A 56,504-nucleotide genomic window follows, 5' to 3' on the forward strand; every position below is an offset into this window, starting at 1 on the left:
AATTACAGATAGCTGACTTCAATAATCCCTTTGCTTTTCTCAGGATTAAACCAGTGCATCTTTACTACCATGGGCAAGCCGTTCAATGACTGGGGGTTCATCATGTCAGCAGTAGTAACAACAGACTTGCCACGGGCGGGATCAAAGCAGTCAAAAACGACAGGATTCTGACCGATATTCATATTGCATGAACCATTGGTGATGGCTCCACTGAAGGAGATCGTGCCTGAATTTGAATCTGCGCTCGCTGGACCGGCCAGAGTAATCAGCAGCGTGGTAAAGCAGGTAATTAAAAGTGATTTCATTTTTCGTCCTCCAGAGTATGTGTCTCCTGTTATCGGCTCACAGACTCAAAGATTAAGTACTTAATGAGAGAATGAATGTAAATATTCAGCCGTCTGGCCCAATGAAATCCATTAAGAAGGTGCTGTTAAGAATTATCCCAATCCTGCCAGTTAAAATGAGTGTAGTGTAATGCGTGCTTTTCACTTAATTTTTTCAGTGTTCTGATCAAATCGATAAAAAAATCACGAAACCGGTAAGCCAGCGGCATCACAAGTTTCTCTTTCTTTTCGTGTGAGATTCATCCTGGCGACTCATCAAGTATTACGGAAACCATTAAAGCAGAAGGGCTGGCAGCCTTTTTAAAAGACCTCACACTTATTATTTTTAAAGAATTTTTTTCCCGACCAGATAAAATAAAAAAAAGGACTGTTAAGTTAATTTATTAACGCCAGCCCCGGAATTGTAAATTTTTACAAACAACTATTCAGTTTATTCCAGATACTGACTGAACCGCAGCAGATAACCATCCGGATCCTGAACAAGGCATTCCCGCTGGCAGGCGGTCGTCTCGCCAGTGTCATAATGGTTATCCCGTAACGCCCGATAGAGCGGAACAGCGTGCTGCTGTAAACGCGCCATTACCGCCTCAATGTCATCCACTTCGATCTGGAAATTAATGCCCCGCCCCAGCGGCCAGCGCAGATCGGCGGTATTCCAGCCCTGCGGATGGAACTGCTCAATCATCAATTGCGCCTGGCCATAGCAGAGGTAAGCAAAGTCAGGCTGCTGACGCTGGATCCTCACCTCAAAGCCCAGCACCACCGTGTAAAAACGCAGCGACGCGGCAAAGTCAGTGACGGTAAGTTCTGGCACCATGCTATTCCAGTACAGGTTTTGATTCTCATCCATAAAGCGTCCATTTTTGTCAGTTACGATCGCGGCTCATCTCCGGCTCGCATACTGTTCTGCAGCTCATCCAGCATCAGACGCAGCGCAGCAGACTGATGCTCGCGCGACAGGTAAAGCCCCCAGATGCCAATGCGCTGCGGCTCATAATCAGGCAATAATTCCACCAGCTTTCCCGCTTTAAGCGCATGGCGTGCCTCCCGTTCAGGCACCATCGCTATCCCGCAATCTGCAATCGCTGCGTCACATAGCAGTGACGAGATGCCCGCACTGAAATTTCCTTTAACGGCGACAGCGATTTTGCCGCCATCAGCCGCCGTGAAATGCCAGCTCTGTCCGGCAAAACGACTGTAGTAGAGGCAGTTGTGCTGCGCCAGATCGCCAGGCGTTTGCGGGATGCCTCGCTTCTGCAGATAGCCGGGTGAGGCGCAGAGTACCGAGTGACATTCACCGAGACGGCGTGCGATTGCCCCCGGCTCTGGCGCATCGGTGATACGGATGGCGAGATCGATGCGCTCGCTGATCAGGCTTACCGGCTGATTGTTAATATCCAGTTCAATGCGCAGTGCCGGATAACGGGCAAGAAAATCGGGCACGACCGGGCCGACAAGATGAAGCGCCGTAAAATGGGCACAGGCGATGCGTAACGTTCCGGCCGGAACACCCTGGGTGGTTTCCTGCTGGATCGCATCTGACAGCAGGGCCAGCTGGCGGGTCTTTTGCAGAATCGCCTCACCGGCAGGCGTCAGGGTCAGCCGGCGCGATGAGCGATGCAGCAGACGCGTTCCCGCCCACTTTTCCATCTCTTCCAGATAACGGCTGACCATCGGCCGTGAGATCCCCAGCGCACGAGAAGCAGCACTCAGGCTGCCCAGCTCACATATCCGGTTAAAAACGGCAGCTGCCGTCACTCTGTCCATCCCGCTCACCTGTTCGGATTATGAAACTCAGCATCTCTGATTGCGGGAATTCTAACAGATAGCCAGATGGGTAGAATAGCGCTACTGATTCTGAACATCGCCCGATACACCTGCCTGAGTCGGGCATTTATCTCTGAGGAATATTCATGAAAACGATTCTGTTACCTGTGATGCTCGTTCTGGCTTCGGCCTCTGCCAGCGCGGCCACGCTGCAACTGGAAACCTATAATCCGCAGGAAAAGGGGATTTTTGCCGTCTCCTCAACCCTGGTCTCCGGGCCAACCGAAGCGATTCTGTTTGATGCACAGTTCAGCACCCAGGATGGTGAGAAACTGGTGGAGATGATAAAAAAGAGCGGTAAAAAGCTGAAAGAGATTGTGATCACTTCTGGCGATCCCGATTTCTACTTCGGTCTGGAGCCGATTGTTAAAGCCTGGCCGGACGTCAAGGTCGTTGCCGCACCTGCCGTAGTGAAGCATATCCAGCAGACACATGACGCCAAGCTGAAATACTGGGGCCCTCAGATGAAACAGGACGCACCGGATAAGGTCTTTGTGCCAGAAGTTACGCATCAGACCCGTTTCAGCGTGGATGGCGAGGCGCTGGAACTGCGTCATCCTGATCAATATGCTGCATACATCTGGATCCCCTCAGTGAGCACCATTCTGGGCGGTACGGCTCTTTCCTCTGGCATCCACGTCTGGACGGCTGACACTCAGACCGTTAAGAGCCGCAGTGAGTGGCGTCATATCCTCACAGAGATGCAGTCGCTCAACGCGAAAAACGTTATTCCGGGCCACTATCTGGGTGCGCGTCCAGCCGGTTCGCAGGCTGTAGATTTCACCCTGAATTATCTGAAGAGTTTTGAAGCGGCGCTGTCAGAACACAAAACCTCAGCAGCGGTGATTGCTGCCATGAACACCGCCTGGCCAGAACTGGCTGAACCAGCTTCACTGGAACTCAGCGCGAAAGTGAATACCGGCGAGATGAAGTGGTAAACCTGCAGAGAGGTCCGCTAACGGCACGGTGAGCTGGGTTCAGCGATCATTCTGTGCGGATGCCAGTGACTGAGAGCAAAATGACCGGGCGCTATCTTTTCGCCAGATAGCGCCTGTCGTCACGCGCCTGCAACCGAGCCTCTGCCGGTGTGGGAAAGATATAGTGAAACAGGTCGCGGTAAAAACTCAGGTGCTTCATTAATCCATCCTGAATGGATTTACGGATGTCTTTAATCAGGAATTCCTGAGTGGTATTAAAGTTAGCCATACTGAAAAAGGTTTTGTCGTAGACGTTGACCACCCCTTCCCATTTCATCACCTGCTCTTCCGGAGACACGCCTTCCGAGGCGACAAACATCCCCTTATGGGATTTCACTCCCTGTTTACTGACATAGGTGGTTAAGGCGTCATAGCCGCGCTTGTTGCGCCAGCGACAGAATTCATAGGGCACATCGTAATGCGGTAGTACAAAGTCCGGGCTGCGAAAATGTTCATCGCCGATCAATCCATCCAGGGTGACCGTGAAATGAAGGAAGTCCTGCAGGAAGTCGAACTGACGGGTTTTGGTCAGCGTGACATTAATGGTGTAGTGACCAGCCTGCACATACCAGTAATTGGTAAAGCCGGTCACCAGAATACAGAACGCCTGCCAGTCACTGAGTCTTCTGTCGCCCGCCAGCCCTCTGAAACGGCTGATCATCATCCGTGATTTGGGATGCTGATACGCTTTCAGCAGCGGATCGTTCATACCTTTCAGTAACATCAGGCACACTCCTTGATAGATTGCGCTTATCCTGCCACGCCCTGATCAGGGTGAAAAGTGTCGTTGTTCTGAATGTGAGCCCTTTTAAAATCTCGATTGAGGCGGGAAATGCACTGTCTGATTAGGCGAAAAAGAGGGCTATGTTAACCTGCCGGGGTAACGGATGTCGGGCGCAGCCGTAAAAGAATGTGCTGCCCGCCATCCGGACGGGCATATCAGAGCTGCGCGAGCGTCTTTAGCGTTTCAGGGTTCTGCTGCACCATGCGAATTAATAATACAGCCTGGGCGTTAGGTCTGGCTCTGCCCTGCTCCCAGTTCTGCCAGGTCGTCTCGCCAGTGTGGAGATAATGGGCGAAAACGGCCTGAGAGAGGTTGAGTTTTTCGCGTACGTCGCGCAACTCCTGTGGCGCAATAGTGACAGGAGCACGCTTAGTAACCTTATGCCGTTTAAGTGTGATTTTGCCCTCCTGATGATCCTTAAGCTCCTGCATACCCGTCATCAGTTCACTGAAAATATCGCATTCAGTCATGTCTCAACCCTTTTTTGATCACATTCAGCGCGGTCGCCAGGGCATCACGCTGCTGCTTCGTAAGATCGTCGCGTTGGTCTTTATCGTAGATGGTAAACAGGATGAATTGGCCTTGTTCGTCCGTCCAGTAATAGATAATCCTGATGCCACCTCTGGCACCCTTGTGTCGGCGCTCATCAACTGATATTTCTCCTGGTTCCCTGCTCCACCACCTCACTCAACCGCCCGACCAGCTTACGGACCTTATCAGGAATAAAACGGGCATCCGGGAACACGGCATAGAGATAACGATCGGGCAGTCGCCAGTCAGGTAACACCCGCACCAGTCGGCCGGAGGCCAGCGCGTCTGCGCCAGGCAGCGTCTGTAAGCCGCCAATGCCGAGGCCTGCTTCAAGAGCCTGCATCAAGGCATCGCTGTTATTAGACCGAAACACACTTTCCACCGGAACAGAAATCCTCATGCTCTCAGAGACCAGCTGCAGCGGCGCATCAGTCGCTATACCGCTAAAACGTATATGTGGATGGCGCATAAGGTCATCGGGTGTCTGCAGTGTGCCGTTTCGCGCTATCCACTCAGGGGAAGCCACCAGCACGGTTTCAACCGTGGCGAGTGAACGGGCAGCCAGCATGGCGGGTGGCGACTCGCTGAGACGGATCGCCACATCAACGCCCTCCGCAACGAGGTCAGACAGGCGATCCTCCAGCGCAATATTCAGACGCAGCGCGGGATGCGCCTGCTGGAAGGCGATCAGATGCGGCATCAGCCGCTGCCCGATGCCGGTCGGCAACTGAACATGCAGTCTGCCGTGAAGCGGCTGCGAGCCGGGCCGTAATTGCTGCTCCAGTTCCTCCATCGCACCAAGCACTTGCCTGACCTGCTGCAGATAATGGAGCCCCTGCGCCGTCAGCGCCATTTTTCGCGTGGTGCGGTGCAGCAGTACCACGCCCAGCACCTCCTCCAGCGCGGCAATCTGCTGGCTCACCGCGGACTGCTTCATGCCGTTTTGCCGGGCCGCCGCCGAAAACGATCCCGCTTCCGCGACCCGGATGAAGGTCTGAATCGCAGTCAGTTTGTTCTGCATTTATTGATTTTCCTGATAAGTGATATCCGGTTCCGGGGATTTAATCAGAATTTAACGCAGGTGAGAATGCGGCTTCTTTCTTAACCGGATAGCGATCATGAAAACAACACAGGGCAAAAAAGTTGCGCTGGTAGCGGGTGCCAGTGGAATTGTGGGTCAGCAACTGACTCAGGCGCTGGTCGCAGACCAGTGGCAGGTAATCGCGCTGACCCATCGCTCAGGTTCTGCTACAGGCGGCACAGAGGCTGTTGCGGTCGATCTGCGCGATCGGCTGCAGAGCCAGCAAAGGCTGGCATCACTCACCGACGTTACGCATATCTTCTACAGCGCCTGGCTCAATGCTGCTGACTGGACGGCGATGGTCGGACCCAATCTCACCATGTTGCAGAATCTGGTTCAGGTCATGGAGGATGTCGCCCCGCTTGAGCATGTCAGTCTGATGCAGGGATACAAGGTGTATGGCGCACATCTGGGCCGATTCAAAACCCCGGCGCGGGAAAGCGATCCTGGCGTGCCGGGGGCCGAGTTCAACGCCGCACAGCTGAACTGGCTGAGCGCACACCAGCAGGGTAAAGCCTGGCACTGGAGTGCGCCGCGCCCTGGCGTCGTTGGCAGTGATCGGCATGGCAACAGCATGAATCTGGCGCTGAGTCTGGCGCTCTATGCATCGATCTGTCGCGCGGCGCGGCTCCCTCTGCGCTTCCCGGGTTCGCCGGAAACCTGGCACAGCATGGTCGATTTTACCGATGCTGAACTGCTGGCCGATGCCACCCTCTGGACTTCGCGCAGCGCTAACGCGCGTAATCAGGCGTTCAATATTAACAATGGTGACCTCTGGCGCTGGAGTGAGCTGTGGCCGGTGATTGCAGCGTGGTTTGAACTGGAGATTGCCCCGCCGGTTTCGCTGTCATTCCGGCAGATGTTTCAGGATTATCGTGCGCTGTGGTGGCAAATCGCCGAGGAGCATGCCTTAATTGAAGCGGATATTCTGGCACTCAGTGACGGTGCTTTCGCTGATTTTATTTTCGGCTGGAATTACGACATGTTTGGCGACGGCAGCAAACTGCGGCGGGCAGGCTTTCACGGTTATCGCGCGACGGATGAGATGTTCTGCGATCTGTTTGCCCGCTTTCGGGCGGCACGCGTTATTCCGTGATGCGTCCGTGAAAGCGCAGAGAGCGAGAATATCGCTCTCTGCATCGGGCTGGGTTTAGCGCCCTTTCTTCTTCCGTCCAGGCTGGACAAAGCGCTTGCGCGAGGCGCCAGCCGCATCCGGTTTCGCGGCACTTTTCTGCGGTTTCTTAGCGGCAACTGCTTTAGCCGGAGCTTTGGCTTTCTTCGCGGGTTTATCTTCTGAAGAGGAGTTCTCGAGCAGTTTAAACAGCTCAACGAGTTCGTCGTCGGTGAGGTCGCGCCATTCGCCCAGCGGCAAACCCTTAAGATTGACGTTCATGATGCGGGTGCGCTCAAGCTTCGTCACTTCAAAGCCGAAATGCTTACACATGCGACGGATCTGGCGATTCAGACCCTGAACCAGCGTAATACGGAAGACAAATGGCGCTTCCTTTTTTACTTTGCACTTTTTGGTCACCGTGCCCAGCATCGGCACGCCTGCGCTCATCCCGGCAATAAATTCATCGGTGATAGGCTTGTCGACGGTAACAACATACTCTTTTTCATGATTGTTACCGGCGCGCAGGATTTTGTTGACCAGGTCGCCGTGGTTGGTCAGGAAAATCAGGCCCTGAGAGTCTTTATCAAGGCGGCCAATCGGAAAGACGCGCTTGCTGTGATTGACGAAGTCGCTGATGTTATCGCGCTCGCCCTCTTCCATGGTGGTGATGATCCCCACCGGCTTATTCAGGGCAATCAGCACCAGGTCGTCTTCATCGCGCGGTTCAATCAGCTGACCATTCACCTTCACCACATCACCTGCAAATACCTGCGCGCCCACAGAGGCGCGTTTGCCGTTAATGAAAACGTTGCCCTGCTCGATGTAACGATCGGCGTCACGACGGGAGCAGATACCGCTCTCGCTGATGTATTTATTAAGACGTGTTGATGAGCCAGTCAGCATGATTCCTCCAAAAAACGCGGACTATACCTTACCGGCGGGGGCTTGCGAAGTCTTTGCACGGTAAACTTTCGCCCCATTTCGCCAACCTTGCGGCAGAGGGCATTCATAGCCCAATCGCCATCTCAATACAGCGCAACGCGCAGCCCGCCAGCTTTGACGGATAGAGACTTTCTCCCAGCGCGCGGAAGCCATGCTGCTCATAGAAGCTCACGGCGTTCGGCGTCGATGCAAGGGTCAACTGACGGTAGCCACGCTGCCGCGCCTCCGCTTTAATGGTATCAATGATCAGGCCAGCCATTCCCTGTCCGGTGAAATCGGGCAGCGTAAAAATGGCTTCGACACTGGCGGCGGCGAGATCCAGCGATCCGGTAGCGACCGGCACACCGGCCGGGCCATCAATCACGAAAAAAGGATTAACGCGGATCATCGCAGGAAAGCTGGCAGGCATACGGTCTGGCGTCCAGGCGGCAATCACATCGGGTGGATAGACCTGCTCACAGCCGTGACGAATGGCCTGATTTCGGATGTTCCATAAAGTATGCGCCTCTTCAGGCGATGCCTGTCTGACTATCATGCTCCCCTCCGGCTGTGATGGCGTCGCGCGTCGCTACGTTATCACAGCACGTCCCGCATAACTGACATTGTCGCCCTGTTGCCGTCAATAGCGTGATGGCAGGCATTCAACGTTCACCGATCCGTTCAGGCATCGCTGCTGCATTGGCAACCCGTTTGTCTCAGCCGTGCCGCATTTGCAACACATCTGGCTCGCCTCAAACTATTTACTCCTTTAAAAACAGTCTCTTATTTTATGGCACGGTTACTGCTTATCTTTCCTTTATATCGGAAAGTTTGGAAAAAATGATCGCCCCATTAATTTAGCTATATAAGGAGAGACTATGTCCGCTTCACAGCCTTTACAGTTCGCCTACTGGGTTCCGAATGTCTCAGGCGGATTGGTGATCAGTCAGATAGAGCAGCGAACCCGCTGGGATGCTGCCTACAATCGCAAACTGGCGCAAATCGCCGAACAGGCGGGTTTTGATTATGCGCTGACGCAGATCCGGTTTACTGCCGGGTATGGCGCAGACAATCAGCATGAATCCGTCACCTTCTCACAGGATCTGCTCAGTCACACCTCGAAGTTAAAAGTGATCGCCGCGCTGCTGCCTGGCCCTTGGAATCCGGTATTAGCGGCAAAGCAGATCGCTACCATCAGCCATCTCTATGGGCCACGTATCGCCGTTAACATCGTCAGCGGCTGGTTCCGGGGTGAATTCAAAGCGATTGGTGAACCCTGGCTCGATCATGAAGAGCGCTATCTGCGTTCTGAAGAGTTTATTCGCTGCCTGCAAGGCATCTGGCGCGAAGAGAATTTTACTTTTGCGGGTGATTTTTATCGCTTTCGCGATTACGCCATGAAACCCAAGCCGTTGTCTCCATTACCGGAAATTTTCCAGGGCGGCAGCTCACGTGCGGCGCGCGACATGGCTTCCCGGGTGTCAGACTGGTATTTCACTAATGGGAATACGCCGGACGGCGTCCGTCTGCAGATCGCGGATATCCGTGAAAAAGCGACACGCAATCAGCATCAGGTCAGAATCGGACTGAATGGATTTGTGATTGCGCGGGAGAGTGAACAGCAGGCGCAGGCGGTGCTTCAGGAGATCATCAGCAAAGCCAACCCGGATGCGGTGAAAGGCTTCCAGCATGAGGTCAAAAATGCAGGCAGTGCTTCACCCGAAGGTGAAGGCAACTGGGCGAAATCGTCGTTTGAAGATCTGGTGCAGTACAACGACGGCTTCAAAACCAATCTGATTGGCACCCCCCAGCAGATTGCTGAACGGATCATCGAACTTAAGCAGGCCGGAGTCGATCTGCTGCTGCTGGCGTTTCTGCACTTTCACGAAGAGGTGGAATTCTTTGGCCGCGATGTGATACCGCGCGTTCGTGAGCTGGAGGCGCAGGCGGCACTGACCGAAGCGTGAAAACCGCACGTCAGAGCGAGTTTAACGCTCTGCCGCCACGGCGTAATGAATAACACGCAGTGTCGTCTGCCGCACCGTTTCTGACAGCGGCAGACGATCTCTGCACGGCCTTTTGATACCGCTTAACATTTAAAAACGGGCGTTAAGCCCGACGTTCCATGTCACCTGGTGATAGTCGCTGTTACCTGTCACCGCTGAAACGCCGGCAAACGCGTTCACCGATGTGCCAATGGGCACGCTTGCGCCCAGAGCCATATTGATCCAGCTATCATCCCGTGACCCGCTGCTGCGGGTAAAGGCGGTGCGGGTCGATTTCAGTCCGGCGGTAACAGCAGAGTCGCTGTCGCCGAACTGATAGTTGTAACTGACCTGCGCCCAGGGATTGATCACTAAATCTTTGCTGTCGATACGCCAGCCCACCGAGCCGATTTGCGAATGCAGTGTCTGGTCGCCAAAGCGCATCGAGGTACTGCTGTTACCCTCTTCTCTGTATCCATCAACCTGGGTGTAGTCAAGCGCATAGCTGGCCATCGGGCCGGTGGAGACATAGCGGCCCAGCGGTAGATCCCAGCCGGTCTGCACCCGCATTCCCAGCACCTTGCCGTCGCTGCTGCCCTTCTCCGTGCGGGTCGCCGGTCCCAGTCTGACCTTACGCTCAATATCATCAAAGTTAAGATCGGCGTAATGGGCATCTGCATTAATCCATCCCCGATCCAGATAATTTAACTGGCTCCACAGCGCCACCAGATTGCCGCGTAAACGGTAATCAAAGCGCGACGAGGGATCCTGTCGTTGCGAGGTGGTGGAGAGCATGGCGCCGGCCTGCCAGTGATCGGTCAGCTGATAGCCCACACCCACGGTGCCGGTGGCGCTGGTGGCATCGCCATCCAGCAGGCTGTCGCCGCGGAAATCTCGCTGCTGTCCGGCATAGCCGCCGAAAACCGTAAACTCTCCGGCGCTGGCGGGCTGCTGACGCTGCTGTTGCAGATGGCCATCCAGCGTATTCTGCGCATCACCCACCAGCATCGACGGTGCCTGACTCAGTGCGGCCACCTGCAGCGGCGCATTCAGTACTGACTGAATATAATCGGCGATCAGCGCATGCACTGCCGGGCTGGGATGCAACCGGTCGGCGAACAGATATTGCTGTGACTGCGAAAATCCTGGCGTCGAGGAGGTGCAGTCCATGGATGAGACGCCGGGCGGACAGGCCATGCCCGCCGTGTTGCTGAGTCCATACAGGCGCGGGTTATCAATCACCTCATTAAACAGGCCATTAATATCCACCCGCGCGATGTTACCGCGTGCCGCCACCAGGCCCTGTTCCTCCGCCTGGTTGTAACGATCGGTGAGCGCCGCCGCCTCCTGACTCAGCAACTGCCAGGCGGCAATCAGCTGTTGAGCAAGGGCATCGCGGATCAGCGGAAGCGAAGAGACCTGACCAGCGGCCTCGTTAAGCGCGGTTTCAATCGCCTGTTCTCTGGCGGCACGATCTGGCGTGGTGGTGGCGCTCAGCGACTGAAACAGCGCCGACGTGGCAGGCTGCGCGGCCGGACCCAGCACCTGCAGAATCGCCTGAAGCAGCGCGGGCGTCGCCCCGACATTTGGCACCGTAGGCACAATCACCGTGCCGGCCCCGGCATCCAGCAACCGGCTAACCTGTGAGGCTGCGGCACTGGCACTGTTATCCACGATCTGCTGCGCAGCGAGCGGCGCAAGAGCTGCCGCCGCTAAGTCATTGCCGCCAATCCAGTGAATATAGAGTCCGTCCGGATCGGCGCGTCCGTCGCGCGCCGTCAGGTAACGATCAAGCTGATCCTGGCTATTAAATAACGGATTGATCGCGGGCACTGCGACGGCACCGCCCTCGGCATAGTTGTTACCGCCCTGGGATGAGGGGCGCAGAGTGTCACCCAGCGACTGCGCCAGGATCTCGTCATAGAGCGGATGGGTCGCACCATCATAGGTAAAACGTCCTACGTTTCCACCATCGCTCAGACTGTCACCAAAGACGGTAAGGTCACTCCATGCCATTGCAGGCAGCGGCGACAGCAGGCTCAGGGTGGCACAGCAGAAAAGGTATTGCGCGTGAAGGGGTTTCATCAGCAGCTCCGCACAAAACAAAGTAAAGGGAGAAAAAGTAAAGCCGCACCTGGAGGCGCAGCACGCTGTAAGCGTAGTCGCCCTGGTAAACGGGCTGATGAAAAGAGGCGATCGCGCTCGCAAAGCGGGAAAATTTGACGTAAAGCAGAGCCGGTTCTTACCGGGAAACTCCGGTCACGGCTCAATCCTGCAGATTACTTTTTGCTGGCGGGTTTCAGCCCGCGATAGAGATCCTGTAGCCGTTTCATCGTCTTAACGGTGCGCTGCGGCAGCGTCGACGCCACCGACAGGATTAGTATCTCAAGACAGACCATAATCGTGCCGTGCAGCGGAATGCGCCCCTTCTCACCCCCACGGGGCACATTGATCACCACATCTGCCTCACGCGCGAAAAACGAGTCGGTGGCGTTAGTCAGCAGGATAATCGGGATATCCAGCCGTTTCGCTTCACGCACCACCGTAGTTCCCTCCCGGTGCGCCGACTGCTGCGCCATCATTATCAGCACGTCGCCACGCTGCAGCGCCAGCATCTGTTCTGCCAGCGCAATGCCGGCGCGATTAAGCGAAAAGGCGGGCAGGCCGATGCGGTTCAGCAGCCGCACGCTGTAATCCGCCAGAATACCCGAGGCATTAATGCCAAAAATAGCCACTTCCCGCGCTTCACTCAGCAACGCCACGGCATCTGCCACTGCCACCCGGTTCTGCGGCTGCGCCAGCACCTCACAGGCGTGCCGGTGACCCGCAAGTACGAAGTCGATGGCGCTGTTCACATCACTGGTCACCTCACTGACCGTGGTGATCATCTTATCTTCCGAGGTCAGTGAGGGACCAAACCAGGCCCTGAGCGTCTGTTTGAGATCGCGCAGTCCGCTAAATCCCAGCGCCTGAATGGCACGGATCACGGTGGCGTCAGAGGTCGCATTCGCTACGGCGATCTCCATCGCCGTACTTTCAAGCACCGTTTCACGCTGTTGATCGATATAGCGCGCCACCGCCAGCAGACGAGGCGAGAGCTGCTTTTCGCGGGCGCGCAGACGCTCTGCCACCACATCCACCCTGTTTTTAACTGGCCGGCTCTGTTTCATGCTGTTCCTGCTGCTGGGTTAAACGTTGAAAAAATGTAGTGAATGGCTGAATCCGTTTTCTTTTTCACCTGCAAAAGATGGGGATTTATGCCTCAAACGGTATTTGGCATAGAAATAAATTCAATTTATTCATTTACCTGAATCACACACGCATCTGATTATCGGTGAAGGTACATTTAGCCATAATTGTAGTGATTTATGTACAAATTATGTTTACTACTACATTACCGGATGTTTGAATGATTCTCAATTACAGATGAGAAGCATTGTCGTCCGGGTGCCGTAATGATCGCCGAGCCCTGATGCTGATCGCCTCTGTTTAAACCGCTGCATCTTGCAGAACACCTTCAGGGAAGCCCGGCGTAGTCGTCAGCCATCGGGCCTTATTAGCTTCAGAAACAGATACGAAAAGAAGAATGAAAAACAGAGACTCGCGATATCCGGCCCGGCACCCCGCTCTGGTCGTGGCGATCTGCGGCAGCATGCTGTTGCCGCAGGTCAGTGCAGCAACCGACAGCGCATCAGATATGACCGTGACCGCCGATGCCAGCTCAGAGGGAAATTACAGCGCCAGCGAAACCAGCGTTGCCAGTAAAATGCCAACCGCGCGGCTCGATGAAGCACAATCGGTCAGCGTGGTGACGCAGCAGCAGCTGGAGGATTTCCAGGCCAGCTCCCTGGCGGATGCAATGCGCTTTGTCAGCGGCGTCACCGAGGCCAATACGCTGGGCGGCACCGAAGATGGCTTTGTACGACGCGGTTTTGGCAGTAATGCCGATGGGTCGGTTTATCGCGATGGCATCCGCAGCAGTCAGGGACTCAATTTTGATGCCATGACCGAACGGGTTGAGGTGCTGAAAGGCTCCTCCTCGCTGCTGTATGGCATTCAGAATCCGGGCGGCATTATCAATGTGGTCAGCAAAAAGCCACAATACAGCTGGCACTCCAGCGTTACCGGGCGTTACGCCAGTGAAGGTGGCGGTGCGGGTACGCTGGATGTCACCGGCCCGCTGGGCAATGGCTTTGCCTTCCGGCTCATCGCCGAAAAGCAGAATCAGGATTACTGGCGCAACTTTGGCAGCGAAGAGCACACGCTGCTGGCACCCTCTCTGCAATGGTTTGGCGAGCAGGCCAGCTTTCTGATCAGCTATGCCGACTACCGTTATGATATTCCCTACGATCGCGGCACCGCCTTTATCGACGGCAAGCCGATCAATATCGGCTATAAAGATCGTCTGGATGACAAAGCCAATCACGCATGGGGCCATAACAAAACGCTGAATGCCCACTATGACTGGCAGTTTAATGATGAGTGGCGCACCCGGTTTACCCTGGGCTGGAATCAGCGGCGCTATGACAACAATGAGGTGCGCGTAACGGCGGTGAATGCCAGCACGGGCGTGGTTACTCGTCGCGCCGATGCCAACCGCGGGTTTAACCACAAAACCAAATATGTGAGCTGGGATCTGCTGGGCAACCCGGAAATTCTGGGCATGCAACATGCGCTGGTGGTGGGCACCGACTATGAGATGAACCAGACTTATCGCGCCCATCAATATCTGGGCAAGGTCAATCGCCAGTTCAGTTATTTCAATCCCGACTATGACATCCTGTCACCGGTTACAGATGACAGCACGGAAAATACCACCGGCGCGAATAACCTGAACCGTATTCATAGTCGTTCGCTTTACGCCAAAGACAGTATTTCACTCACACAGGACTGGATTCTGGTGCTGGGCGGCCGTTATCAGCATTATGAACAGCGCGCTTCCCGCGGCGTTAATCCCCAGTCAGAAATCCTGAACGATGAGGGCAATAAGTTTCTGCCACAGGCGGGGGTAATCTACAAACTCACGCCTGACCTCTCTTTCTACACCAGCGTCAGCAAATCGTTTACGCCATCTACCGATGTGGATGATGACGGTAATGTCGGCAAGCCTGAACAGGGCACGAGCTGGGAAGTCGGCAGCAAATGGCAGCTTTCGCCGAAACTGCTGGCAACAGTGGCGCTTTACCGGATTGATGAAAAGGCGATGTCGCTGAACATCAATGGCAGCACGCGGGCCATCGATAAAGCACGCTCGACCGGCGCTGAATTTGAGCTCAACGGCGAAATCGCGCCCGGCTGGGATTTGAGTGCCAACTACAGCTATGATCAGGCAGAGATCGTCAGCGATCGGGTGAATCCGGAAAACAACGGTAATCGCCTGCAGAATGCACCGCGTCATGCCGGTGCGCTCTATCTGAGTCATGAGATGCAGATCACCAGCCTGCCCGGCGCGTTCAGGCTCGGCGGTGGCGCGCGCTACGTCGGCACCCGTGCGGGCGATCCTGATAACAGTTTCACCCTGCCCGACTATGTCGTGGCAGACAGCTTCGTGGCGTGGAACAACCGCCTGTTTGGTGAAAAAACCCAGCTGCGTCTGAATATCAATAATTTGTTTAACCAGCACTACTACAGTTCAAGCGGCGGCAACCTGCGCGTCCGTGAAGGCGAAACCCGTAATCTGATGGTACAGGCCCGTGTGGAATTTTAACTCGCTACGTTCGGTGCTGCTGACGATCGCTGTGATGCTGGTCAGCGCGGGTGCACATGCCCGTACGCTGACCGATATCACCGGTCGCCAGGTCACGATTCCCGACCATCCGCAGCGCATTGTGCTGGGTGAAAGCCGGATGCTCTACAGCGTCGCACTGCTGACGCCCGGTAATCCGCTGCAGCATATTGCCGGCTGGCCGCAGGATCTGAAAAAGTACGATTTTCAGACCTGGCAGGTTTTTGCCCGCCAGTTTCCCCGGATGGAGACAATTCCGGTAGTGGGGCTGGATGGCGTTAACGATATGAATCCCGAAAAGGTGATCGCGCTTAAGCCCGATGTGGTGATCCTGCCGCAGCTGGCACGCGACAGTGAAAACGGCGCCGTGCTGGAGAAGATGCTCGCTGCGGCGCATATTCCGGTGGTGAAGATCGATCTGCGGGTTAATCTGCTGAAAAACACTGAGCGCAGCATCACTTTGCTGGGTGAGGTGCTGAATCAGCCGCAGCGCGCGGCTGAGTTTAATCACTTCTACCGCAGCCACATGCAGCGCATTGCCGATCGGCTGGCGAGTTATCACGGCCCTAAACCGTCCGTTCTGCTGCAACTGCATCTTGGACGGCGCAGCGAATGCTGCGTCACCTCGGTGAATGGCAATCTGGGTGAGCTGCTGACATTTGCCGGTGGTAATAACATCGCAAGCCAGCAGATTAAAGGCGTGTTTGGGCGGCTGAGTGAGGAGCGCGTGATTGCTGCCCAGCCGGAGTACTACTTTGCCACCGGCAGCGGCAGCTCCGATGAGGCGGGCGCGCTGAAGCTCGGCCCCGCCGTTACCGCGTTGCAGACCCGGCAGAGCCTGCTGGCACTGACCGGCCAGCAGAACGCACTGAAACAGCTAACTGCGCTACGGCAGGGTCATACCGGAGCCCTCTGGCACAATTTTTATCTCAGCCCGTGGCACGTCGTAGCGACCGAGTTCTTTGCTACCACGCTCTACCCGCAGCTATTCCGCGACGTCGATCCCGAACAAACGTTACAGCAGCTGTTTCGTGATTTCCTGCCCATCCCTTATTCGGGCAGCTATCTTTATCGGCTGGCACCTGAGAAGACGGCGGGATCAGGCGGCTGAAGGCTCACTATTCTTCACGCGGACGATATCGGCCATGACCGACAGCGCAATCTCCGCCGGGGTTTTGCTGCCGATGGGCAAGCCGATGGGCGCATGGATGCGGTCCAGTTCGGCCCGATCCATCCCCGCGATCTGTTGCAGACGCGCCCGTCGTTTCTCGCTGTTTTTCGCCGAACCCATGATGCCGATGTAGAACGCGGGGGTTGCAATCGCCTCCATCATCGTCAGGTCATCAATGCGCGGATCGTGAGTCAGTGCCACAATCGCCACCGCGGCGTGCGCGCCATTCAGTTCCAGCCAGCGCGCCGGATGCTGTGATACGAGCGTCACGTTGTCCGCGTCGCTGAAATGGCTCTCCAGCTCCGTCCGCATTTCCGGTCGGTGCTCACAGACCCGTACGTGAAACCCCAGCATCTGTCCCAGCCGGATGCACTCATGTGCCACGCTGGAGTAGCCTGCGATCAGCAGTTCCGGTATCGCGCCAACCGGCAGTAACATCTGCTGCTCGCTGGCATCCAGTGCGGGCAGTCTCCTGTCGGCGGCAATCGCCTCCCACTGCGCGCGCTCGCCCGGCCGTATCATTTTTACCAGCGGCTGTTGCCCGCTCAGCGCGCGCTGCATCGCCGTCAGCAGCGCCAGTGTGACGTCATCAGGCGGCAGAAACTCGATGACGATTTCCAGACTGCCGCCACACGGCAGGCTGACGTCCGGACGCATCCCGCCCTCGCCGTAGCGTACCCGCTGACTGCTGGCGCGGTACGCCCCCGCCGCCAGCTGCGCCAGAAAGTCCTCTTCGATGCAACCGCCTGACAGCGATCCGCAATACGCGCCGGCTTCGTTAACCGTCATGAGGGTCCCGGGTGCGCGCGGCGAAGAGCCATAGGTGTGCAGCACCGTACAGAGCCAGACCTGCTGGCCCGCCTGGCAACTGCTCAGTGCCGCATTAATCACGCGTTGATCCAGCGTTATCATGAAAATTCCTTTATCAGCTGCAGATCGGCAGGAAAATCGATATCACAGAGGCAGCCGCGATCGTGAAGCGGCAGCCGGACAGCCTGTGACTTCACCATCGCCTGGGGTCCGGCATCGCCCTGTAACGTGCTCAGCACTGAAAAATAGTGATTCTGAAAGCCCACCGGATGGCCCGGCTTGCCCTCAATGACTGGCCTGACGATCGGCGCATCCGCCAGTGCGGCACTGACGGCGCGGTAACTTTCAGGCGTCACAAACGGCATATCGCCCAGCGCAATCAGCCAGCCGTCGTAGTCATGGCTGGCGTTAACGCCCGCTGCGATGGACTCGCCCAGCCCGCCGCTGTCGCACAGCACGACCGTCGCCCGTGAGCAGAGCGACTGGATTGCCTGGGCGTCGGGACGGGTCACCACGAACAGGTCAAGTCCACTGGCAGCGGCCTGGTCCAGCGTGCGCTGCAATACCGCTTTGCCTTCAAGATCAGCCAGCAGCTTATGCCCGCCCGCCTGCTGGCGAAAACGTTGACTCAGCCCGGCGGCCAGTACAATCAGCGCAATCTTCACTCTCTTTCTCCGCTTGGAGTGAAAAACGGGCGCTGGCTTAGCCCGCGCCCGCATAACTACCGTCCGGCCTGCTGGCAGCAGGTCAGGAACCGGTTCAGATAAGCTTGTCGAGCGTAATCGGCAGATCGCGTACGCGCTTGCCGGTGGCATGGAAGACTGCATTACTGATCGCTGCCGCAACACCGACGATACCCAGTTCACCCACCGGTTTACCGCCCATGGTGGTCGCCTCAAAATCGGGCTCGCCTACGTTGATGGTAGTAATGCTCGGGATGTCGCCATTCACCGGCACTAAGTAATCTGCGAGGTTATTGTTGATTACCCGACCGTTACGCGGATCGATGATGCCCTCCTCCATCAGCGCCTGACCCACACCCATGATCATGCCGCCAATCCACTGGCTGCGCGCCAGTTTCGGGTTATAGAGACGACCGCTGTCGAGCGCGGCCACCATCCGTTTAACCCGGATGGTACCGAAGTCTTCATCGACCCGGACCTCAACAAACTGCGCACTCCAGCTGTGGGCAGAGAATTTTTCGGGGCGGGTACCGTCATTAAGATTACGCACCATCTTGTCGCGTTCGCTTTCTGACATATCTTCCGGGAAGGTGCCGCCTTTCACCGTCAGACTCTCTGCCGGGGCCAGCGTCGCCAGCTGAGCAAAGGAAACGGCGAGATCGCTGCGCTGATTGTGCTGCACCCCGTCGCCTTTCAGCGTGAGCTGAGACGCAGGCGTGCCTTTCAGTGGCGACTGTGGCAGTTCGCTGACCAGCTTCAGCAGCTGGTCGCGCATCCGTTTGGCCGTGTCGTTCACCGCCGCGGTCACGTTGCCTGCCAGCTGCGATCCACCCGCTACACCCGCGCGCGGCAGCGCGGTATCACCCAGCTGCACCTCAATGGTGGTGGAGGCGACGCCCAGAATATCGGCAGCGGTCTGCGCCAGAATGGTATAGGTTCCGGTGCCGATATCCGCACCGCCACACTGGACAACAAATGTTCCCTGCGGCGTCAGGATAATTTTCGCTTCGGCAGGGAGTTTGTTGACCGGATAGGTGCCGGAGGCCATGCCCCAGCCAATCAGTTCACGCCCTTCGCGCATTGAGCGCGGCGTCATGATGCGCTTGTCCCAGCCAAAGGCTTCTGCGCCTTTCTGATAGGCTTCTTTCAGACGGCGAGAACTCCACGGCAGGTCGAGCTGATAATCTTTATCTGCCCAGTTGCGCAGACGCAGCTCCAGCGGATCGATGTTCAGGGCATAAGCCATCTCATCCATCGCCACTTCCAGTCCAAAGGCGCTTGGATTTTCACCTGGCGCGCGCATCCACCCTGGCGTCACTGTATTAATCGGCCTGACCTGATGCTGCGCGGAAACATTGCCTACCGCATACATGCGGGCGGTGACTTTGCTGCAGTTCTCGGCGAAGACATCAATGAGTGACGTTTCACTGAAGCTGCGCTGGATAATTGCCTGAATTTTGCCGTCTCGTGATGCGCCCAGCTCCAGCTGCTGCGAGGTCGCCGGACGCCCGCCAAGACCGGTAAAAGTCTGCGGACGTGTCAGCGACACTTTGACCGGGCGCTTCAGCGCACGCGATGCCGCCGTCGCCAGCGCAACATGGGTGTAAGGCACCGGCTTAGAGCCAAATCCACCGCCGACATACGGCGAGATGATCCGCACGTCTTCAACCTCAATGCCCATCCACTCGGCAATCTCTACCTGCGCGCCGGCTACCCACTGGCTCGGCTCCCAGACGGTAATGCGCCCATCCTGCCACTCCGCCACACAGGCGTGCGGCTCCATCGGCATGTTGTATTCACGCGGGGTGGTGTAACGCTGGCTCAGGCGCACCTCGGCCTGCTGCATCGCCGACTGGGCATCGCCCATATCGATATCCTGCTTCGGGAGCGGTTTTGGCTCGACGCCCTCATCGGTGGCAAAAATCAGTGCATCAGACGTTTCATACTCAATCTCCACCAGCGAGGCAGCATAGGTCGCCTGCTCAAACGTCTCAGCCACCACCAGACCGATGTTCTGACCGTTATGAATAATCACATCGTCCTGAATCGGGGTGTAGGTTGACTGCGCCGCGCCGCCATCGGCAATCGCCGTGGGCTTGTTGATCTTCAGCGTGTTGAGATGGGTATAGACCGCCAGCACGCCTGTGGCCTGCTGCGCTTTTTCCGTCGCCATGCGGCTGATGCGGCCGCTGGCAATCACAGACTGGATCACCACGCCGTAAAGTGGATTTTCCGGCTGATGTTCTAACGCATAACGGGCCTCACCGGTGACTTTCACTTTACCATCGCCACGCGAGCGGGATGCGCCCAGACCTTCAATCCGGGTGTCTGCCGCTGAGTTCGCGTTGATCACATCCGGACGCGCTTTGTCGTTTACTTCACTCATGCGGTTTCTCCTGCTGCCATCAGCGCGCGTGCAATCACTCGCGGCGCCAGTTTTACTTTATAGGCGTTGTGGGTCAGCGCCTGCGTCTCCTGAGTAATCCGTTCTGCCGCCTGAAACACCGTCTCTTCCTTAAACGGCTGGCCTTCCAGCGCCTGCTCGACCGATCGGACGCGCCAGGGTTTAGTGGCGACGCCGCCCAGGGCAATATGCACGTCACGCATCACGCCGTTTTCCAGCGTGAAGCCTGCGGCCGCGCTGGCTGCTGCAAACTCATAGGAGCTGCGGTCGCGGACTTTGAGGTAATGTGAGTGGCGGAGTGACTCAGTTTGCGGCACTTCAATAGCCACAATGATCTCGTCATCGCGCAGATCGTGCTCACAATCAGGCGTATCACCCGGCAGCAGGAAGAAGTCATCAATTGCGATGCGACGGGTTTCGCCCTGCTGATTTTTCAGAACGACGATGGCGTCAAACGCCACCAGCGCAACCGCCAGATCGCCGGGATAGACGGCAATGCAGCTGTCGCTGGCACCCAGAATCGCGTGATTGCTGTTGACGCCATCCAGGGCGGCACAGCCGGAACCAGGATTGCGTTTGTTGCAGGCCGGGAACGTTGCCGGGTCACGGTAGTAGTTACAACGGGTGCGCTGACGTAAATTCCCGCCCAGCGACGCCATATTACGAATCTGCGGCGAGGCAGCCTGCCACAGGCTGCCATAAATGGCAGGCGCGCTCTGCTTGCAGGCGGGATGATCGGCCAGCTGGCTCATGGTGACCAGTGCACCAGCGGTGATCTTATCGTCATCAAACTGCAGGTTTTTCAGCGCCGTTAAGCCGCTGATGCCAATTAACTGTGGTGGCGTGAAGACACCACACTTCATCAGATCGAGCTGCGTCGTGCCGCCCGCCAGCAACTGACTGCCCAACTGCTGTTTCAGAGTGGCAGCCTCTTCAGGTGACTGCGCAACTTTCCAGCTGAATTCATTCATGCGGACTCCTTCGCCATCTCAGCAGCGGCCTGTTTAATCGCATCGACGATGTGCGGATAAGCCCCGCAACGGCAGAGGTTGCCGCTCATGTATTCACGGATCTCATCGTCGGAACCGGCATGCCCCTCTTTAATGCAGGCGACGGCGGACATAATCTGTCCCGGCGTGCAGTAGCCACACTGGAAGGCATCATTCTCCATAAAGCAGCGCTGCACCGGATGCAGTTCACCCTCGGTGGAGGCCAGCCCTTCAATACTGGTGACGTCAGCGCCATCCGCCTGGGCCGCCAGCGTCAGGCAGCTCAGCACCCGCTGACCATTTATCAGCACGGTGCAGGCACCGCATTGTCCCTGATCGCACCCTTTTTTGGTGCCGGTCAGGTTAAGATGCTCACGCAGCGCATCCAGCAGAGTGACTCGCGGATCGACCTGCATCTGCTGCGACTGACCATTGACCTGCATTGTTAGCGATATTTTTTCCGACATTGTCTGCTTCCCATTGTTGGGGGCTAAAAGATGAAATTTTTATAGGTTTAGTTCTGACGGGAGTTAAATCGGGGAAAATCGTGATAACCCTAATCTTTACGCGCGTATCTCTGTCTTAAGGTTTAGCAGCTTTTTGGCAATCTGGCGGGCATGTCGGTAAAAAGTCAGCGTTATCTGAGGAAAAAAGGAATGTAAAACGTTATATATCATATAATATAGCGATTTCATATTACTGATTTTATTAGATATATTCCTGGATCTTTCCAGCCAGTATCACTTAGAGGATTGATGCAGCCGCCTCACTAATTTTTTCACAAATTGCAGCCCAGACATCATCTGCCAGTCGCAGTGGCAAGGCTGATACAGGCGGAGTGAAAAGGTTGGTCACCTGTTAACGCCCACCCTGGCACAAGAACAGGCGCGTTCAGGCGTGTTTAATCAGACACGCTTCAGATGAGGAGTCTGGCCAATAATGTGGTCTTTGGCGAAGTCATACGCCGTGATTTTCAGGGGCTATCCACATCCTCTGCGAAAGTGGCAGAAATGCGTAATCCCTTCCGATGTCAACGATACTGGCCGATTGCTTAACATTCCTTCACTGTGATGATGCTACAGCGACAGGTGAATCGTGATTAGCTGCCGCCTATAAGATGCTGACAACGATTTCTGGCGTCCCAGTTATCCTCGGGAAGCGTTTTAAAATCAGACGCAATTCTGGCAGGGTCTGAATAAACAGTAATGGCATAATCCGATGAAATCTCCCGAGCACCATATTTAGTATCAATAAAGTAGCGTTTACCCGCTTGTGGAATAAATGGAACCCACTGCGAGAGTAAATAGCTTTCCGGGAATCTCGTTTTTTTTCCTTGTGTGTCGTAATCGCTCATTATCGTGTTGAGCTGCTGAAAAGCCATGAACCTGCCAGGCTGTACCTTTGCTGTCATAACGCGCCCAGCGGAGGGGATAAGATTTGACTCCAGCTGATGACGATCAACCCTGTCATAACAGGTGCCTTTCTTCTCATAGACCGAAAGATAAAATGTACCCACAAATCCCTCTGGATTGATCGCCACCACCGTCGCTGCATCCTTACCTTCGTAATCTGTGTAATTAAGGGGTAAAAGCGTGGAACAGCCAGTGAGGAAAATAACGGGGGAAAACGCAGCAATTCTCATGATTTTCGGGATGACATGCATTTATTTTCTCTTCCTAAGATGCGTTATGCTGGACGCTATCAGCAAACGGGAATGATATTTATCGATTAGATAAGATCTACAATTACTAAAAAAAAGCGGCAAAACTGCCGGGCTGAAAGTTCATTTAAACAAATCATCTTACTGATTCTGTTGTGAATTAAATAAGCACTTAATATTTTCATTTTTTTGAAAAAAAATTAAAAAGCCCCAAAGGGGGCTTTACGTTACATTATCATCTGGCGTACAGAATCGAATCAGAACCGGTATTGCAGACCAGCTGTAATGGTATAGTTTTTATTTGATATACCAGCCGCATCTCCACCAGTTGATGCTGATTCACCAGAGAATCTGTCAATAATCTGCGTGCTGCCTTTGCCTTCTTCATATTTGCTGTAGGTGAACTCGGCAAACACTTTGGCATTTGGCGTGACATAATAGCCGGCATCTACTGATGTTCCGTAGTACCGCGAATTAGTCGCTTTCTCACGGAAGGTAAGATCGCGCATGTAATGCTCATCATTATCGTGTGCCCGCACCCAGTCACTGAATTTAAATAAGGCATTAAATTCAAAGTCGTTAATACGATACTGGCCTGCAAGGCCAATATACGGCATGGAAAAACGCTGGCTATAGCCAATACCGCGCTCGCCTCTTGGGAAATCACCTACAGAAGCGCCGTTATCGTAATTGTATGAACCGCCAAAAGCTGTCCAGCTTAAACGGGTTTCCTGATAACCAGTAGTCAGACCGGCCTTATAGTTATCGCCCTGTAACGCCCAGCCCTTAACATTGAGATCGTATTCATTGGCGTAATTAACATCTGTGCGGGGATGAGATGAATGATCCGTCCAGTCAGACTGGTTGTCATCGAGCCAGTCATAATCATCCATATGACCCGAACCAGAAGCCAGGGAAGTCCAGCCTCGCGCATTTAGCGTCAGAAATGAGTATGCATCCCAGGATAACTCGCCTTTGAGAATAGCAACATTCTTTATTTTCCAGTCCAGCTGACTGACTTTGCGACCTGTTTCGGTGTCGTAAACCAACTCATGAGATTTGCCACTCAGCATCCCGGCTGACGTCGACACACTAAAGCTTTCCGGAGAAAAATTCGGTGAAAATCGACCTGCATCTGCACAGGCTCCGCCTGACAGAGTCGCCATCATCATCACTGCAACGGTGCTTTTTTTCATTTCAGTTCCATATCCATAAAGGTAATCCCTGTACAGCAGCGCCGTTCTTTGCGTAGCACGGCTGCTGCGTTTCTATACTCACCTGCGGGGTACAAGCCCCGGTGCCCTGGCGAAAGCCTGCGCGACGGCTCATGCGAAGCCGCGGGTTTCTTACCCCTTTTTGCTCGCAGCTTTGAACCGTTAAGGCAAATTCCTTAATCGGCCGCTTTCAGAAAAACATTAATTATTTTTGTTATTTCGCAGTGCGTCACTCATCAACCCCTTTTTTGCCCGGCCAGAAAATTGTTTCAGGTGAGCAACTGCTGCGGCTGGCAAATATCCCCCTTACGGGAAAAAGACAAATGAGACGATGACGACAATAAGGAGAGATGTTTTCTGAGGTGAGGTTTGTAACACCACGCCGCACAGGGCACATCACAGGTGCTGTTTTGCATTCTGCAAGGTCTGCGGCTGGTCGAAGCTTCTGTACGCAATAGCTCAAATGGCCGTGTCGTGAGATACAGGCAGGTTTGCTCAGGCCTTACCAATGAACGCATCATTCACAATGCTGTCATCTGCCCTTCCACCCGAAGAGTGATCAAAATGGTCTGCGCGGTGGCTGGATTTATCAGCGGTCCAGCTCAGGCTGCGGCACTCTTATTCAGTTCGAGCCTGGCCGTAACGCGCATTAAACCTGTATGGCTGACTTTGCGCGGAATCAGGCGGCAGCAGGGCTATCTTTACTCTCCCCCTGTTCCCATTCATGCTCTTTTTTCTGTCGTCAGAAAGTGAAAATGAATGATGTCTGAGCGCTGGGTGACAAACAGGTGCCTGTCACCCATCCTCATCTGCCGGAAAAGCAGACCTTCGGAGGTGTGAATACTGGCGGCACCTCGAGCAAGTGAACGCCGCCACCAGAGGTCATCACACCTGAAACGCGGCCACCATGCCCCGCAGCGCGTGCGCCTGTTCAGAGAGCGACTGAGAAGCAGAAGACGACTCTTCCACCAGCGCGGCGTTATTCTGCGTCACGCTGTCCATTTGCGTCACGGCGACACTGACCTGAGATATGCCCTGCATCTGCTCTGAAGAGGCAAGGGAAATGGTATCCATCGACACAGCCAGTTCATTCACCATGCCAACAATTTTCATAATGCTGTCGCCGGTTGACGAGGCGACCGTGACGCCGCTTTCCACCTGGGTTACCGCTTCTTCGATAAGCAGCTTTATATCTCGGGCGGCAGAGGCACTGCGCTGCGCCAGTGTCCTGACCTCACCCGCGACAACAGCAAAGCCGCGTCCTTCTTCTCCTGCTCGTGCCGCCTCAACGGCTGCGTTAAGTGCCAGAATGTTAGTCTGAAACGCAATACTTTCAATCACAGAGGTAATGTCCCGGACTTTAGTCGCGCTCATTGATATGGCTTGCATCGTCTCTGCCATACGCTTGACATCCGTTTCCCCGGCGTGGGTAAGGCGCGCAGTTTCACGGGCCGAGTTGGCGGTCTCCTGTGCCCCACTTGCATTGCTTTTTACGGTAGCGGTGAGCTGTTCCATGCTTGCCGCCGTTTCCTGCAGGGCAGCAGCCTGCTGTTCGGTTCGGGAGGAGAGTTCTGTATTACCCTGCGAGATTTCATCTGCGGCCAGTGCAACGGATGCAGAGGTATCTCTGATATTTACCACCATGCTGCGCAGGTTGGCCTGCATAACATCCAGCGAGGCCAGCAGGCTGGAGGTATCGTTATGCCGTAACAGGACAGGCGATGTCAGGTTACCCGATGCAATCGCCGCGGCCAGCGCCTGTGCCTGTGCGGGCTCTCCGCCCAGCTGACGCATAAGCGTCCGGATGATGGAATAACAGGCTGCGATAGCGACGAGGAAAGAAATCAATACCATCACCGACATCAGCGTAGCCGTTTGCGAAGCTGCTGCCCTTGCATCCAGAACGGTTTTCCTGCTTACCTGCATCTGAATAGTCGAAAGCCGATCGAGGGCATTCAGCATTGTTCGCTGTCCTGGCCTTACGGTTTTTAGCAGGTAATCAACGGTTTCAGACTGAGGTGCCTCCATCGCTTTCCTGCCCGCCGTCATGAGCAGACTCAGTGCGGATTCATCCGTGGAGGTCAGATTTTCCAGCGCACTTTTGCCTTCCGCTGAGACGTTTTGCGACATACTGGCCGTCAGCTTGTCCCTGTTCTGGATGTAGATGGCTTTCTGAGCGACTATTCTGTCCCATTCAGGCTGTCTGTCATTCTGTTCATTCAGTAATGCAATATTCCTGACTGCGATCGCCATGTCTCTGGCCGCATTTCGCATGTTCTGAATCAGCTCATAGCGGTAAATTTTATTATTTACAGCGTTTTCCATATCGTCCCTGGCCTGCCAGAGTGCATGAAGTGCCGTCCCGGTGCAGAGAAGGAAAAGGATGATCAGCAGGCTATACCCTGCGACAAGACGCGTGGCTATTTTCATATTATTTTCCGTTATATTTTTGAGATTGCTATGTTGCTCTGGTGTTAAGAAATGAGGTTGAATAAAAAACCATGAAAAATTTTCTCTGGTAGCGTCATCAATAACGGCGCGACAGAAAATATATATAGACGATGGAAGAGGAAACTAAGAAATCAGAAAGAGAGGAAAACGCCTGAAAAAATACAACCCATTGATAGTTATCAATTAAAATAATAGCAATCAGCAAATTAATTAGTGTTAAAAAACATTTCACGCTACAAATCATTTCTAAGCGTATTTTTTTCAACCCGGCTGCACGCATTGCCAGAATCATAAATTTCTAAGGGAGTGCGCCATTTTTGTTTGTTTCACATAACAATCCTGAAGCTGTGCTGATACCCACATCAATCATTACTGAGAGATTAAATTATCCGCTCCGTTCACAGGAGCGGATATCACTACCAGAACCGACATGATGCGTCATTCGCTGTTTAAAAGCCTCAACTTTCAGGCTTGAGAATAAGTCTGTTTAGACGCTATCTGCTCTGAAATCCGAATTTTACCGCGCCTTATAATTGCTTCGGGATGGTTTATCACCACAGACGCTCTTTTCGCCAGACCGATGTTTCAGCCGTTCCCGCTGCCGTGTTTTCCCTCCCGCAATGACCATCGCTACGACAAACACCACAGCAAACAACACTACGATCGTCGGCGCAGGCGCACTGTCGATAAAGAACGAGAGATAAACGCCGCTCAGCGATACCAGCACCGACACCATAACCGCCACCAGCAGCGCATGTGAAAAACGACGGGTGAGCAGCACCGCAATAGCGCCGGGCGCGATCAGCAGGGAGATCGACAGGATGACCCCCACCGCTTTCAGCGTCGCTACAATGGTCAGCGAGACCATGCAGAGCAGCCCATAATGCAGCAGACGGGCGGGTAAGCCAGAGACCTGTGCCTGCTGAGGGTCGAAGCTGAACAGCATAAAATCACGCCACTTCACCACAATCACCATAACGATGATCAACGCGATAATCGCTGTCTGAACGATATCTGCGCCGGTGATGCCAAGCATGTCCCCAAACAGGATATGATCCAGGTGCACTTCAGGTTTCACAGCGATATAGAGGATTAGTCCCACCGCGAACATGCCGGAGAAGACAATGCCCAGCACGGTGTCCTGCTTAATGCGGCTGTTGTCCTGCAGGAAACCACTGGCGACGGCACAGAACAGTCCTGCAACAAACGCACCCACCGCCAGCGGCAGTCCTGCCATCCACGCGAGCACGATGCCAGGGAATACCGCATGGCTCATGGCATCGCCCATCAGCGCCCAGCCTTTTAGCACCAGAAACACCGACAGCAGCGCACAAGGGATTGCCACGACCAGCGCGATAAGCAATGCGCTATTCATAAATGCAAACCGGAAAGGGTCAAGGATCCACATCAGCCAGGCTCCTTTTCAGGGTGATGGCGGCCACGACGCCGGTTAGCCAGCAGGCCATGTTTTGGTGCAAAAACAAACGCCAGCAGGAACAACAGCGTCTGCGCGACCACGATGATGCCGCCCGTTGCGCCATCCAGGTAGTAACTCGCCCAGGCACCCAGAAAACTGGTGATGCTGCCGATCGCGACAGCAATCATCAGCAGCCGCGGAAAGCGATCGGTGAGTAGCCAGGCGGTTGCGCCGGGCGTCACCACCAGACAGATCACCAGAAAGGCACCGACAGTTTGCAGCGCCGCCACGGTAGAGACCGCCAGCAGCGTAAAGAAGAGAACTTTCAGCCGTTCAGGGCGGAGTCCGATGGCGCGCGCGTGATTCTCATCAAAGAAGGTGACCATCAGATCTTTCCACTTAAACAGCAGAATGATGATCGACAGCCCGCCAATCAGCGCCAGCTGGAGTACATCGGCTGGCGCAATCGCCAGTATGTTGCCCAGCACAATGGTCTGTATGTTCACGGCAGTCGGATTAAGCGACACCATAAACAGGCCCAGACCAAAAAAAGAGGAAAAGATCAGGCCAATGATCGCATCTTCTTTTAAGCGGGTGCGCTGATTGAGTAACAGCATGCTGCCCGCTGCCAGCCCACCGGAAAGAAACGCCCCCAGTGCAAATGGCAGTCCCAGCATATAAGCGCCCGCGACGCCTGGTACAATAGAGTGTGAAAGCGCGTCACCTATCAGCGACCAGCCCTTCAGCATCAGATAGCAGGAGAGAAACGCGCAGAGTCCACCCACCATCGCGGAGACCCACATCGCGTTAAGCATGTAGTGATAACCAAAAGGTTCCAGTAAAAGCGCCATGCTTAGCTCCCCTCTTCCCGTGCGGCATGAGGTGCAATAAAGGGAAGTTCATCATCGGTGATGATCTGATCGTCCAGCCCCTTCACCATCACATGACGCAATACCCCGCTGAACGCACGCTCAAGATTAGCGGCGGTAAACGTAGTCCGGGTCGGGCCGCTGGCCAGAACGGTGCCTTTTACCATCACGGTGTAATCACAGAACTCCGTAACCGAGCCCAGATTATGGGTGGAAACCAGCATGGTCTTGCCTTCATCACGCAACTCCCCCAGCAGGCTGATGATTCTGGCCTCGGTCTGAACATCCACGCCGGTAAACGGCTCGTCCAGCAGGATCACGCTGCCCTGCTGCGCAATCGCACGCGCCAGAAACACCCTTTTCTTCTGCCCGCCAGAGAGTTCGCCGATCTGACGATGGCGATAATCCAGCATATCGACCCGCGCCAGCGCCTCACTGACAATCTGCTGATCATGCGACTTTGGCCGGCGCAGCAGCCCCATGTGCCCGTAGCGCCCCATCATCACCACATCTTCCACCAGCACCGGAAACGACCAGTCCACCTCTTCCGACTGCGGCACGTAGGCGACCAGACTCTGGCGCAGCGCCTGGTGGGTCGGCATCCCCAGCACCGAGATACTGCCGCTGGCGAGCCGCACAAATCCCATCAGCGCTTTGAACAGGGTTGACTTGCCGGAGCCATTAACGCCCACCAGCGCGGCGATCGATCCGCCCGGCACGCTGAAGCTGGCATCATGCAGCGCAGTGTGTCCGTTGCGCCAGGTTACCGTAACGCCTGAAACCACAATGGTGTCTGTCATTGCGCTTTCTCTCCCGCTTTAATGCCCTGCACCAGTGTCTCCGTGGTGACTTTGAGCAGATCAAGATAGGTTGGCACCGGTCCCTCCGCGTTACTTAAGGAGTCGACGTAAAGCACACCACCGTAATGGGCACCGGTTTCCCGCGCGACCTGGCGGGCGGGCTTATCTGACACGGTGCTTTCACTGAACACCGCCGGAATGGCATTTTTCTTCACCTGGTCAATCACGCGTCTCACCTGCTGCGGCGTACCCTGCTGGTCAGCATTGATCGGCCACAGGTAAAGCTCTTTCATGCCCAGGTCACGCGCCAGATAGGAGAACGCGCCTTCACTGGTCACCATCCAGCGTTTCTGCTCAGGAATAGCGGCAATCTGCTGGCGCAGCGGATCCAGTGCCGCGGTAATTTTTTGCTTATAGGCGGCAGCGTTCTGACGATAAGTCTCTGCGTTGACCGGGTCATATTTCACCAGCGCATCGCGGATGTTATCGACATAGATCAGCGCATTGTCCGGTGACATCCAGGCGTGCGGATTCGGTTTACCATTATAGGGCCCTTCGCCAATCCCCATCGGCGTTACACCAGCGGAGACCACCACTTCCGGGACGCCGTCCAGATGCTGATAAAAGCGCTGAAACCAGCGTTCCAGATTAAGCCCGTTCGCCATAATTAACTGCGCACCCTGCGCCCGCCGGATGTCACCGGGCGTGGGCTGATATTCGTGTATTTCAGCACCGGGCTTAGTAATAGACGTGACCTCCGCGGCATCTCCAGCCACGTTCTCAGCCATGTCAGCTATCACCGTAAACGTTGTCACTATCTTAAATTTTTCTGCTGCATAGCTGCTGCTCGCCATCAGGTTTATGAGCAGTGCGCTCAGTAACAGCGTGGTGAACTTTTTTATCGGGACCATTAGGCGGGCTCCAGAGGTGATTAAAAACAGAACATAGTTAGCAGAGGCTATTTTTTATAGCACAGGCTATATCTTCCGAACAGCAGGGAGATGTGAAGTTTCTTCAGCATTCAGGTTCAGGCGTCAGCTTTTGTAAATATGCTCAGTTAGCGCCTGATATTAATAGGAATATTTATGATGATGCGTGGCGTTCAACACGCTTATGGCTTCGCGACAGGCAGGTTTTTCTCGTGCCTGATTCAGTAAAACAATATGAGAAAAGAGGTAATGGCATAAAAATAGCGTTCGACTACGCTTTGCCATCCACAAAAGGAGGTTGCATTACCGGATGACACTCTCGCAACAGATGCAGCAATTTCACAATTAAAACAATCTTATTGATAGGACGAATTAATTAAGACTGATGAATTTTTTTGCTACAGTTAATGTTACTTGCCGCAATCACCCAGGAGGATATTTTGTATTTTTCCAGCGACGAAAAAGCGAATGTCATCATTGGCGAAGCCGCAATGAACCTGTTTAATGCTGGTCAGGAAGTGAACGTTGAACTGCTGATTAAAGAGCTACAGGTTATGGCTGCCTCTGAAGTGAATGAGTATCGCCTTGAGCAGATGCAAACTGCACGTCAATGGCTGACGGGATTCAAAACAATTGGTTCACGCACTACTGGTCCGGCAAACTGGCTATCCAGAAATGCGGGCATCGAACCGGCTATCAGCGCCTCTGCTGATGATATTTTCTTCAAGCATTAATAAAACTGCTTAACCCCTGCCGGCCTGAATAATCAGGTCGGAACACCGGAGGGCTTGTTGTTGTACAGGAATATGGTACAATTTCCCCCTCGTCACTACTTCCTCGTAACGCCCTGTTTTAAAAGATATAGCACTTTTTGCACAAAAAAAATTACTCCAAAAATCCAAAATTCTGTACAAGTTTTGAAAAGATGTATAACTTGCGCATCAGGAATGCTATACATTTTCACCATCTGAGGAAAACACCATGCGTCAGAACGGACAAGCCCCGGAAACGATCAGCGATATTGCCCGTTACTTCAATCAGGCCAGCTCACCTTCCCAGCAGGAAACACTGGGCTCGGTAGTGGTCGAAATTCTGCGCGCAGGTCATAGCCTTAGCCGTAAAGCAATTTGCAGTAAACTGTTGCGCCGCCTTGAACTGGCTGCAACGCCAGAAGAAGAGAGCCATCTGCATGAATTGATTGCGATGCTTTTTCGTCGCGAAGATTAATGCCCGCTAACGGCGTCAGCTAATATTCACGATACCTGCTCTTAACCACCACTCAGGAAGATTTACTCACAGGAACGAAGCCCAGTACTGCTTTGCCGTATCTGGTGCACTAAGTTGCACCCGCTGACATATACGGACCCGCAGCATGGCCATTGATTCGTAATCAGAGAAGCCAGTATGTACAGAAGTGAAGATGAGAAACTGACAGATGTCATGATCGGCGAAGCCGTTTTGATATTACTCAAGTCAGACAAACCGGTGTCGAGTAATGCCTTAATCGCACAGCTTGAACTCATGGCTGCTAATGCCGATGAAGACACAAAAGTGTCTGTGATTCGCAAAGCCATCACTGAAGTTCGAAACGGCATGGCCGCTGCGCGTAAACGTGTGCACGGCGACGGTGCTGAACGTGATAAGACGACGCACCGTATGAACAGCGATGGCCCACCTGATGGGTCTAAAAAGCACTGATAGAGGGTATTGCGTGTCTGTCAGACATGGCTGGCAATAAGCGAAGCGGCAGCCTTTACGCGAAATTTTATTGGCTGGCTGGGCAAAACGAAAACAGCGTCTACACTCGTTTTTGACTTCACCCATTGCGTATAACGAATTTTCCTCAGAGAAAGAAAAATCATGCAACACTCTTCATCAGATTTATCCATTATTGATTATTTTCGTAGTGAAGGCGATTTGCTGGCACCGGAAACCGAACTGCTGGGCGCAGTAATTCGTGACATCGTGGCTGATCAGGGACGTGTGACCAACAAAGCGATAATTCTTTATCTGATCGCCGAACTGGAATGCACTTCCGACGTGATAAGACTGGATGTGTTGCGCAGAACGCTGGAAATTGTCGTTGGCCGCACACCTGACGATAGTGATATCTGATTACCTCTCCTGCGTTATCGGTGATAACGCAGGCTCAGTGAGATGAGTGCTCTGCTTTCAGGTAATTTTTGACGAAGAGCTATACCCCATCTGGTGAGTACTAAACGCCCAACCGTAGTTGCAAGGTATATAGCTGGCCGCAACGGCCATAAACAGCCCTGGCGCAGCCATTCTTTCCCGAGCAAAATCCCCCTCTCAGCCTCCCCAGGACGCTCGTATCACCCTGCTGGGCAATAATCCGCGCGAATGTTATTTATTTGCTGGTAACAGATCACACTCTCTCCTTACTAATGCGATGATACAAATACCGGCATTTGCTGCACGGGCGGAACAGAGAAGTGACGCTGCATGCGTTTTATCTCCTCTGCCGGGGGCAGACCAAACAGACGTTTAAATTCACGATTAAACTGCGACGCGCTTTCATAACCCACAGCGTAGCCTGCCGCGGCAGCGGTCATTTGCTGGCGTACCATCAGCATGCGCGCCTGGTGCAGGCGTACCGATTTCACATACTGCATCGGCGGCATCCTGATAATAGCTTTAAAGTGAAGATGAAAGGTCGGGATGCTCATGCCCGCTTCCCCTGCCAGTTGCGTCAGGGTTAACGGCTCTGCATACGTGGCGTGGATATGCTTTACCACTTTCCCTATTTTGCTGAACTGCCCCTGCATAGCCAGCGCGGCACGCATGGCGTTGCCCTGTTCGCCCGTGAGTACTCGGAAGTAGAGTTCACGCAGTCGTGCATGTCCGAGTATCGCGGTTTCTAGCGGACTGTTCAGGGCTTCAAGCAGACCCAATACGGCGCCCTTAACCGTGTCGTCCATCTGACTCGACATCATACTTTGCGGCGCGGCGGGAGGATGTGAAGCATCATGCTGGTCGATCTGCAGGATAAGTTCAGCCGCGAGCTGAAAATCCAGATGCAGGTAAATAGCCAGCAGAGGATGCTCTGCTGACGCGTCGGTTTCCATGGTAAACGGCACAGGAACCGAGACCGCCAGGTAGTGCTGCTCATCATATAAATAGGTCTGCTGGCCAAAGTAACCCCGCTTGCTGCCCTGGCAGACAATCACAATGCCCGGATCATATAGTACGGGTGTTCTGGCAAGAGGACGGTCGGCGCGCAGAATTCGCACACCAGGCAAGGCCGTCAGGTTATACCCTTCATGCCGTGCAAGGGTTTTAATCAGGGCAATCATTCCAGACATCACGGCACCTCATAAGATCAGGCAAGAAAACGAGAAGATACGGCCTGAAAATGCATCAGCAGTGAGAATACCATGCAATCTCAACGGTTCATGGGAGTTCTTGTATGTCATCTTTAAAAACAATCTTAATTACTGGCGTCAGCAGTGGCTTTGGTCTGGCACTGGCGCGCGAAGCCCTCCATGCAGGGTATCGGGTCATTGGTACCGTGCGTAACCGCGAAGCACTGCAAACTTTTGAGGCGCTTGATGCACAGCGTGCCGCGGGCCGCCTGCTGGATGTCACGGACTTCGCGCGTATTGATGAAGTTGTCAGGGAGGTTGAGTCCACAGTCGGTCAGATAGATGTACTGGTGAATAATGCTGGTTACGGCCATGAAGGCATTATGGAAGAATCCTCCCTGGCAGAAATGCGTCACCAGTTTGACGTGAATGTTTTTGGCGCAGTGGCAATGACCAAAGCGGTCCTGCCGGGTATGCGTGAGCGCCGTCGCGGGCACATCATCAATATTACCTCGATGGGTGGTTTTATTACTCTGCCCGGCATCAGCTACTACTGCGGCAGCAAGTTTGCGCTAGAGGGAATTTCAGAAACGCTGGGCAAAGAACTGGCTTCGTTCGGCATACACGTCACCGCCGTGGCACCCGGCTCATTCCGCACCGACTGGGCGGGACGTTCAATGGTACGCAGCGCCCGCACTATTCCGGACTATGACACCCTGTTCGGGCCCATTCGTCAGGCCCGGGAGGAAAAAAGCGGCAAACAACCCGGCAATCCCGTAAAGGCTGCTCAGGCTATACTGGCATTGCTGGAAAGCCCGAACCCACCCGCGCATCTGTTGTTAGGCAGTGATGCCCTGAGTCTGGTACGTCAAAAGCTTGCGGCAATGCGTCAGGAAATCGATCGGTGGGAGAATCTCACGCTTTCAACCGATGACTGAGCCGTTGCTGAAACAGAGCGTAATGCCCTGAACGATGATGGCCGGTGACACTAACGGCCATCATTTCTGGCGTTCCGCACTGGATAAGGTAACCGATTCAGGTGCAGAGTCTGTGCGCCGCCTGAGCGTACATTAACGGATTCTCAGCTGGCTGCGACATCCCCTGGAATGTCGCAGCCAGCTGATCTCGTTGTGTTACCCGTGTGAGATGGGGTGATGAAGCTGGCAGAAGCGATGGTAAATTCCGTGCTGGCACTGGAACGTCGTCTGCCCGGCAACGCAGGATATTCTCCCGGTCATAATCATTTTTCAAATCAAACATACTCAGAACAGTACAAGTAACAACTGAAGCAGAAGAAAACGCTGCCTCAGCACGCTGATATTGCAGGCGTTCCCATTAATATCTTAGATTAAAATCTCAGGAAGCATTTATTCTGAATAAAGATTCAGGCCGATGCAGTTAATTACTGCGTTGTCATTTCAGGCTAAAAAAAGCTAATTCTGACTAAATTTAAAAAACAGAAATATAACCGATCTGAAATTAGAACTCTTCAGCTGGAATATTTTTAAGCTCTGCTTACTGCGTCTTATTCTCAGTTAAGGCGGCACTGCGGAATGATGGCTGGAGAGGAAGGTTCTGGATGGCGCCCGCCATTGGCGCCATCAACCTTAATGCATTTTGCGGGTAAAAAAGCCAATTGCTTCCTGACACAATGCTTTCAGTTTGCTGTCACGCGTCTCTTCGCTCAGGCGAAACAGAGCGTCCGTAATGTCGTGAAAATGAACCGGCTCTCCCGCCTTGATCAAATCACTGACGACCGCGCCAACCAGTGCACGGATCTCGTTATCGTTGTCGTACTTCACACGACCTCCCGATGGTGTATGCATATACAGTCTAACATTATCGGGTGTCAAAAAACAAAAAAGCCGTCTTAACGGAAATATAAGCGAAGCGGCAACCTGACTATAAATTATCCAGCCCAGGATTTGAACTGACGTTATTTAAGTCAGCACCCTGTGCTTGCCAGTAAATAGTCAAAAGAGTGTTATCACTGCCAGAATCTGACCTTGCTAATACCCGAAGTGAGCCGATCATTTATATCGTTTAACGGAGTCCTGAGTTTGGGGTTTATAAAATCCGTTATTCCTGTCCCCGGTGCCGCATTTTCACGCTGACAGCCAGCGATGCTTTGAACAACGTGTTTCAGTTGAAGCTAAGCTGTTAGCCAGTATTATGATAAAACTCTGGTTATCCTCTGCTGTCGCGAGTCCTGCATGGCTAAATTCACCCTCAAACAGATCGCTGCCCAATCGGGGCTTAGCCTTGCCACTATCGATCGTGCCCTGCATCAGCGCGGCAACGTTCACGCGCGCACTCAGCATCGGATTCAGCAGGCGATAGCGGACCTGGAACTGATGCAAAAAGCCGGGCTCGCCAAAGGCAGAACGATTTACTTCGACGTCATCATGCATACCCCTGACCGCTTTCAGCCTCTGATACGTGAAGCGCTCAGCAGTCAGATCGCCAGCTTTGCTGCTTTCAGACTTCAGTTGCGTTTCCACTTTGGCGCGAATCTCACAGCGGAGGCCATTAATGCGCTGCTGAACAAAAAAGCGCTTCACAGTCACGGTGTCATTCTGAAAGCGGCCTGTTCCGATGAGCTGAATCCCACTATTGAATCGCTCCTGAAACAACGCGTTCCGGTGGTCACCATGATGAGCGATTTACCCGGCAGTGCGCGCCTGCGCTATATCGGCATGGATAACTTTGATGCCGGTAAGGTGGCGGCTTTTCTGATGTCAAAATGGCTGCGGGTCAGCCGTTCGCATATTGTGGCGGTGACCGGCAGTCGCGATTTCATCGGTGAACAGGAGAGAATCCAGGGTTTTCAGCGTGCGATGCAGCAGTTTGCACCTCAGCATCAGGTGAGCGTGGTGGCGGGTGGTTATGGCATTGACGCGCGGATGCATCAGTCGGTGACGCAGTTTCTGCAGAGCCATCCGGACACGGACGCGGTCTATACGGTCGGCGGCGGTAATCCCGGCATCCTGCGCGCGTTTGCCGAACAAAAGCGGCATGTGAACGCCTGTATTGGTCACGATCTCGATCAGGAGAATTGTTCCCTGCTGCAGGCGGGTAAGATTGATGCGCTGATCGAGCACAATTTACAACTCGACGCATTACACGCTTTCAGAACACTGCTGGAGTTTCATGGCTTTCTGCCCGCCTCCGAACCGCCTGCGCCCTACTCTAAAATCAATATTATCACCCGATACAACATGACAGCCTGAAGCATGGACACGTCCTGACCCCGCATGACACTATGACGTAGATTGCGATTGCGGAGTCTCTGAATGGCTCTCCGGTTGACCGGCTCAGGTTGGTCAGCGATCACCACTATCCGCGCTGACTAACCGGAGGCCTTTCTCACAGCCTGACGTGATCGATCAACGCCCTGAGTTTAGGGGCCAGATTTTTACGGCTGGGAAAATAGAGATAAAACCCGGCAAAGCTGGGTAACCACTCATCCAGCACCGTCACCAGTTCGCCGCGATCAATGTAGGGCTGAAAAGTCTCTTGCATGCCAAAGCTGATGCCGCCCCCGGCGCATGCGGTGCGGATCATCACCCCCATGTCGTTGGTTGTCAGCTGCGGATTGACGGCAACATCAAACTCCCGTCCCTGCTCAGCAAACTCCCAGCGATAAGGCGCCAGGCCTGGCCCTTTCCGCCAGCCGATGCAGCGATGAGTGACCAACTCTTCAGGATGCTGTGGCGTGCCTGCACGCGCCAGATAAGAGGGTGAGGCTACCGCCACCTGACGCTGCGCAGTGGAGACCGGCACCGCAATCATATCCTGCGCGATCACCTCGCCCAGCCGCACGCCTGCGTCATAGCCCTGCCCGACAATATCAAACTCGTCATCGGTCACGGTGATATCCAGCTCTACCTGCGGGTAGGCGGTAATAAAGCTCGCCAGCAGTTCGCCTCCCAGCATCCGCTCAGCAATCGAGGAGATCGCCAGCCGCAACTGACCACGCGGCTCGGCCGCCAGCTCGGCAATATCGGTGACGGCGCGGTTAAGCTGGTTGATGGCCGGAGCCACTTCCGCATAGAGCCGCTGTCCGGCTTCTGTCAGCTGAACCGAGCGCGTGGTGCGCTGCATCAGTGAGATGTTAAGCCGGTCTTCCAGACGCCGCAGGCTCTGGCTGATCGCCGGTCGGGTCACGCCAAGCTGTTCCGCTGCCAGACGGAAATTTCGGGTCTGCGCCACAATCACAAAAACTTCAAGAGCATTCTTGTCCGCATTCATTGGTCAGATTTGGTTACCAGTCCGTAAAGTATCAGGTGGATTATCTTTATAATCCAGCCGCCGTATGATCGCCAGTGACAACCTGACTGGAGAGACAAAATGACGCAGAAAGTGATTTTAATTACCGGTGCCTCAAGCGGTATCGGTGCAGGCATCGCACGTGAACTGGCAAAAACCGATGCCATTCTATTACTGGGCGCACGGCGCGAAAGCCGTCTGGCCGCGCTGGCTGAGGAGCTGCGGTTTAATGGCGCTGAGGTGGCGATCAAAGCGCTGGACGTTACGCACCGCGAAAATGTGGCGCAGTTTGTGGCGTTTGCGCTGGAGAAGTGGGGACGGGTTGATGTGATGATCAACAATGCCGGGATTATGCCCCTGTCACCCATGGCCTCACTCAGGGTCGAAGAGTGGGATCAGATGATCGATGTAAACATCAAAGGCGTGCTCTATGGCATTGCGGCGGTGCTGCCGACCATGCTGGCCCACCAGCGCGGACACATCATCAATATCGCATCAATCGGTGCGCTGGCCGTGTCGCCCACGGCGGCAGTTTACTGTGCCACCAAGTTTGCGGTGCGGGCGATTTCTGACGGTTTACGGCAGGAGAACAGTCAGCTGCGGGTGACCTGTGTCCATCCCGGTGTGGTCGAGAGCGAGCTGGCCTCAACGATTACCGACCCGACAGCTGCCGAGGCGATGCAACATTATCGCGCTATCGCGCTGCAACCGGATGCCATTGGCCGCGCCGTGCGCTATGCGATTGAGCAGCCTGAAGAGGTGGATGTAAACGAGATTGTCGTGCGGCCAACCCGCACACAGCAGTAAGCGACCGGCCCGCTGTGCGATGTGCAGCGGGCCGGAATATCAGTAAAGACTTCTGCGGGTTCGCTGTACGGTAACGGCAATGGCCGTCAGAGCTACCAGCATCAGAAACACGCCCAGGCCAACCATCGCGTTAAACCCATAGGTTTTAAACAGCAGCAGCCCGGCGATACAACCGCTCAGGAAGGAGAATACCGTGGTCAGATGGGTGTGAAGAACCTTCTGGAAGAAGCGACGATCGTCGGTTTCCAGATGCACAGCATGAGACGTATGCGCAAAAATCCACGACCCCAGCGCTATGCCCGCATCGGTCAGCGTGCCGGTAATATGGGTCGATCTGACGCGGCCATTGGAGAGCTGCGTCGAGGTCGCATTGTGAATACCCATCAAAAAGCCCAGCATTATCAGAACTTCCCCGTTAAAGCTTGGCCGGTAGAACACGATCTCAAAGATCGATGCTGCCGTCAGCGCCGCGCCTTCTGCCAGAATAATCAGACAGAAAATGGTGCGTAACTTATGCCTGATCCCCACCACTACCGCCAGCCGGGCTACGGTACAGCCCAGTACAAAGGCAACAATCAGCGCCATCAAAAACAGCATAGTGTGAAGATCGCTGGTGGTGACTTCCTGAGATATCTGCGAGGTGTTACCGGTCATATGCGACGGGAAAAATCCGAACGCGCCCAGCGCCATGGCATTAAGGATGCCAGCGGTGGTCGCCAGCACCAGCGCCAGCAGTCGGTCTTCGGTATGTGAACGAACTTTCTTCTTTTTTATCAGCACAGGCTTCCCCACATCAGGTGAATGCAAAACGTTCTTATAAGGCTTCAAGCATACAACCTGATGGGAATTATTCCTGTCAGAACCAGATAACTCTGAGGAAATAAGCCATTAATTTTGCTGATTTTTATAAAGCAGATTCAGTTTACTTTTAAAAGTGTCAACGACGCGATGATCCACCACCGGGCGAGCCCTGCTAAAGCAGATAACAAATTCAGTCGACGATAAAGAGTTGCGCACCTGTCGTTGTAAAAGAACGATGCGGTTCAGCCTCATCCGCAACCTGATAGCTCACGCCCGGAGTCAGCACGAAACGGCGGCCATCTGCCAGTTCAGTGTGCAACTCGCCCGCCATGCAGAGCAGAATATGACCCTTGGTGCACCAGTGGTCGGCGACATAGCCTGGCGAGTAGTCGACCATGCGAACCCGGATGTCGTTAAATTTCATGGTTCGCCAGGTCGCCTGCCCTTGTTCGCCGGGATGAATCGTCTCTGCAACCTGATCCCACTGCGTCAGGCCAAACGGCAGATTGTCTATTTTCATACGATTCCCCTGTTGAGGATGAATGTTAAGTCAGCGCCTGGATAACGGCCTCTTGCGCGTGGATCAGCGTAGTATCAAACAGCGGCACGCTGGCATCGGTAGCATCAACCAGCAGAGTGATTTCAGTGCAGCCCAGAATAATGGCCTCAGCCCCCTGCGCCACCAGAGACTGCATAATCTCTCTGTAGCGACGACGCGACGCGGGATTGATTTCGCCCAGACAAAGCTCGTGGTAGATCACCTCATGTACAAACAGACGATCCGCTTCATCGGGCGTCATCACTTCAAGACCGAACTGCTGCTGAAGACGCCCGTGATAAAAATCCTGCTCCATAGTGAAGCGCGTTGCCAGTAATCCGACCTTACGTATCCCGGCCTGCTGAATGCGACGTCCGGTGGCATCGGCAATATGCAGCAGCGGTATGCCTGTTGCGGCGCTGATTTGCGCCGCAACTTTATGCATGGTGTTGGTACAGAGCACGATGAACTGCGCGCCAGCCCGTTCCAGATTGCGTGCTGCTTCAGCCAGGATCTCGCCCGCCTGCTGCCATTCGCCCGCAGCCTGAAGCTGCTCGATGCGCTGGAAGTCGACGCTCCAGAGCACCAGCTCCGCCGAGTGCAGGCCACCCAGCTGCTGTTTAACCTGCTGATTGAGAATGCGGTAATAGAGCGCGGTAGATTCCCAAGACATGCCGCCTAACAGACCAATAACTTTCACACTGCACTCCGGTTCGAGGGGGTTTATTCCAGCATGCCAGATCGCCATTGAACGGCAACGGCTTTGTTCAGGCTGCCCTGTTTTGCGCTCTGAAGCGGCAGGCCATCGCCATCAGCAACACGACGCCAGCGCTCATGATCAGCCAGGCCTGATTAAGAGTCGCACCGCTGTCACGCACCCAGGCCGCGACCAGCGGCATCAGCGCCGCAATCAGGTATCCGCCACCCTGCACCCTGGACAGCAGAACCGACGCTTCCCGGGCGCTGCGCGCATGATCCAGCGTGACAATCAACGACAGCGGAAACAGTGCGCCGATGCCCGTACCCAGCAACAATGCAGAGAGCAGCGGCATTGTATTCGGGTAAAACACAAGGCTTACCAGCCCCGCCAGCAGCAGGGCCAGGACACCGAGCAGCAGCGGACGGCGATCGGGAAAGCGATGTAAGGTTGCTGTGACGATGAAGCCTGCCACCACTTCGGTTAACGTCAACGCGGCGAGAAGATAGCCACTGTGGCGCGCACTCCAGCCCAGCTGAATATAAAATGGCGGCAGCCACGCCAGAACCAGCGTGTAAGCCCCGGTGCCAATGCCGAAAAAGAGCGTCAGCAGCAATGTTCGCGGCGCTGGCAGCGTCATTGCCTCAGACGCCAGGCTCACCTGCGGCGATCGCCTGACTGCACTCAGCCAGATTAACAGCGCTATCAGCGTTAACCCGCCGGAGAGCGCCAGCGCGGGTTGCAGACCCAGCAGTGAAAACAGCAGTTCGGCACTGGCTGCCGTCAGCGCTGCGCCCGCCATAATCCCGGTGCTGAACAGCGCCATCAGCGTCGCCGCTGCGTCAGCAAAACGTTGCCGGATCAGCGCGGGCATCATTGCCTGGATTACGCCAATGCCTGCGCCACCGGCCAGCGCGGTAAGCATCAGCTGAGCGGAGGTCAGGTTAAGGCCGCGCCACAGGCAGGCCACGGTCAGGCAGAGCAACCCGATGGCAATGCCGGTTACCGGCCCGAAGCGGGCGATCAGCCACGGCCCGAAGAGTGCCGCCAGCCCCATCATCGCCACCGGCAGTGCGGTCAGCAGACTGAACGCCGTCGCCGACAACCCGGTTTGCTGTTGCAACACCGGAAACAGCGGGCCGATAATAGCCAGCATTGGCCGCAGATTGAGTCCGACCAGAAAAACGATCGCGGCAAACAGAGTGGGGAAAATTTTCATCATGCAGGCTCAGCCAGAAATTGACGATGACAGCACCGTGCTGTCACTATTTATCTTAACGTTAAGATAAATTTCGTCCACTGTTAAGAGGCTGAGCACAACCCGACAACATAACCCCGACATTTGCAGGTGATTTATGCATGACCATATTGATTTCGTTGTCAGCCAGTGGGACAACGCGATGCCCGACCTGGACACCGCTTCCATGCGTATCTTCGGCAGGATGCTGCGGCTGATGAAACATCTTGCAAAAGCACGCAGTGAGGCACTGGCGCCGTTTGGTTTTCAGGAGGGGGAATTTGATGTGCTGGCGACTCTGCGACGGGCGGGATCCCCTTATCGGCTGTCACCCACGCAGCTCTACCAGTCGCTGCTGGTGACCTCCGGCGCAATGACAAATCGCCTGAGCCGGCTGGAGCAGCAGCACCTGATTGAACGTGTTGCTGCGCCGGATGATAAGCGCAGCATGCTGGTGGGGCTGACGCCGCACGGTCAACAGCAGATTGAGCAGGCACTTCGTGCACATACTGCCATTCAGGAGGCGGTGCTGGCACCGCTGGCCGCATCAGAGCGCACCGAACTGGAGGGGTTACTGAAAACGCTGCTGCTGGCCTTTCCCGGCGAGGCAACAGCCGAATAAAAACGCCGTCAGCGCTGCAGTTCCGCCACCGTCATGGTGAAGATAACGGGCTGGTCATCGGCACTGGCATAGGCATGGGGCATATCGGTACGGGCCACCGCTGCACAGCCCTGCTGAATCACCAGAGTCCGCTCACCCAAGGTCAGAGCCAGCGTGCCCTGCTCGACGTGCAGCAGTTCCAGCGTGCCCGACGAGTGGCCGGAAGAACTGAACACCTCGCCTGCAAACATCTGCCAGCGCCATAGCTCGATCATATCTGGCCCACGGGTACCGGCCAGCAGCTGCGCACTCCCGCCCTGCTCACCCTCCCACAGCATGGGCATTTCACTGTTTTCAATCAGCCAGGCGTCAGGTGCATGTGAGATGCTAACGATATCCGCTACCGAAACGCCCAGTGCGGCAGCTATCTTGCAGAGAATGGCGATGCTGGGATTGGCAGCGCCCTTTTCGATTTCAACCAGCATCCCTTTACTGACGCCTGCCCGGCGGGATAACTCATCCAGCGAGAGTTTCTGGCTTTTGCGCCAGCTTTTTATGCGGTCTGAAACTGCCTGACTGACAGTGGCAACATCAGCACCTGCATCGGTCGTTATATTGACTTTAATGGTCATCGGTCATTACTATGAAATAAATTAGTCACTGAGAGAGTATCCGATGTTATCCGTTCATCCGTCAATCGATCCGGCCATTTTCACACTCGCTCCCGGCTTTCGTGCCATGAGCATTGCGGTGGAAGCCACATCCATTACCCGACCAGAAGTCGCCAGCGACGCACTGAAAAGCGCATGCCAGCAGGTCATACAGGATGATGTTGTCTGGGCAGATGCGCACCTTGCGGCATGGGCCGAGGTGTTCCGGGCATTTGGTGCCAAAGCGAAGCGCACGCCCTGTTCTGCTGAAGCATTGCGTAAACGCGTGCTGCGAGATGGCACACTGCCTGCTATTGATCCGGTTGTCGATCTCTACAATGCCATCAGCCTCCGTTACGCCCTGCAGGTCGGTGGTGAGAATATTGCGGCTTACAGAGGCGCGCCACGTCTGGTGATTGCTGACGGCAGTGAACGTTTCGATACCGTCAAAGAGGGCGAAGTCGTTTATGAATCGCCGGAACCGGGCGAAGTGATCTGGCGCGACGATCAGGGTGTAACCTGCCGCCGCTGGAACTGGCGTCAGGGCGTGCGTACCCGACTGGATGCCAGTGCGCATCAGATGTGGTTTATACTGGAAAGCCTGCCCGCTATGCCGATCTCCGCACTGCAACAGGCCAGCGACGAGCTGGTCTCGGGATTGCAGCAGATGATGCCAGGTGCACAGATTGGCAAGACGCTGATCGAAGCGCCCGCAGGCTAAACAGGGACGGGGTTAACGCTGAGCGGAATCTGTGGCAGGATACGCGCCCTGCGTCTGGCCATACCCGGCTGACTTAACTGACCACACCCGGTGACCATAATGGCCAAAGTAAAATTCATCCTTCCCCTGCTGCTGATCCTGGCCCTCGCGGCCTGGTGGTTTATCCCGCACGACAGTGAGGAAGACAAAGCGTATTACGTCGCGGTGTTCTGCGCGATTGATCACCACGGTCAGCAGCCGTTCGACCAGCAGATGCGAAATGTTATTGAAGGCGGCAATTCTGACTATGCGCTGCAGAAAATAGCCTATAAACCGCGGCTTGGACGTAGCGTGATTGGCCGCTGGGAGCAACTGAAAGCCGATGAGCAACAGCGTGCCGCGCAGGATGACCATGCCTGCCAGCAATTGCTGAAACGCTAATTTCTGGTGAGCGTGTTTATCTTATTATTCGAATAATTTCGCGCTGGTCATCATTATTGCTGCGCCCGTCTTGCCTTATTCCTCAGCACCTGAAATCAGCGTGGGTTTACCGTTTACGGCTGAAAGAGATGCATTAAAAATAGTGTCAGAACCTATTGATGGTGCTGAAAGCAGTCTCATTATGACAGCATACAGTTTCACCAATGAGCCGACTGCGGCGGCACTGGCTGGGTGAGCAGGCGCCTGCAGCAGACGGCTGCCCGGATTCGCATTGGTCGCGTTCAGCTGGAAGAATCTCTGCTGCTCATGGTCATGAAAGATACGCCGCAGGTTATCGCTAACCGGGAACACCTGAGAGCGGCCGGAAAGAACAAATGGCGACGTATCATCGTTTCTGTGCAGGCTGGAGTGAAGCCGGTGAAGCACGACGGAAGACTATACTGCCGCTGGGACTGTTTTCTGGTTTTCCTGACCTGGTTCTGCCTGAAGACGTTCGTCACCGCCTGGAGCAGAGCTTCAGCCGCGAGCTCAGTGACTGGCGCAGGGGAATGAAAGTCATGATTATCGCTGAAACGGAACCGCCTGAAACATCGTTCAGGTATGCACACGGGCGTAACCGGCCGATCAGCTGCAGTACCGTGACCGATATGGCGCTGAGACGGTAAGTCCACGCTTTGTTCCTGTGGATTCCGGTTATGAGGCGGCTGTGGAAGAAAAACTGTGGCAGGAAAAACGCGCCTTCATTAAGCCTCTGCGCTACGACGGTGAGGAAGATGTGTTTCCGGATTTTGTGCTCAAGGACGTTCCTGGCATGGATGCGCTGCCGATGGAAGTGTTTGGCATGAACTCGCCAGAGTACCTGCTGCGCAGGGAGGTAAAAACCGCTTACTACGAGGCGGAATATGGGCCCGGGCGTTGGTGGTACTGGAATGCTGCTGAGAAGTCTGGCATGCCTGCATTTCCCTGCGTCTGACACGGGAGTCTTTCAACTGCAGGGGGATAGGGTTGAAGTACCGTCTCTGTTTATCCTGTACCTGACAGGTTGTCAGGCCTGAACGCTCAAGGTATTGTTTAAGAAGCGTCAGGACGATAAATGAAGCTGAACCTGCAGGAGCTGGCAGTGGACACGACTGAAGAACTCAATAACACCTATTTCTACGCAGGCAGACCCAACCTCACCGCTGGTGAACTCTTTTTCATAATTTTCTGTGAAGAAGTTGCTGAACAGCTGGGGGTTGATGACTTCGGCGCGATCGTGGCCATCCTGTCCGGACGTAATGTCCTGACTACCCGCACCAAACCGCGCGATGCTCTCAAGGGAACCTCCTATGCCTCACGGGCAGCGCGCAGAGTATTTCCGAAAGCCAAATTTCCCTTCGGCATAAAGCTCCCCACAATCGTAGGGGGATACCCGCCCCGCACCGCGCGTATTCTTTTTACGCATAAGCTCAGTACCTTTGTCGGACGGGCGATACCCGTCGTAGGCTGGGTGATGCTGGCCAGAGACGTTGCCAGTATCAGTTTCAATTCGGTCAGACTGTACAATGCCATCGTCCGCGGGGAGGATAAGATATGGTAGATGACACCCAGGCACGCGTAATGGCACTCATTGAGCCGTGGAACGGCCGCTCCCTGCTGACGTTCCGGAAAAAAACACTCACGCCAGAGATGTCGCTCAATCTGGACATGAAGCTGGACCCGGAGGACGCAGCGGAATGCCTTCAGAACGTCTTTGATGCGTTTGGGATGGATTCTGACCAGGTGACATTCAGCCTCTACTATCCAAAAAACCCGCGCGAGGCCATCCCTCTTACTATCGGGATGCTGATTGAGTCAGCCCGTGCCAGACGATGGTGCTTTGACTAATACTTAAGACGTCAGATACTGTAATCGGTATTGAGGTGTGAAACTCGTAGTCCTGCTCACAAGTACTGACACGAATCTATCCACGCCCAATCTGCATATAAACTGACTTAATGAGATGTTCATTCAAAACGCTCATTCCTGTCACTGAAGTGCCGACGTTCGCGTTCTTTTTCATACTGAATGTCTTTGTCAAATTGTTCCAGTAATCGGGTGGCTGCGGTGGAAATATCAGCCCGTTCTGAAGACTGCAGTTCTGTAAGAAGGGGGCGCTGTTCTTCCATCTTTGCTGATCATTCGCCTGATATTAATGTGGACCTGAATTTTGGCACCATTTCTGCCAGAAGAGCCTCGACGTTATTGCTTCTAAACAGTATTGATTTGGCCATTTCTGCCCAGATATAAACACCTTTAACCTGAGAAATAGGCACTAAAAGTTATGCAAGATATGTGAACCGCGTGTTGGAGTCCTTTTCACCCCAGGCTAAAACCTCTTCGGAGTTGATTTCGCTCTACCTAACTACAATGTATAACCGCACTAACGTTATTTGGTGTGATGATACCGGTGTAACCTGCTGCCTATGGAACAGGCTTTAATGGAGAGATATACAATCCATCATGCTTCTAATTATCTTCTATCTCTCTGGAAGCAGGGATATGTCATTTTTATCGTTACATCAGTAGAAGGTTCCAACCAAAAAAACCGCCTTACGGCGGTTCAGGTGCAATATTGGAAATATACTTTAAGACGGGAATTATCTGTTAATACCGTCTAATTCAGACGCATATGACAACTAAAGGTTTTATTTTAAATTTGACCTTTTTACTGCAGGTTTATGAGTAAGCCATTCTTTTCTAAATCACCTATTCTTTGAGCATCAGTATTCAATTGCTTTTTGTCAGAATTGAATAATACTACCCTTCCATAGGAAGTAACCAGATCGACCGTTTTTTGCAGATAATCACCGGTTCTGTATTTGCAGACAGTAAAACCATAACTTTTCAGGGATGAGCACAGTGACTCAATGTTTACCGCTTTAACAATTCCCGAATCAGCCGAACTGAGAAAATACTCTATTGCATAACGTTTCAGCACTGGGTGCGCATCGGTTTTATCAGCAAACTCTTGCGGAGATATGCGGGCCATCAGGCTCAGGTCAATAAGCGAGTGAGAATTACACTCCTCAACCAGGCGGGGACCTAAGCCTCCATGCATACGTGCTCCAGATTCCACCAAGACGGGGCCAGTTTCGGACATAATAATCTCATTATGGGAAGCTCCATTACGGATACCCAGTGAGGTCAGAACCGACTTGACATAGCTGATAAGAGTCGGATGTTCCTCTAGGGATTCAGTAATCATCTGGCGGTAAATGGGCACTCCATTGACTTCCTGCTTCACGTACTTGAAAATATTCACTACAAAATGTTCACCGTTGCTGCTGACAGCATCAACAACATATTCTATTCCTTCGATCTTCTGCTCGATCAAAATCTCTGAATTTCTGCATCCGGAATAATCAAGCGTGTCAATCAATGTGCCAAAAGCGCGTTCCACCTCTGATAAATTTTTGCAGAAAAATACTCCTTCAGTGCCAAAAGAACTGACTGGTTTTATTACATACTCCTTAAAGGGATTATTTTCGCACCATCTTAATATTCCCTCCAAATTTCCCGATTTATAATGCGGGATATAGTTTATCCCATCCAGCATCAGCTGCCGCTGCATTAAATGTTTATCGCGCCGAGCCTGGCTGAGTTCAAGTTGGTTTGGCAGAAGTTGCCACTGGTTACTGAGCTGGTCAAAAATCAGTACACCTGGCTCGGAACCACAGACGATGAAGTCAGGTGCCTGGCCGAGAGCTGACTCAATCTGATGGACTGTTTCATGATGAGACTGATATTCAAAAACCATCGAATAATCTTTTTGTTGAAAAGTTGCCATGACGGCAGGGGGGAGATTTACGTTGGTTATTAATGCTATGACATCATAACCATAAAGTGTCTTTATCCTGTTTGCATAGACAGCGCCGCTAGAGAAGGGATCGACGATTAGAACGCATTTATTTTTTTTCATTAATTTTCTCCGGATTTCTAAATCAGATTATGTCGATGACGGCGTCTTTGTTAGGGAACGAGCAGCATGCCAGATGAATATTTTCTGCCTTATCTTTTGCTGACAGACAAAAATCAGGCTCACTTCGAATACTGCCGCTGTCCAGCCTGAATTTGCAGCTTCCGCAAATACCCGATCGGCACATATTCCTGACTGAAACATTGTGATGTAGCAGGTTATCGAGAATAGTTCTTCCGTTATCTGCGGCAATCTCTCGGTTGAGTTTCCTTATCGTTATGCGACTTTCGTGTACTTTCATCTCAGCTGCGTTGTTCATCGCTGCTGCCTGCCCGGAACTGAACGCCTCCACGGCAACGGTAGCCTGAGGAAATCGCACCCGAACAGACGAAACTATAGCCTCTGCGAACCCTAGGCTTCCGCAAACAATAGCGACTTCAGGAGTGTCATTTATATCTGCTGTAGCCAGATCTGCTCTGCCTTGCCTGATAATATCGCTGTCTTTCTCAAGATTCGCGCGCGTCACGTTAATACGCATTGAGAACCAGTCACATCGCATGTGAAGATCAAGCAATTCATTCAGGCATGGGACCGAACCGATATCTGGGCAGCTCAGCATCAGCAGCACACTTTTATCGGGAGCGCTATATCCGTAATATTTGAAACATTCGCGTATCAGAGCAAGAGGGAGCGTTATTCCAATGCCCCCTGCCACGAGAAGCACATTACTTTTTTCACGAATGGCGTTAAAGGTTATTTCCCCTCCACGCCCATTAATCTCAATTTCTTTTTTTTCTGCCAGCAATTTAGAAATTATAGCCGATGCACTTCCCACACCTTTATCTTCAATGATGAATTCGTAGGATTTTCCTCGCTCAGCAGAAACTAACGTATAGCATCTCTGGAATGACGTGTCATTTTCATCTTTGAAGTTAAAGCTAAAATACTCTCCTGGAGAGACGTGTTCATTAAGTAAGTCAGCATTGCTAGCAGGCCGCAGGCGGAACAATTTCATCTTTGCTGTTAACAAAGACAAATCTTCGCAGACAAGTTTCATTTCGTACGCACCCTCTTAAAGGCCAATTCTTGAAATAACCGCCTCGGCTGATTCTAAATAAACACTTATTTCATTACGGCTTTCTGTTTCAGAAATTATTTCTCTTGCATAGGGCATACCTGCGATTCTGAAAGCATTTTCCCAGGCGCCCATCTCGTTATCCGCAAAGAGGTCCGTTGTTTTGAGCATAGTATCCCTGAGATATTTGCGTTCGCTTAAACTCAGATCGCGCACTATGTCGTAAGCTACGTAACTGAAAACACTTGAATGACTCCACTCATCCTCTGCATGAATCCGGGTTACTTCATGGCATACCTTCTGAATACTACTGTCCTCAGCCATTACTTTCAGATAATCCGTTATCAGGGTTTCACTGGCACAGGCGATTGCGAATCTTGTAAGCCGCCGCTGCCATTCAGCGCTGCACCCCGCCAACATCTGCCGACGCCAGTCGATAAGATTAAAGTTCGTATAGTTAAGCGGTTCAAGCCTGCGCCGTTCGTAGATATAGTTACATGCCATTACTGACATTCGTGTATGGAGTGCCTCGTCTAGGAGAGCTTCTGACATAACGTCCTGAAGTTCGGCTCGGTTAGGCGAATTAACCGGCGGACACTTGATTATGTCTTCGCAGGCCGGTGTGACAATATCGCATTCAATGTAAATTGTTTTTAAATTGTATATGCCCCAGGCATAAGAAAGGCAACGACTTTTGACATCCTCAGGTGCTTCTTTCCAGGCATCATGATGCCTGAAGGGCAGCAACGACTCACTGAAATCTTTCTTATTGACGTCAAATTCAAGCTCAGAATACTGGAGGTGATTTTTATTTACTGCCGCCCGGTTCTTCCAGAGCACAGAAAGTTTTTTCAGCATGAGCGCGACATTTTCACTGTCGGGTATTACATATTCAGCGGACATAAATTACTCCTTTAACTTTTGACTGCTACATTAATATTCGTTTTTAACACGGATAAAGCTCATAAAAACGGCCCCCGCAAGAGCAAGGCCTGCGGAGATGATCAAGGTATTTTCCCAATGCCCACTATCTAGTAGGTCCCCATAAATAACGGCCGAAAGTGCACTCCCGAGATAAAATGAGAGCTGCCTGATGCTGGTTGATAAGAGAGTCCTTTCTTTGGAGAATCCAGTAATAGCCAGTGTATCCAGAAGTGGCATCAGGCAGTAGTTGAGAAGAAGTCTCATGAAATATAGAGCGATAAAAATAGCTGCAGGGATATGTAATGACTGCAAAAATAAACATGCTGCAGTTAGTATGCCGGCTATGATCACAGTTGGTTTCAGTGAAAATCTCTTTACAAGCAGTGGGGCGAATAATGCTCCGACAATGCTGACAACTTTATCACCCCCCATAATCAGTGAGATCTCGCTGACATTCATGGTATAGGCAAGGTTAAATACAATATTAATGAAGCGAAAAATAAGCGTTATCGATGCACCAAGAAGAGACGCGGCAATAAATAGAATAATGAAATTACCCCACTCCATATCCTTTGCACCGCTAAGTCGGCGATCATCGTTTCCCGGCTCAGTAACTCCCCGGATGGATTTCACGCGGAAATAAATCATTAGCAGGGCGGAGACAAATGAAGCTACCAGAATCGCTTGATAATTTCGTAATGGTACGGCATGTGAAAAATGCGTAATGACGCTGACAGCGATTGAGCCTGCCATTGCTGCTCCCAGATAGGAGACAAAGAAGCAGCTGAACAGCGTCGTTCTGCTCTTGGAATCGATATTTGATCCCATAAGAGAGTTCCCCAACGACAGCTGTGCGATCATTCCGGAAAGTATTAACCCAAGCGTAACGGCATTTCCCCAGACCGTTGTAAGCATCGGCAGAAGAATAAATGGCAACGCGTAGATGAATGCAAAAATTAACAGCAACTTCTTCTGAGACATCCGTCTGCTGGCAAAAATCAACGGAATGACTGCTGCCGCCATCATCGTCATAGCTATAGCATAGATGTGTCCCGTTGCAGTTTTATCTACGCCACGTGCCTCCAGGTAGAAGTTATAAACGGCATCGAACATGCCATTGCTCAGCCCCATCAGGAAGGTAGCGAGTAAAAAACTGTGAGCGGCTGAGCCAAATTTCTTCATTTCCCCAAACATCTTTAGTCCTTTTCTCTAACACTCAGTAATGCGATACCCGTGAAGTTTTCAAACAGACGCTCACCCTCCGGCCATTCACCATACCCCGCAGCCGTGTGAATGTGTCCCGCGCCGCTAAACAAGTGGGTTTTACATCTCCATTCCGCAGCCAGGGCGTGTGCGCGTGCTTCGCTAAGATGCTCGTCATTGTCACTGTGAATGAGCAGAGCGTTGTATCCCAGCGTTCCTGCGGGTAACGGGCGCTGTTGTCTGATAGGAACTATCGCTGTCTCAGCGTCTACATCTGCCGGTGCTACAAGAATCAGAGATTTAACCCTATTGCATGAATGCGTAGCAGCCCACTGTGCTACGGCAACTGCACCACAGCTGTGACCAAGCAGTACTATGTCCCCCTGCGTGCCGACAATTACTTGATTAAGTCTGTTAACCCATAGAGAACAAGGTGTATTCCAGTCATCCTGCTGAACACGCATAACATTGCTGTACTTCCTTTCCATAAATGACTGCCAGTGATCAGGGCCTGAATTTGTATATCCCGGAACAATTAGATATGTGGTAGTCATTGGCTTCTCGCATCAGTAAGTTTTTCAGGGGAAATTTTGATCCCGAACCTTGTTGACAGCAGCTGTGCCATTTCCTCCCTGTCAGTTATTTCCCTTGATAAGGTGCTTAATCCATTTACCTCGGTAAAAGTCTTGTTTCGTATGCTTATTCTGCCGTTCTCTGTTGGAAGACTTGCAACCCTGTTTGTGTTAAGCAGACTTTCTAACGAAAAGAGAGTGTAAAAATAAGCCATGTTGATATCGGCGGGGTAAGTAGCAACATCATGAAATGAATAAATGTTTTCCCAGGCCGCATCATTTTTACTGTTTTCCTTAACGGAGACTAACCAGCCAAGCTCAGGATGACGGCTAACTCTGGAGGACAAAAAAGGATGCTCATGGATGTAACCGTCAGTAAGTAACAGAGGTGCTCGTGGGCCTTTCGCACCAAAACCTACATCAAAAATCCACTTTTCTTTGTCTACAGTCACAATAAATAACTGGTGTGTTGCAGGCGTCATAAAGGGTATCAGAACCCTTGCCAGACGTGTCTCATACATAAAGCCGATATGATCAAACATCTCTTTTAGCAATATTGAAAATTCGAAGCAGATCCCACCCCTATTGTTAAATATTATTTTATCGGCAATCACGTCACGTGCTAAGTCTCCAGACGCATTATCCCGCATACTGAAGTTTTCAAACGGTACTGAAAAGAAGTGGGCCCTGTGTATAGCCGAAAGGAACGAACTATCCCGCCTTGGATTTTCTATTAAATTCAGTCGCTTTAAGTAACCAGAAATGTCCTTCATGTTGCTCTCCTTGAAACTCTCATAGAGTTTTTCATATGCCCCGCCTACACTTCGGGAGGAGATAGTAAGAGCAAAATGTGACAAAACAACATAATTATCACTGAAAAATATTAAAAACTCTTAATTATAACGCTATGATTCCTAAAAGATATGTTAAACCAGTAACCTTTAACAACTAAGTGGATGTAATTTATATATTTAATATATGTGAATATGTATATTCTTAATGGTTATAAATAAAATTCACATTGCTTTACTTCTTAATGGCCCGCCTTATAAAGTGTGTTGCGCATTTGTTATGCATACTTCATTTTTATGTTTAAAAAAGTCAGCATTTTTTTAACATAGTTGGGGTGGTGATGATTTTCGTTTCTAATCAGCAGATGGGCGGAAGTGAATCGCTGAGGGTTTAACAGACACCCCGAGTCATTCAAGATGACTTGAGGAGAAGTGCCTATGAGCTGTAAGCGTTATCCCGAAGAGTTTTAAATCGAAGCAGACAAACAGGTTGTTGATCACGGTCATTCTGTTTCCAGCATTGCAACACATCTCGATATCGCCACCCATACCCTTTACGCCTGGATAAAGAAGTACGGCCCGGACTCATCCACAAATAAAGAACAGTCAGATGCTTAGGCCGAGATCCGCCGTCTCCAGAAGGAGCTGAAACGGGTTACTGACGAACGGGACATATTAAAAAAAGCCGTTGCGTACTTTGCAAAGCTGTCCGACTGAGGTACGCCTTTATCTGTGACAACATCTGTTGCTGGCCTGTTCGTCTGCTCTGTCGGGTACTGGATGTTCATCCCACTGGCTTTTACGCCTTGCTTCAGCAGCCGCATTCTCAGCGCCATCAGGCAGATCTGAGACTGACGGAACAGATCAAACAGCTCTGGTTGTGGTCCGGTTGTGTTTATGGCTATCACAAGATTCATCTGGACCTGCGAGACAGCGGGCAATCGTGCGGATTGAACAGAGTCCAACGACTGATGAAGCGTGTCGGGGTTAAGGCTCAGGTCGGGTACCGGAGCCCGCAGGCACCTAAAGGCGAGGTCAGTATCGTGTCGCCCAGTACGCTCCAGCGACAGTTCAATACGGATGATCCAGCTGAGCGTTGGGTAACGGATATAAACCACATCAGGACCCATGAAGGGTGGCTGTATCTGGCCGTGGTTGTTGACCTGTTCTCACGTAAGTTTATCGGATGGTCAATGCATTCCCGAATAACAAAGGACATTGTTCTGAACGCACTGCTGATGGCTTTATGGCGGCGTAATCTCCAAAGACAGGTGCTGGTTCACTCGGACCAAGGCAGTCATTACACAAGCCATGAATGGCAGTCTTTCCTGAAATCACATGGCCTGAAGTGGAGTATGAGCCGTCGCGGTAACTGTCACGATAACGTGGTTCCGGAAAGCTTTTTCCAGTTACTGAAACTCGACTGGATAAAGAGAAAGATCTACGGAACGCTGGAAGAAGCCCGCATTAATATTTTAGATTACATCGAAATGTTTTATAACAGTAAGCGTCGGCATGGCCCGAGCCATCAGATGTCACCGATAGAATATGAAAACCAGTATTATCAACCGCTCGGAAGTATCTGGATTACCCGTGGCGACTCATAACCCTATGCATCGCCCATATGTGCTTAACCTGACTAGTCGGGAGAATTTTTTGAAAAGTGTAAGATGGTTTGAACCTCATTTGTTTGGCGCAACCTCAATTTGCAGGTAAAATTTTAGGTACAGGTAAGAAATTCATGAAAATAATCCAATGTAGTATACGCGATGTGAAGTATGGAAATGACGTAACGGTTATTAGTCCTGTTAATATCTATGAATGCGAACTTAAAGACAACGTTTTTATCGGTCCATTCGTAGAGATTCAAAAAGGTTGCGTTATCGGTGAGGGCACCCGAATTCAGTCCCATACTTTCCTGTGTGAAGATGTCATTATTGGTTCAAACTGTTTTGTTGGCCATAACGTTACCTTTGCAAATGATCTTTTCAGGAGTGGCGCTCCTGATCCTTCATCTTCCAGCTGGATAGTCATTACACTGGGGGATAGCGTTACTATAGGCAGCGGAGCCACCATTCTCACTTCTTTTATTGCAAGTGGATCTGTCATTGGAGCGGGGAGTGTTGTCATTAAAGATATTGAAAAGAAAGGGGTTTATGCGGGTAATCCGGCCAGATTGATACGATTGCTTTAATTGGGAATGGGCCCGGAGGCCCATAAAAGTATTAAAGATAGATTTGAGAATAAGGCAATGTTACAGCTATTTTATCTTGTTGCTCAATATCAATAGCGGTCTGATAATCAGCTGGGCTTATTTCACCTTTATTCATAAGATTAAGGAGTGATTCTTTTTCCAGGCTAGCAAGAATTCGTAATCGGGTTGTCTCGAAGTCGAAACGGTCGTCCATTCTGCCGCGTTCAGGCTTATCCGGTGAAGCTGAAAGATATCCAGGTCTTACGACACTTGAAACCAGATTCCAGTATTTGATAAATTCCTCAGACGGATCCGGTAGTATACCAGCCTCAAGCCCTATACGTATGGTTTCCAACCAGCTGTCATAGAATCTTCTAACTTGTAGATCTTTCATATTTACTGCACACCACGCTTCCATAGCTTCTTTGTCTGGCAGAGCAATTTCCCCTTCATAAAAGCCTATTACCCACTGGCTGATGATATCAAAATAAGGGAATGCCGCGCCAAAGCCAGCAGTGTCGACCGGTGGATTAATAATGGTAAGGCTTGAATCCTGAGTCCAGAAAAAATGTTCATAAAGCTGAGTACGGTCTAGTCCCTCAATGAAAGAATAATCGGGCATCTCATAGCCAGCACAGGATATAACAGCATCATATTCACCTAGAGTCGCATCGACAAATTCGATGCGCCCGTCTGACAGAATACATTCTGCCTGAGGTTTAATTTTAATCAGACCCGAAGCTATGTTGGGAATGATTTTTTCGTTTACATGAACAGCATTGTTATTGGCACAGGCTGGTAACATTCCCGACGAGCGGTACAGCTTCATATATTCTGGTAAGACATTATCCAGATACTCCAGGAAGCTGGTATAGCTCATCTGACTTAGTAGATATCTGCCAACATAGGAGTGCATCATGTCATTAGGACCATTGACAAACTGGCGAGGCAGGTAAAGACCCATCTTTTTCACTGATAACGTTACAGACTGGGCATACGGCACCAGATCTGACGCAATATCAGCTCCACTCACCCCACCGCCAACCACAAGAACGTTT

59 protein-coding genes and 1 pseudogene (1 of these 60 only partly in view) are annotated in these 56,504 nt (G+C 52.8%); 22 read left to right on the forward strand and 38 right to left on the reverse strand.

Translation table 11 applies throughout. The features are described from left to right. Nucleotides 1–2: 2 nt before the first annotated feature. The 3 genes from IBT54_RS01590 to IBT54_RS01600 all read right to left on the reverse strand — a co-directional run bounded on the left by IBT54_RS01590 (nt 3) and on the right by IBT54_RS01600 (nt 2,111). On the reverse strand, nt 3–305 hold the full coding sequence (locus IBT54_RS01590; protein WP_013196427.1) for a type 1 fimbrial protein: 303 nt from the start codon (nt 303–305) through the stop codon (nt 3–5). Nucleotides 306–774: 469 nt separating this feature from the next. After that, the gene (locus IBT54_RS01595; protein WP_013196428.1) at nt 775–1,194 is read right to left on the reverse strand and encodes a VOC family protein; all 420 of its coding nucleotides are present in this window, start codon (nt 1,192–1,194) and stop codon (nt 775–777) included. Between the two features lie 20 nt (nt 1,195–1,214). After that, complete coding sequence (locus tag IBT54_RS01600) at nt 1,215–2,111, reverse strand: LysR family transcriptional regulator (RefSeq protein ID WP_110332142.1); 897 nt, start codon at nt 2,109–2,111, stop codon at nt 1,215–1,217. 146 nt (nt 2,112–2,257) lie between these two features. Here IBT54_RS01600 and IBT54_RS01605 point away from each other — a divergent pair, with 146 nt between their 5' ends. Beyond that, entirely contained in the window at nt 2,258–3,109 is an 852-nt protein-coding gene (locus IBT54_RS01605; protein WP_201251403.1) for a Vmh family MBL fold metallo-hydrolase, read from the forward strand. Nucleotides 3,110–3,200: 91 nt separating this feature from the next. Here the strand turns inward: IBT54_RS01605 and IBT54_RS01610 are convergent, their stop codons facing one another. Then, nucleotides 3,201–3,872, reverse strand: coding sequence for a hypothetical protein (locus IBT54_RS01610; protein WP_013196431.1), 672 nt, complete (start codon nt 3,870–3,872; stop codon nt 3,201–3,203). Nucleotides 3,873–4,087: 215 nt separating this feature from the next. Next, nucleotides 4,088–4,402, reverse strand: a complete 315-nt coding sequence (locus tag IBT54_RS01615; RefSeq protein ID WP_013196432.1) for a DNA-binding transcriptional regulator — start codon at nt 4,400–4,402, stop codon at nt 4,088–4,090. Between IBT54_RS01615 and IBT54_RS01620 the strand changes: the two genes are divergently transcribed. Further along, on the forward strand, nt 4,401–4,586 hold the full coding sequence (locus tag IBT54_RS01620; RefSeq protein ID WP_041456533.1) for a hypothetical protein: 186 nt from the start codon (nt 4,401–4,403) through the stop codon (nt 4,584–4,586). The two genes, IBT54_RS01615 and IBT54_RS01620, sit on opposite strands and share 2 nt — an antisense overlap. On the opposite strand, the gene IBT54_RS01625 is transcribed toward IBT54_RS01620, so the two are convergent. Then, nucleotides 4,579–5,484: a LysR family transcriptional regulator gene (locus tag IBT54_RS01625; protein ID WP_013196433.1), complete on the reverse strand. Its 906-nt coding sequence runs from the start codon at nt 5,482–5,484 to the stop codon at nt 4,579–4,581. The genes IBT54_RS01620 and IBT54_RS01625 overlap by 8 nt on opposite strands. Nucleotides 5,485–5,581: 97 nt before the next feature. Here IBT54_RS01625 and IBT54_RS01630 point away from each other — a divergent pair, with 97 nt between their 5' ends. After that, on the forward strand, nt 5,582–6,640 hold the full coding sequence (locus tag IBT54_RS01630; RefSeq protein WP_201251404.1) for an SDR family oxidoreductase: 1,059 nt from the start codon (nt 5,582–5,584) through the stop codon (nt 6,638–6,640). 54 nt (nt 6,641–6,694) lie between these two features. On the opposite strand, the gene rluF is transcribed toward IBT54_RS01630, so the two are convergent. Both rluF and IBT54_RS01640 read right to left on the reverse strand, forming a co-directional pair. Beyond that, the gene (rluF, locus tag IBT54_RS01635; protein WP_201251405.1) at nt 6,695–7,561 is read right to left on the reverse strand and encodes a 23S rRNA pseudouridine(2604) synthase RluF; all 867 of its coding nucleotides are present in this window, start codon (nt 7,559–7,561) and stop codon (nt 6,695–6,697) included. 103 nt (nt 7,562–7,664) lie between these two features. Beyond that, the gene (locus tag IBT54_RS01640) at nt 7,665–8,135 is read right to left on the reverse strand and encodes a GNAT family N-acetyltransferase (protein WP_013196436.1); all 471 of its coding nucleotides are present in this window, start codon (nt 8,133–8,135) and stop codon (nt 7,665–7,667) included. 322 nt (nt 8,136–8,457) lie between these two features. Here IBT54_RS01640 and sfnG point away from each other — a divergent pair, with 322 nt between their 5' ends. Next, nucleotides 8,458–9,546 carry a dimethylsulfone monooxygenase SfnG gene (gene sfnG, locus IBT54_RS01645; RefSeq protein ID WP_201251406.1) on the forward strand — a complete coding sequence of 363 codons (1,089 nt, stop codon included), beginning with the start codon at nt 8,458–8,460 and terminating at the stop codon, nt 9,544–9,546. Nucleotides 9,547–9,675: 129 nt separating this feature from the next. On the opposite strand, the gene IBT54_RS01650 is transcribed toward sfnG, so the two are convergent. Together IBT54_RS01650 and IBT54_RS01655 are read right to left on the reverse strand one after the other, a co-directional pair. Beyond that, the gene (locus IBT54_RS01650) at nt 9,676–11,649 is read right to left on the reverse strand and encodes an autotransporter outer membrane beta-barrel domain-containing protein (RefSeq protein WP_201251407.1); all 1,974 of its coding nucleotides are present in this window, start codon (nt 11,647–11,649) and stop codon (nt 9,676–9,678) included. Nucleotides 11,650–11,843: 194 nt separating this feature from the next. Then, nucleotides 11,844–12,734 (reverse strand): MurR/RpiR family transcriptional regulator, encoded by an 891-nt coding sequence (locus tag IBT54_RS01655; protein WP_201251408.1) that lies wholly within the window; start codon nt 12,732–12,734, stop codon nt 11,844–11,846. A gap of 416 nt (nt 12,735–13,150) precedes the next feature. Here IBT54_RS01655 and IBT54_RS01660 point away from each other — a divergent pair, with 416 nt between their 5' ends. Both IBT54_RS01660 and IBT54_RS01665 read left to right on the forward strand, forming a co-directional pair. Further along, a complete protein-coding gene (locus IBT54_RS01660; protein WP_201251409.1) occupies nt 13,151–15,271 on the forward strand; it encodes a TonB-dependent siderophore receptor in 2,121 nt (706 codons plus the stop codon). 34 nt (nt 15,272–15,305) lie between these two features. Beyond that, entirely contained in the window at nt 15,306–16,400 is a 1,095-nt protein-coding gene (locus IBT54_RS01665; protein ID WP_201251516.1) for an ABC transporter substrate-binding protein, read from the forward strand. On the opposite strand, the gene IBT54_RS01670 is transcribed toward IBT54_RS01665, so the two are convergent. The 12 genes from IBT54_RS01670 to IBT54_RS01725 all read right to left on the reverse strand — a co-directional run bounded on the left by IBT54_RS01670 (nt 16,389) and on the right by IBT54_RS01725 (nt 30,668). Continuing rightward, the gene (locus IBT54_RS01670; protein WP_013196443.1) at nt 16,389–17,372 is read right to left on the reverse strand and encodes an XdhC family protein; all 984 of its coding nucleotides are present in this window, start codon (nt 17,370–17,372) and stop codon (nt 16,389–16,391) included. The genes IBT54_RS01665 and IBT54_RS01670 overlap by 12 nt on opposite strands. Beyond that, nucleotides 17,369–17,935: a nucleotidyltransferase family protein gene (locus IBT54_RS01675; protein WP_201251410.1), complete on the reverse strand. Its 567-nt coding sequence runs from the start codon at nt 17,933–17,935 to the stop codon at nt 17,369–17,371. The genes IBT54_RS01670 and IBT54_RS01675 overlap by 4 nt, the downstream gene beginning before the upstream one ends. 94 nt (nt 17,936–18,029) lie before the next feature. Beyond that, complete coding sequence (locus IBT54_RS01680) at nt 18,030–20,339, reverse strand: xanthine dehydrogenase family protein molybdopterin-binding subunit (protein ID WP_201251411.1); 2,310 nt, start codon at nt 20,337–20,339, stop codon at nt 18,030–18,032. Further along, entirely contained in the window at nt 20,336–21,328 is a 993-nt protein-coding gene (locus IBT54_RS01685; RefSeq protein WP_201251412.1) for a xanthine dehydrogenase family protein subunit M, read from the reverse strand. The genes IBT54_RS01680 and IBT54_RS01685 overlap by 4 nt, the downstream gene beginning before the upstream one ends. Then, nucleotides 21,325–21,789 (reverse strand): (2Fe-2S)-binding protein, encoded by a 465-nt coding sequence (locus IBT54_RS01690; RefSeq protein ID WP_072009008.1) that lies wholly within the window; start codon nt 21,787–21,789, stop codon nt 21,325–21,327. Before IBT54_RS01690 ends, IBT54_RS01685 begins: the two co-directional genes overlap by 4 nt. A 656-nt stretch (nt 21,790–22,445) precedes the next feature. Further along, nucleotides 22,446–23,009, reverse strand: a complete 564-nt coding sequence (locus tag IBT54_RS01695) for a hypothetical protein (RefSeq protein ID WP_095707908.1) — start codon at nt 23,007–23,009, stop codon at nt 22,446–22,448. A 254-nt stretch (nt 23,010–23,263) separates the two neighbouring features. Beyond that, nucleotides 23,264–24,202 carry an omptin family outer membrane protease gene (locus tag IBT54_RS01700; protein ID WP_201251413.1) on the reverse strand — a complete coding sequence of 313 codons (939 nt, stop codon included), beginning with the start codon at nt 24,200–24,202 and terminating at the stop codon, nt 23,264–23,266. A 903-nt stretch (nt 24,203–25,105) separates the two neighbouring features. Then, the gene (locus IBT54_RS01705) at nt 25,106–26,650 is read right to left on the reverse strand and encodes a methyl-accepting chemotaxis protein (protein ID WP_201251414.1); all 1,545 of its coding nucleotides are present in this window, start codon (nt 26,648–26,650) and stop codon (nt 25,106–25,108) included. A gap of 538 nt (nt 26,651–27,188) precedes the next feature. Then, nucleotides 27,189–28,079, reverse strand: coding sequence for a metal ABC transporter permease (locus tag IBT54_RS01710; RefSeq protein ID WP_201251415.1), 891 nt, complete (start codon nt 28,077–28,079; stop codon nt 27,189–27,191). Beyond that, nucleotides 28,079–28,939 (reverse strand): iron/manganese ABC transporter permease subunit SitC, encoded by an 861-nt coding sequence (sitC, locus tag IBT54_RS01715; protein ID WP_147788659.1) that lies wholly within the window; start codon nt 28,937–28,939, stop codon nt 28,079–28,081. The genes IBT54_RS01710 and sitC overlap by 1 nt, the downstream gene beginning before the upstream one ends. 2 nt (nt 28,940–28,941) lie before the next feature. Beyond that, on the reverse strand, nt 28,942–29,757 hold the full coding sequence (locus tag IBT54_RS01720) for a manganese/iron ABC transporter ATP-binding protein (RefSeq protein WP_201251416.1): 816 nt from the start codon (nt 29,755–29,757) through the stop codon (nt 28,942–28,944). Then, a complete protein-coding gene (locus IBT54_RS01725) occupies nt 29,754–30,668 on the reverse strand; it encodes a metal ABC transporter substrate-binding protein (RefSeq protein ID WP_201251417.1) in 915 nt (304 codons plus the stop codon). The genes IBT54_RS01720 and IBT54_RS01725 overlap by 4 nt, the downstream gene beginning before the upstream one ends. Nucleotides 30,669–31,081: 413 nt before the next feature. On the opposite strand from IBT54_RS01725, the gene IBT54_RS01730 reads away from it, so the two are divergent. From IBT54_RS01730 to IBT54_RS01745, 4 genes are all read left to right on the forward strand, one after another. Next, a complete protein-coding gene (locus IBT54_RS01730) occupies nt 31,082–31,420 on the forward strand; it encodes a hypothetical protein (protein ID WP_236262776.1) in 339 nt (112 codons plus the stop codon). Between the two features lie 247 nt (nt 31,421–31,667). Next, nucleotides 31,668–31,913 carry a regulatory protein YcgZ gene (ycgZ, locus tag IBT54_RS01735; RefSeq protein ID WP_013196457.1) on the forward strand — a complete coding sequence of 82 codons (246 nt, stop codon included), beginning with the start codon at nt 31,668–31,670 and terminating at the stop codon, nt 31,911–31,913. A gap of 177 nt (nt 31,914–32,090) precedes the next feature. Next, complete coding sequence (locus IBT54_RS01740) at nt 32,091–32,384, forward strand: hypothetical protein (RefSeq protein ID WP_095707913.1); 294 nt, start codon at nt 32,091–32,093, stop codon at nt 32,382–32,384. A gap of 162 nt (nt 32,385–32,546) precedes the next feature. Next, entirely contained in the window at nt 32,547–32,801 is a 255-nt protein-coding gene (locus IBT54_RS01745) for a biofilm/acid-resistance regulator YmgB/AriR (protein ID WP_013196459.1), read from the forward strand. A gap of 287 nt (nt 32,802–33,088) precedes the next feature. Here IBT54_RS01745 and IBT54_RS01750 read toward each other — a convergent pair whose 3' ends face one another. Next, on the reverse strand, nt 33,089–34,009 hold the full coding sequence (locus tag IBT54_RS01750) for an AraC family transcriptional regulator (RefSeq protein ID WP_201251418.1): 921 nt from the start codon (nt 34,007–34,009) through the stop codon (nt 33,089–33,091). 104 nt (nt 34,010–34,113) lie between these two features. Between IBT54_RS01750 and IBT54_RS01755 the strand changes: the two genes are divergently transcribed. Then, nucleotides 34,114–34,947 (forward strand): oxidoreductase, encoded by an 834-nt coding sequence (locus IBT54_RS01755; protein ID WP_201251419.1) that lies wholly within the window; start codon nt 34,114–34,116, stop codon nt 34,945–34,947. A 669-nt stretch (nt 34,948–35,616) separates the two neighbouring features. On the opposite strand, the gene IBT54_RS01760 is transcribed toward IBT54_RS01755, so the two are convergent. Then, nucleotides 35,617–35,811 (reverse strand): hypothetical protein, encoded by a 195-nt coding sequence (locus tag IBT54_RS01760; RefSeq protein WP_033735335.1) that lies wholly within the window; start codon nt 35,809–35,811, stop codon nt 35,617–35,619. Nucleotides 35,812–36,222: 411 nt separating this feature from the next. On the opposite strand from IBT54_RS01760, the gene IBT54_RS01765 reads away from it, so the two are divergent. Beyond that, complete coding sequence (locus IBT54_RS01765) at nt 36,223–37,239, forward strand: substrate-binding domain-containing protein (RefSeq protein ID WP_095707917.1); 1,017 nt, start codon at nt 36,223–36,225, stop codon at nt 37,237–37,239. A 136-nt stretch (nt 37,240–37,375) separates the two neighbouring features. Here IBT54_RS01765 and IBT54_RS01770 read toward each other — a convergent pair whose 3' ends face one another. Beyond that, nucleotides 37,376–38,260: a LysR family transcriptional regulator gene (locus IBT54_RS01770; RefSeq protein ID WP_095707918.1), complete on the reverse strand. Its 885-nt coding sequence runs from the start codon at nt 38,258–38,260 to the stop codon at nt 37,376–37,378. Nucleotides 38,261–38,359: 99 nt separating this feature from the next. Between IBT54_RS01770 and IBT54_RS01775 the strand changes: the two genes are divergently transcribed. Further along, the gene (locus tag IBT54_RS01775) at nt 38,360–39,085 is read left to right on the forward strand and encodes an SDR family oxidoreductase (RefSeq protein WP_201251420.1); all 726 of its coding nucleotides are present in this window, start codon (nt 38,360–38,362) and stop codon (nt 39,083–39,085) included. 39 nt (nt 39,086–39,124) lie between these two features. On the opposite strand, the gene IBT54_RS01780 is transcribed toward IBT54_RS01775, so the two are convergent. The 4 genes from IBT54_RS01780 to IBT54_RS01795 all read right to left on the reverse strand — a co-directional run bounded on the left by IBT54_RS01780 (nt 39,125) and on the right by IBT54_RS01795 (nt 42,343). Next, nucleotides 39,125–39,865 (reverse strand): YoaK family protein, encoded by a 741-nt coding sequence (locus IBT54_RS01780; RefSeq protein WP_013196467.1) that lies wholly within the window; start codon nt 39,863–39,865, stop codon nt 39,125–39,127. A 211-nt stretch (nt 39,866–40,076) separates the two neighbouring features. Continuing rightward, complete coding sequence (locus IBT54_RS01785; RefSeq protein ID WP_013196468.1) at nt 40,077–40,406, reverse strand: DHCW motif cupin fold protein; 330 nt, start codon at nt 40,404–40,406, stop codon at nt 40,077–40,079. Nucleotides 40,407–40,431: 25 nt separating this feature from the next. Then, complete coding sequence (locus tag IBT54_RS01790; RefSeq protein WP_201251421.1) at nt 40,432–41,124, reverse strand: aspartate/glutamate racemase family protein; 693 nt, start codon at nt 41,122–41,124, stop codon at nt 40,432–40,434. Nucleotides 41,125–41,191: 67 nt separating this feature from the next. After that, nucleotides 41,192–42,343 carry an MFS transporter gene (locus tag IBT54_RS01795; RefSeq protein ID WP_370585053.1) on the reverse strand — a complete coding sequence of 384 codons (1,152 nt, stop codon included), beginning with the start codon at nt 42,341–42,343 and terminating at the stop codon, nt 41,192–41,194. Between the two features lie 133 nt (nt 42,344–42,476). On the opposite strand from IBT54_RS01795, the gene IBT54_RS01800 reads away from it, so the two are divergent. Beyond that, nucleotides 42,477–42,980 (forward strand): MarR family winged helix-turn-helix transcriptional regulator, encoded by a 504-nt coding sequence (locus IBT54_RS01800; RefSeq protein ID WP_201251422.1) that lies wholly within the window; start codon nt 42,477–42,479, stop codon nt 42,978–42,980. 8 nt (nt 42,981–42,988) lie between these two features. On the opposite strand, the gene IBT54_RS01805 is transcribed toward IBT54_RS01800, so the two are convergent. Then, entirely contained in the window at nt 42,989–43,591 is a 603-nt protein-coding gene (locus tag IBT54_RS01805) for a helix-turn-helix transcriptional regulator (RefSeq protein WP_201251423.1), read from the reverse strand. Between the two features lie 43 nt (nt 43,592–43,634). Here IBT54_RS01805 and IBT54_RS01810 point away from each other — a divergent pair, with 43 nt between their 5' ends. The 6 genes from IBT54_RS01810 (at nt 43,635) to IBT54_RS01830 (ending at nt 46,616) form a co-directional block, all read left to right on the forward strand. Continuing rightward, a complete protein-coding gene (locus tag IBT54_RS01810) occupies nt 43,635–44,330 on the forward strand; it encodes a B3/4 domain-containing protein (RefSeq protein ID WP_201251424.1) in 696 nt (231 codons plus the stop codon). 99 nt (nt 44,331–44,429) lie between these two features. After that, entirely contained in the window at nt 44,430–44,750 is a 321-nt protein-coding gene (locus IBT54_RS01815) for a hypothetical protein (RefSeq protein WP_107320240.1), read from the forward strand. 374 nt (nt 44,751–45,124) lie between these two features. Beyond that, nucleotides 45,125–45,415: a hypothetical protein gene (locus IBT54_RS25070; protein WP_236262781.1), complete on the forward strand. Its 291-nt coding sequence runs from the start codon at nt 45,125–45,127 to the stop codon at nt 45,413–45,415. A 41-nt stretch (nt 45,416–45,456) separates the two neighbouring features. Continuing rightward, nucleotides 45,457–45,723, forward strand: a complete 267-nt coding sequence (locus tag IBT54_RS25075; protein ID WP_257010029.1) for a DUF1173 domain-containing protein — start codon at nt 45,457–45,459, stop codon at nt 45,721–45,723. A 147-nt stretch (nt 45,724–45,870) separates the two neighbouring features. After that, nucleotides 45,871–46,329, forward strand: coding sequence for an STM2901 family protein (locus IBT54_RS01825; protein ID WP_201251518.1), 459 nt, complete (start codon nt 45,871–45,873; stop codon nt 46,327–46,329). Further along, the gene (locus IBT54_RS01830) at nt 46,323–46,616 is read left to right on the forward strand and encodes a DUF1493 family protein (protein WP_201251425.1); all 294 of its coding nucleotides are present in this window, start codon (nt 46,323–46,325) and stop codon (nt 46,614–46,616) included. The genes IBT54_RS01825 and IBT54_RS01830 overlap by 7 nt, the downstream gene beginning before the upstream one ends. A gap of 119 nt (nt 46,617–46,735) precedes the next feature. On the opposite strand, the gene IBT54_RS01835 is transcribed toward IBT54_RS01830, so the two are convergent. The 7 genes from IBT54_RS01835 to IBT54_RS01865 form a co-directional block, all read right to left on the reverse strand. Continuing rightward, nucleotides 46,736–46,897 (reverse strand): hypothetical protein, encoded by a 162-nt coding sequence (locus tag IBT54_RS01835; protein WP_201251426.1) that lies wholly within the window; start codon nt 46,895–46,897, stop codon nt 46,736–46,738. A gap of 539 nt (nt 46,898–47,436) precedes the next feature. Then, on the reverse strand, nt 47,437–48,690 hold the full coding sequence (locus tag IBT54_RS01840; protein WP_201251427.1) for an ATP-grasp domain-containing protein: 1,254 nt from the start codon (nt 48,688–48,690) through the stop codon (nt 47,437–47,439). A 22-nt stretch (nt 48,691–48,712) separates the two neighbouring features. Beyond that, on the reverse strand, nt 48,713–49,744 hold the full coding sequence (locus tag IBT54_RS01845) for a flavin reductase family protein (RefSeq protein ID WP_201251428.1): 1,032 nt from the start codon (nt 49,742–49,744) through the stop codon (nt 48,713–48,715). Between the two features lie 15 nt (nt 49,745–49,759). Beyond that, nucleotides 49,760–50,665: a diiron oxygenase gene (locus IBT54_RS01850; RefSeq protein ID WP_201251429.1), complete on the reverse strand. Its 906-nt coding sequence runs from the start codon at nt 50,663–50,665 to the stop codon at nt 49,760–49,762. Between the two features lie 30 nt (nt 50,666–50,695). Continuing rightward, entirely contained in the window at nt 50,696–51,880 is a 1,185-nt protein-coding gene (locus IBT54_RS01855; RefSeq protein ID WP_201251430.1) for an MFS transporter, read from the reverse strand. Between the two features lie 2 nt (nt 51,881–51,882). Further along, nucleotides 51,883–52,443 carry an alpha/beta hydrolase gene (locus IBT54_RS01860; protein WP_201251431.1) on the reverse strand — a complete coding sequence of 187 codons (561 nt, stop codon included), beginning with the start codon at nt 52,441–52,443 and terminating at the stop codon, nt 51,883–51,885. After that, entirely contained in the window at nt 52,440–53,234 is a 795-nt protein-coding gene (locus IBT54_RS01865) for an arylamine N-acetyltransferase (protein ID WP_201251432.1), read from the reverse strand. Before IBT54_RS01865 ends, IBT54_RS01860 begins: the two co-directional genes overlap by 4 nt. A gap of 489 nt (nt 53,235–53,723) precedes the next feature. Here IBT54_RS01865 and IBT54_RS01870 point away from each other — a divergent pair. Together IBT54_RS01870 and IBT54_RS01875 are read left to right on the forward strand one after the other, a co-directional pair. Next, nucleotides 53,724–54,859 (forward strand): annotated as a pseudogene (locus IBT54_RS01870) (IS3 family transposase). A 134-nt stretch (nt 54,860–54,993) separates the two neighbouring features. Next, on the forward strand, nt 54,994–55,446 hold the full coding sequence (locus tag IBT54_RS01875; protein WP_201251433.1) for an acyltransferase: 453 nt from the start codon (nt 54,994–54,996) through the stop codon (nt 55,444–55,446). 31 nt (nt 55,447–55,477) lie between these two features. Here IBT54_RS01875 and IBT54_RS01880 read toward each other — a convergent pair whose 3' ends face one another. Further along, nucleotides 55,478–56,504: the 3' portion of an FAD-dependent oxidoreductase gene (locus tag IBT54_RS01880; protein ID WP_201251434.1), read on the reverse strand. 509 nt of this gene lie beyond the right edge of the window; only the last 1,027 of its 1,536 coding nucleotides appear in the window; its start codon lies beyond the right edge, outside the window; it ends in the stop codon at nt 55,478–55,480.

It is taken from the genome of Pantoea sp. S62 (genome assembly GCF_016658625.1).
Classification (GTDB): Bacteria; Pseudomonadota; Gammaproteobacteria; order Enterobacterales; family Enterobacteriaceae; genus Pantoea; species Pantoea vagans.

Coding starts and splice junctions, on each gene's coding strand:
- IBT54_RS01590 (WP_013196427.1), bottom strand. CDS start 305: ATGAAATCACTTTTAATTACCTGCTTTACCACGCTGCTGATTACTCTG.
- IBT54_RS01595 (WP_013196428.1), bottom strand. CDS start 1,194: ATGGATGAGAATCAAAACCTGTACTGGAATAGCATGGTGCCAGAACTT.
- IBT54_RS01600 (WP_110332142.1), bottom strand. CDS start 2,111: ATGGACAGAGTGACGGCAGCTGCCGTTTTTAACCGGATATGTGAGCTG.
- IBT54_RS01605 (WP_201251403.1), top strand. CDS start 2,258: ATGAAAACGATTCTGTTACCTGTGATGCTCGTTCTGGCTTCGGCCTCT.
- IBT54_RS01610 (WP_013196431.1), bottom strand. CDS start 3,872: ATGTTACTGAAAGGTATGAACGATCCGCTGCTGAAAGCGTATCAGCAT.
- IBT54_RS01620 (WP_041456533.1), top strand. CDS start 4,401: ATGTCTCAACCCTTTTTTGATCACATTCAGCGCGGTCGCCAGGGCATC.
- IBT54_RS01615 (WP_013196432.1), bottom strand. CDS start 4,402: ATGACTGAATGCGATATTTTCAGTGAACTGATGACGGGTATGCAGGAG.
- IBT54_RS01625 (WP_013196433.1), bottom strand. CDS start 5,484: ATGCAGAACAAACTGACTGCGATTCAGACCTTCATCCGGGTCGCGGAA.
- IBT54_RS01630 (WP_201251404.1), top strand. CDS start 5,582: ATGAAAACAACACAGGGCAAAAAAGTTGCGCTGGTAGCGGGTGCCAGT.
- rluF (WP_201251405.1), bottom strand. CDS start 7,561: ATGCTGACTGGCTCATCAACACGTCTTAATAAATACATCAGCGAGAGC.
- IBT54_RS01640 (WP_013196436.1), bottom strand. CDS start 8,135: ATGATAGTCAGACAGGCATCGCCTGAAGAGGCGCATACTTTATGGAAC.
- sfnG (WP_201251406.1), top strand. CDS start 8,458: ATGTCCGCTTCACAGCCTTTACAGTTCGCCTACTGGGTTCCGAATGTC.
- IBT54_RS01650 (WP_201251407.1), bottom strand. CDS start 11,649: ATGAAACCCCTTCACGCGCAATACCTTTTCTGCTGTGCCACCCTGAGC.
- IBT54_RS01655 (WP_201251408.1), bottom strand. CDS start 12,734: ATGAAACAGAGCCGGCCAGTTAAAAACAGGGTGGATGTGGTGGCAGAG.
- IBT54_RS01660 (WP_201251409.1), top strand. CDS start 13,151: ATGAAAAACAGAGACTCGCGATATCCGGCCCGGCACCCCGCTCTGGTC.
- IBT54_RS01665 (WP_201251516.1), top strand. CDS start 15,306: ATGCTGGTCAGCGCGGGTGCACATGCCCGTACGCTGACCGATATCACC.
- IBT54_RS01670 (WP_013196443.1), bottom strand. CDS start 17,372: ATGATAACGCTGGATCAACGCGTGATTAATGCGGCACTGAGCAGTTGC.
- IBT54_RS01680 (WP_201251411.1), bottom strand. CDS start 20,339: ATGAGTGAAGTAAACGACAAAGCGCGTCCGGATGTGATCAACGCGAAC.
- IBT54_RS01685 (WP_201251412.1), bottom strand. CDS start 21,328: ATGAATGAATTCAGCTGGAAAGTTGCGCAGTCACCTGAAGAGGCTGCC.
- IBT54_RS01690 (WP_072009008.1), bottom strand. CDS start 21,789: ATGCAGGTCAATGGTCAGTCGCAGCAGATGCAGGTCGATCCGCGAGTC.
- IBT54_RS01695 (WP_095707908.1), bottom strand. CDS start 23,009: ATGCATGTCATCCCGAAAATCATGAGAATTGCTGCGTTTTCCCCCGTT.
- IBT54_RS01700 (WP_201251413.1), bottom strand. CDS start 24,202: ATGAAAAAAAGCACCGTTGCAGTGATGATGATGGCGACTCTGTCAGGC.
- IBT54_RS01705 (WP_201251414.1), bottom strand. CDS start 26,650: ATGAAAATAGCCACGCGTCTTGTCGCAGGGTATAGCCTGCTGATCATC.
- IBT54_RS01710 (WP_201251415.1), bottom strand. CDS start 28,079: ATGTGGATCCTTGACCCTTTCCGGTTTGCATTTATGAATAGCGCATTG.
- sitC (WP_147788659.1), bottom strand. CDS start 28,939: ATGGCGCTTTTACTGGAACCTTTTGGTTATCACTACATGCTTAACGCG.
- IBT54_RS01720 (WP_201251416.1), bottom strand. CDS start 29,757: ATGACAGACACCATTGTGGTTTCAGGCGTTACGGTAACCTGGCGCAAC.
- IBT54_RS01725 (WP_201251417.1), bottom strand. CDS start 30,668: ATGGTCCCGATAAAAAAGTTCACCACGCTGTTACTGAGCGCACTGCTC.
- ycgZ (WP_013196457.1), top strand. CDS start 31,668: ATGCGTCAGAACGGACAAGCCCCGGAAACGATCAGCGATATTGCCCGT.
- IBT54_RS01740 (WP_095707913.1), top strand. CDS start 32,091: ATGTACAGAAGTGAAGATGAGAAACTGACAGATGTCATGATCGGCGAA.
- IBT54_RS01745 (WP_013196459.1), top strand. CDS start 32,547: ATGCAACACTCTTCATCAGATTTATCCATTATTGATTATTTTCGTAGT.
- IBT54_RS01750 (WP_201251418.1), bottom strand. CDS start 34,009: ATGTCTGGAATGATTGCCCTGATTAAAACCCTTGCACGGCATGAAGGG.
- IBT54_RS01755 (WP_201251419.1), top strand. CDS start 34,114: ATGTCATCTTTAAAAACAATCTTAATTACTGGCGTCAGCAGTGGCTTT.
- IBT54_RS01765 (WP_095707917.1), top strand. CDS start 36,223: ATGGCTAAATTCACCCTCAAACAGATCGCTGCCCAATCGGGGCTTAGC.
- IBT54_RS01770 (WP_095707918.1), bottom strand. CDS start 38,260: ATGAATGCGGACAAGAATGCTCTTGAAGTTTTTGTGATTGTGGCGCAG.
- IBT54_RS01775 (WP_201251420.1), top strand. CDS start 38,360: ATGACGCAGAAAGTGATTTTAATTACCGGTGCCTCAAGCGGTATCGGT.
- IBT54_RS01785 (WP_013196468.1), bottom strand. CDS start 40,406: ATGAAAATAGACAATCTGCCGTTTGGCCTGACGCAGTGGGATCAGGTT.
- IBT54_RS01795 (WP_370585053.1), bottom strand. CDS start 42,343: ATGATGAAAATTTTCCCCACTCTGTTTGCCGCGATCGTTTTTCTGGTC.
- IBT54_RS01800 (WP_201251422.1), top strand. CDS start 42,477: ATGCATGACCATATTGATTTCGTTGTCAGCCAGTGGGACAACGCGATG.
- IBT54_RS01805 (WP_201251423.1), bottom strand. CDS start 43,591: ATGACCATTAAAGTCAATATAACGACCGATGCAGGTGCTGATGTTGCC.
- IBT54_RS01810 (WP_201251424.1), top strand. CDS start 43,635: ATGTTATCCGTTCATCCGTCAATCGATCCGGCCATTTTCACACTCGCT.
- IBT54_RS01815 (WP_107320240.1), top strand. CDS start 44,430: ATGGCCAAAGTAAAATTCATCCTTCCCCTGCTGCTGATCCTGGCCCTC.
- IBT54_RS25070 (WP_236262781.1), top strand. CDS start 45,125: ATGGCGACGTATCATCGTTTCTGTGCAGGCTGGAGTGAAGCCGGTGAA.
- IBT54_RS01830 (WP_201251425.1), top strand. CDS start 46,323: ATGGTAGATGACACCCAGGCACGCGTAATGGCACTCATTGAGCCGTGG.
- IBT54_RS01835 (WP_201251426.1), bottom strand. CDS start 46,897: ATGGAAGAACAGCGCCCCCTTCTTACAGAACTGCAGTCTTCAGAACGG.
- IBT54_RS01840 (WP_201251427.1), bottom strand. CDS start 48,690: ATGAAAAAAAATAAATGCGTTCTAATCGTCGATCCCTTCTCTAGCGGC.
- IBT54_RS01845 (WP_201251428.1), bottom strand. CDS start 49,744: ATGAAACTTGTCTGCGAAGATTTGTCTTTGTTAACAGCAAAGATGAAA.
- IBT54_RS01850 (WP_201251429.1), bottom strand. CDS start 50,665: ATGTCCGCTGAATATGTAATACCCGACAGTGAAAATGTCGCGCTCATG.
- IBT54_RS01855 (WP_201251430.1), bottom strand. CDS start 51,880: ATGTTTGGGGAAATGAAGAAATTTGGCTCAGCCGCTCACAGTTTTTTA.
- IBT54_RS01860 (WP_201251431.1), bottom strand. CDS start 52,443: ATGACTACCACATATCTAATTGTTCCGGGATATACAAATTCAGGCCCT.
- IBT54_RS01865 (WP_201251432.1), bottom strand. CDS start 53,234: ATGAAGGACATTTCTGGTTACTTAAAGCGACTGAATTTAATAGAAAAT.
- IBT54_RS01875 (WP_201251433.1), top strand. CDS start 54,994: ATGAAAATAATCCAATGTAGTATACGCGATGTGAAGTATGGAAATGAC.